This is a genomic window from Streptomyces sp. NPDC102258, from assembly GCF_055584685.1.
Genome location: NZ_JBVJLO010000027.1, coordinates 1 through 54,218 on the forward strand (window position 1 = coordinate 1; position 54,218 = coordinate 54,218).

Genomic DNA, 54,218 nt, shown 5'->3' on the forward strand with positions numbered 1-54,218 from the left:
CCGTCATCACCAAGGCTGTCCTCACTCTGGAGAGGCAACGCTGAAAACGCTCAGTGGTTACGCAGTTGAGGTAAGACTGGTGGCTTGGGCGATGATGCGGATTGTGCGCGCTGAAGCAGATGAGGCAGACCACGATCGGTGGACGGCTGGCGCGCCGGAGCTCGTTGTGGCGCAAACGTGGCGAGGGGACGGGCTGGCAGATGTACTACCACCAGGCCACCCCGATCCCGCCCGAGGCCGAGTAGCCATGCAGATCACAAGCACCGATGGAGTAGGGATCGTGGCCTGACCCTCGATCCAGCGGGTGCCGGCGTCCGACGATCGCGAGACGGCCATGGTCTGCGGTCCGTCACTGACGTGGGACCTCGATGCCCGCCGCGCGTAGGTGCCCCTCGATCAGCGTGTTCAGCCGTGCGACGGACGGTGCCTCGTCCTCCCGGTGGTGGTTGACCACGCCGTACCGGGAGGCCGCGTCGGCCCGGTGCCGACGCGCGGTCGGCAGCGTCAGCAGCGCTCGGTCGGTCAGCAGGTGCCTGGCCACCGTGGAGGCCAGCTCCTCGATCCGCGGGTCGTCGGGATCCCAGGACCTCGCCTCCCAGCCGCGTTTGGTCAGCTCGACGAACTCGGGATCGCCGAGCCGGTGTTCGAGGTTGACCAGGAAGGCGTCGAAGACCTCGGGAGCCAGCGCCCGCGACAGCACCAGGGCTTCCCGCTGGGTGGCGACGTAGTGGGGGCTGAAGTCGAGCTCGGCGAGTCGGTCCAGGACCGCGCAGGCCCGGTCGGGCAGCAGGGCGCGATCACCGTGGGCGAGCCGGTGCAGGGTGTCGCGGCGGGCGGTCAGCTCCTCGATCTGTGCGGTGAGCCGGCGGCGTACGTCGTCCAGGGCGGTGGCGAACCGATCGGGCTCGGCATCGAGCAGCTCGCCGATCTCGGCCAGCGGCACGCCCGCCCCCGCCAGGGCCCTGACCTGGACAAGGCGCAGCAGATCGGCTGACCCGTAGCGCCGGTAGCCGGAATGGTCCCGTTCCGGTTCGGCGACCAGACCGAGCCGGTGGTAGTGCCGCACCGTCTTGACGGTGATGTCGACGAAAGCCGCCACCTGACCGATCGTGAGCCCGTCTGCCATGGGGCGAGCCTACCGCTCATCTGTCGCCTTGACCTTGACCTTAGGTCAGGGTCCACGCTCCTCTCACACCCGCTGACGCGAGATGAGGAATCACCATGAGCGAGCAGAACCCCGCCGCCGCGCAGGACCGCCCCGAGCTGCGGAAGGCGATGCAGGAGATCGTCGACGCCGGTTTCGCCGGCGTGCAGCTGCGTGTGAACGACGAACTCGGCGAGTGGGTCGGCAGCGCCGGGGTGAGCGAGCTGGGCCGGACCGCGAAGCCGCCGACCGACGGGCACTTCCGGATCGGCAGCGTCACCAAGACCTTCGTCGCGACCGTCGTCCTGCGGCTGGTGGCCGAGGGCCGGCTCGGCCTTGAGGACCTGGTGGCCGACCACGTGCCCGAGTTCGGACTCGACCGGCGGATCACGGTACGGATGCTCCTGCAGCACACCAGCGGGCTGTTCAACTTCACCGGCGAGTTCTCCCAGGACGGGTCGGTCGAGACCGGTGTGGTTGCCGGATGGGGCAAAGAGTGGGCGGACCTCCAGCGCGCGGCCTACCGGCCGGAGGAGCTGGTGCGGGGGGCGCTGGCGAAGCCGGCACGGTTCGAGCCGGGGACGGCCTGGAGCTACTCCAACACCAACTACGTCCTGGCCAGGCTGCTGATCGAACAGGTCACCGGCCGCTCGCTGCCCGAGGAGACGCACCGGCTGATCCTGGGCCCGCTCGGGCTGACGGGCACCGTGCTGCCGGAGACCGGCGAGGAGATCCCCGAGCCGCACGCCCACGGCTACTTCGGCTACGACGACGCCGGCCAGTGGAAGGTGGTCGACACCACCCGCTTCAACCCCTCCTGGATATCCGCCGCCGGCGACATGATCTCGACCAGCCGGGACCTCCACACGTTCTTCGCCGCACTGAACGGCGGCAAGCTCATCCCGTCCGAGCTGCTGGCCGAGATGCGCGTCCCGGACCCCACGATGGGTTACGGACTGGGCGTGTTCGTGGAGGAACTGGACGGCGGCGGCATCATCCTCCACCACAACGGAGGGTTCTGGGGCTGGGGTGCGCTGATGTACAGCACGCCCGACGGCACCAAGACCCTGACCGGCTCGCTGACCTCCGGGGACACCCAAATGGACCTGCCCACCATGGCCGGGACGTTCGAGAGGGTGAAGCAGACACTGGTCAGGGCGGTGTTCGCCTAGGGGGCGTCCCGGGGTGCTTCTTGTTGACTTTAGTTTGTTTCTGTTTACTCTCTTGGGGTGTGGCTCGACCGGGAGCTGCCGCACACCGACGAGACGGGCGAGTTCCGTGAAGCGAACCACGACCACACTCGCGGACGGCCGCGAGCTGATCTACTACGACCTCGATGACGGCGCCGACCGGCGCGCACCCGACCGGCGCGCGCCGGAGCCCGTCGAGAGCCGGTCGGAACTTCGGCTGGACAGGGCGACCGGGGACTGGGTGGCGATCGCCTCCCACCGGCAGGGGCGCACCCACCTGCCGCCGGCCGATGCCTGCCCCCTGTGCCCCTCCACGCCGGAGCGCCACAGCGAAATCCCGGCCGCCGACTACGACGTGGTCGTCTTCGAGAACCGCTTCCCGTCCCTGGCCGGCCGCGTCGGGCGGTGCGAGGTGGTGTGCTTCACCTCCGCGCACGCGCAGAGCTTCGCCGACCTCACGCCGGACCGGGCCCGCCTCGTGCTCCAGGCCTGGACCGACCGTACGGAGCGACTGGCCGCCCTCCCGGGCATCGAGCAGGTGTACTGCTTCGAGAACCGCGGCGCCGAGATCGGCGTCACCCTCGCCCACCCGCACGGCCAGATCTACGCCTTCCCCTTCATCCCCCCGCGCACCGCCAAGATGACCGCCACCGCGGATGCCCACCGCGCCGCCACCGGACGCAACCTCTTCGAGGACCTGCTCGCCGAGGCGCGCGCCGCCACTTCGCGCGTGGTCCTCGCGGGGGAGTACTGGACGGCCTTCGTTCCGTACGCCGCGCGCTGGCCGTACGAGGTGCACCTCTATCCGCACCGCCGGGTTCCCGATCTCACCCGCCTGACCGGGGCCGAACGCGCCGAGTTCCCCGGCATCTACCTGGAACTGCTGCGCCGGTTCGACCGGCTGTTCCTCCCCGACCCCGACCCCGACCCGGACCCCGACCCGGACCCCGGCCCAGCCACCCCGACCACCCCGCCCCCCACCCCGTACATCTCCGCCTGGCACCAGGCCCCGAGGACCGGCGGCCACGAACTCGCCCTGCATCTGGAGCTGTTCACGGTGCGGCGGACGGCGGACAAGCTGAAGTACCTCGCCGGGGTCGAATCGGGCATGGAGGCCTTCGTCAACGACGTGGCCCCCGAAGCCGCGGCGCGGCGCCTGCGGGACGTCGCGTCATGAGCCCGTACCCCGTCTCCGGCGGAGCCGGCCACGACGTCGGCGCTGCCTTCCGGCGCGTCTACGGAACCTCCCCGGGCGGGATCTGGGCGGCGCCCGGCCGGGTCAACCTGATCGGCGAACACACCGACTACAACGACGGTCTCGCCCTGCCCATCGCCATCCCCCGGACCACGCTCCTCGCCGCCCGCCGCCGCGAGGACGGCCGGCTGCGCCTGCACAGCGCCCAGGGAGACGGCCGCGTCGTCGACCTCGCCGTCACCGGCCTGGTCCCCGGCGCGGTCACCTCCTGGGCCGCCTACCCGGCCGGTGTCGTCTGGGCCCTGGCCGAGGCGGGCCACCGCGTCGGGGGAGCGGACCTCCACTTCGACAGTACGGTGCCCAGCGGGGCCGGCCTGTCGTCCTCCGCCGCGCTGGAGTGCGCGGTCGCCCTCGCCTACGACGACCTCTACGGCCTGGGCCTGGACCGGCCCCGGCTCGCGCTGCTCGCCCAGCGGGCCGAGAACGCCTTCGCGGGCGTCCCCTGCGGGTCCCTGGACCAGATGGCCGCCGCCTGCTGCACGGCCGGCGCGGCCCTGCACCTCGACGTCCGGGCCGACACGCACGAGCAGGTCCCGTTCCCCCTCGAAGAGCGGGGGCTACGGCTGCTGGTCATCGACACCGGGGTCAAACACGACCTCGGCGACGGCGCGTACGCCGCCCTCAGGGCCGGCTGCGAGCAGGCGTCCGCCCTGCTGGGGCTGGCCGCCCTGCGCGACCTCGCACCGGCCGGCCTGCCCGGGGCGGCGCGGGCGCTCCCCGAGCGGCTGCTGCCGCTGGTGCGGCACGTGGTGACCGAGAACGCCCGGGTCGAGGAGGCCGTCGCCCACCTGAGGGCGGGCCGCCTGGAGGACCTCGGCCCGATCCTCACGGCCGGTCACGCGTCCCTGCGGGACGACTACCGGATCTCCTGCGCCGAGACCGACCTGGCGGTGGAATCCGCCCTGGGGGCGGGCGCGCTGGGAGCGCGGATGACCGGCGGCGGCTTCGGCGGTTCGGTCATCGCGCTGGCCGGTGCGGACCGGGCGGAGGCGGTGGGCAGTGCGGTAAGCGCCGCGTGCCGGTCCGCCGGGTACCAGGAGCCGCACCTCTTCCCGGTGTCCCCGGCGGCCGGGGCCCGCCGCGTCGGCTGACCGGGTGAACGCGTACCGGACGAGGGCCCGGAGGCCGGGGACCCGGGCACCGTAGACTGTTCGTTTGTGAGAGTGCCGTGTGGAGTCGTACGCCTTCGGGTCCCCGCACGGCCGACGCGTGGAGGAGCGGGGACGAGCACGTGACGGACGCAGCACGCCTCGCACCCCAGCGCCGGGCCCTGATCCTGGAGCTCGTACGCCGTGACGGCGCGGTGCGCGTGGCCGAGCTGGTGGAACGCCTGGGCGTCTCCGACATGACCATCCGCCGCGACCTCGACGTGCTCGCCCGGGGCGGGTCCCTGTCCAAGGTGCACGGCGGCGCCATCAGAGTCTCGGGTACCACGGGCGACGAGCCGTCCTTCGAGACCAAGGCCGCCCTCGAATCGGGAGCCAAGGCGGCCGTGGCCGAGGCCGCGGCGGCCCTCGTGAAGCCGGGCAGCGTCGTCGCCCTCTCCGGCGGGACGACGGCCTACGCGGTGGCGACCCGGCTGCTGGACGTCGCGGGCCTCACGGTGGTGACCAACTCCCTGCCCGTCGCCGAACTCCTGCGCAGGGCCGGGGCGCAGGACGGCTCCACGGGCCACACCCTGCTGCTGACCGGGGGGAGCCCCACCAAGTCGGCGTCCCTGGTGGGCCCCTTGGCGGACCAGGCCATCCGCTCCCTCCAGGTCGACCTCCTCGTCATCGGCGCCCACGGCGTCACCGAACGGGCGGGCGCGACCACCCCGAACCTGGCGGAAGCCCAGACCAACCGGGCGCTGATCGCCTCCGCCGCGCAGGTGGCCGTGGTCGCCGACCACACCAAGTGGGGTGTGGTCGGCCTCAGTCAGTTCATCGCCCTCTCGGACATCGACTACTTCGTCTCGGACAGCGGACTCGACCCGCAGGCGCGGGCCGTTCTCGGCGATGCGGTGGGCCGGCTGATCCTGGCCGACGTCCGGGGGGCGTGACGCGCGGACCGCGTGTTAGAGTGCGGGCGTTGGTCTTCGGCCCCCCACGGGTGGGCGCGGAGGCTTTTTTTATGCCTTCAGACACCTCCGCGCCCGCCGCGCTCCCCCTCACCGGCTACCGCGCCCTCCTGCGCCACCGCGAGTTCACCGGCCTCTACGCCAGTTCCACCCTCACGGCGGCGGCCGGCACCCTTTCGGGCTTCGCACTCGGCACGCTGGTCAACCACCAGACCCGGTCCCCGTTCCTGACGGCCGTGAGCATGTACGGCGCCACGTTCGCCACCGTGCTCGGAGCCCTCACCCTGATGTCGGTCGCGGACGGGAAACGTCCGCGCCGGACCCTCGTCACCCTCCAGTGCGTCTCGCTGGCGGGCGTCGCCGCGCAGGCGATCCCCGGACTGCCCCTCGCCGCCCGGTTCGCACTGCTCCTCGTGCTCGGCTTCTTCCAGTCCCTCGGCACCGGCACGCGGATGGGGCTGCTCGCCGAAGTCGTCCCGGCTTCCGCGTACGCGCTCGCCCGGTCGCTCATGAACATCACCTCGGGCGGTATGGCGGTCCTCGGCTACGCCCTCGGCGCCGTTCTGCTGCGCTACCTGAGCCCGCGGGAGGTCTTCGCCGTCGCCGCCGCCCTGACCGGCGTCGCCCTGCTCATCGTGGCGGCGACCGCCCGCGACCGCTCGATCCGTCTCACCCGGCGCCCCGGACTGCGGCAGACCTGGACCACCAACGCCGCGCTGTTCTCCCACTCCGGCCGGCGGGCCCTGCTGCTCAACCTCTGGGTGCCCAACGGCCTGATCGTCGGCTGTGAGGCCCTGTTCATCTCCTACGCCCCCGACCGGGCCGGTCTCTTCCTCGCCGCCGGGTCGGCCGGCATGCTGCTCGGCGACCTGACGGTCGGGCGCCTGCTCAGTGCCGACCAGCGCCGCCGCCACGCGTTCGCGCTGCGCCTGCTGCTCGCCGTGCCGTACCTGCTGTTCGCGGTCGACCCGCCGATCCTGGTGGCGGCGCTCGCGGTGTTCGCGGCCAGCGCCGGATTCGCCGCCACCCTGCCGCTCCAGGAGCAGCTGCTCGCGCTGACCCCCGACCCGGTCCGCGGCCAGGTCCAGGGAGTCGAGTCGGCCGGCCGGATGACCTGGCAGGGCATCGGAGCCGCCCTCGCCGGCGGTGTCGCCCAGCACTTCTCACCGGGCGTGACGATGACCGCCGTGGCCGCGCTCTCCGTCGCCATCACCGTCTTCTCGCGGCCCTTCGTGGTCCGCGCCCGTACGATCCGGGCCGAGTGACGGAGTGACGGCACCCGCTCAGCCGGTTCCGGGCGCCCGGGCGGTGAGGCCTTCCGTGAAGGGCAGCAGGAGGGCGGCCGTACCCGCCGGCTCCTCCACGATGGGTGTGTGTCCGACGCCGGGCAGCCACTCGACGCTCGCCCCCGGAACGACGCGGTAGTCGGCCGCCGACGCGGGCCGCCACCTGAGGTCCTGGTCCCCGAAGACCACCAGGAGCGGCTTGCCGAGGGCCACCAGCCGCTCCGGCAGCACCCGCTCGGTGATGTAGGCGAGGGACGCCCCCATCGCCGACGTCAGCGCGCGATACGTCATCCCGCGCAGGTCGTCGATGATGTCCTGGGGAATCCGGTAGCCCGCGCGGAACGCGCTGCTCGCGAACAGGCGGGCCTCTTCCTCGGTCGGCGGCCACCGCGCGGGGTCCACCGGGCCGGTCCCCGGTGCGATGAGGGCGTCCATGCCGGGGCCCGTGTCGACGAGCGCGAGCGCGCTCACCAGATCGGGGCGCTCGTCGGCGAGCGCGGTAGCGGCGTAGCCTCCGCTGGAGTGGCCGACGGCCACGACCTGCTCGACGCCGAGCCGGTCCAGTGCCGTACCGATCCTGTGCCCCTGGGCGGGGATCGCGTAATCGCCGTCGGCCGGTTCGGCCGAGCGGCCGTGCCCCGGCAGGTCGATCCGGATGACGCGATGGCGCGGGGTCAGCAGCGGAACCAGTGCGTCCCACGAACGGCCCGAGGTCCCCGAGCCGTGGACGAGCAGGAGCGCGGGAGCGTCGCCGGGGCCGTCCTCGCGGACGTAGAGGCCGTCTTCGTACGTGTCCGAGTGCTGCGCGGGAGTGGTCATGGGCCCACTGTCACCGCCGGAGCCCGCCCGCGGCTTGGACGAATGTTCCCTTCCCGGCCCGCCCCCGCGGCCTGCGTAGCATGGGCGGATGAGGTTCACCGCACGGGAACGCGACGAGCCCTCCGCATGGGACGTCGCACGTCCACGGCAGATCGGCCGGGTGGCCGGTGTCGACATGGCCGGCTTCCGCATCCCCGCCGCGCCCGCCGGCGGCCTGCGGATGATTCCGCATCCGGCCGTGATGCTGATCCTGGAGCTGGGGGCGGGCCGGTCCACCGTGGCGGACGGGACCGGGCGGCACTACGGGGGAAGCCTCGTCGCCGCACCCGGGTTCGGCTCGGGCGGCGGGGCGCGGGCGTGGGGCGAACACATCGAGTGCCTCCAGGTGCGCCTGTCCCCCCTGGTCGCGGGCGCCATGCTGGGTGCCCCCGCGGCCGACCTGGCCGGCGCCCCGGTCTCCCTCGACGACCTGTGGGGCGGGGAGGCGGGGCGGGTGCGCGAGCGACTGGCCGAAATCCCCTCCTGGGAGGAACGTTTCGCGTTCACGCGGACGCTGCTCGCCGGGCGGGCCGAGGCGCGGCCCCCGGTCGACCCGGCGGTGGCCTGGGCCTGGAACCGGATCGTCGCCGGCCGGGGCCTCGTCCGGGTCGACCGGCTGGCGGCCGAACTCGGCTGGAGCCGCAAGCGCCTGTGGTCCCGGTTCCAGTCGCACCTCGGCATTCCGCCGAAGAGCGCCGCGAAACTCGTCCGCTTCGACCACGCCGCGCACCGCCTGGCCGCCGGCGAAGCCCCGGCCCGCGTCGCGGCGGACGCCGGCTACTGCGACCAGTCCCATCTGCACCGGGACGTCATGGCCTTCACCGGGACCACCCCGGCGGCCGTACCGGCCGAGCCGTTCCTGGCGGTGGACGACCGCGCCTGGCCGACCGCGGTGCATCCGGCCCGGCGCGACTGAGCCGCCTTCCAGGCGCGGGGGTGCGGCGTAGCCCTGCCGCCTGAGCGGAACCATGGGCTCCGCAAACGGCTGCACCCATCGGGTGGTTCGCGGGCCGGCCCGGATGGGAGGCCGGCCGGAGGGGGACGCATAGCCCGCGGGCGGCGGGAACCCGGCCCCAGGAGCCCCGGCCCCGGGACCCGGCCCCAGGAAGCCGGCCCGCCCACCGCATCCGTCCGGCCGCGGAACGGGGAACTGACGGAGAGTGCCACCTCACGACATGGAGGACCGAATGCGCGCACAGTCCGTCGAGCGGCCTCCGGTCGCCGCCGCCCGGGGACAGGACCCGCCAGGCCCCGCCGCCGTGTCCGCGGCGGCCGTCGACGCCGACGTGGCCGCCGCCGTCCACCGCGAGCTGGCCTCCTGCTGCGCGGACTTCACCGCCTTCGGCCGCTCCCTGGACGAGGTCTTCGCCGAGGACATCGCCGAGCGGCTCACCGCCTACACACTGGGCGGCGGCTCCCGTATCCGGCCCCGGTTCCTCTGGTGGGCCCTGCGGGCCTGCGGCGGTACGGACCGGCACGCGCCCGGCGCCCTGCGCGTCGCCGCCGCGCTCGAACTGATCCAGAGCTGCGCCCTGATCCACGACGACGTCATGGACCGGTCCGCCGTGCGCCGCGGCGCCCCCTCCTTCCACGCGCAGATCGCCTCGCGCCACCCCGCCCGCGCCGGGGTGCACGACCCGACGGCGTTCGCCCACTCGGCCGCCGTCCTCGCCGGGGACCTCGCCCTGTCGTGGGCCGACGACCTCGTCGCCGGCGCCGGGCTCGAAGGAACCGCGCGTACGGAGGTCCTGCGCGTCTGGCGGGCCATGCGGACGGAGATGATCGCCGGCCAGTACCTCGACCTGCACGGCCAGGTGACCGGCTCGCGCTCGCCCGCCCGCGCCCTGCGCACCGTATGCCTGAAGACGGCCCGCTACACGGTGGAACGCCCCCTCGCCCTCGGCGCTGCGCTGGCCGGCGCGGACGCGGCCACCGTACGCGCGCTGACCGCCGCCGGCCGCTGCGCCGGCGTCGCCTTCCAGCTGCGCGACGACCTGCTCGGCGCCTTCGGCGACCCCGAGGTGACCGGCAAACCCTCCGGGGACGACCTCCGCTCCGGCAAGGCGACGTACCTGCTCGCCCTGGCCCATGCCCGCGCCCGCGCCGACGGCGCCACCGCCGTCCTCGACCGCCTCCGCGCCTGCCGCCCGGGCGCCGGCCTCTCCGCGTCCGCCCTGTCCGCCGTACGCGAGGACCTGCGCGCCACCGGCGCCCAGGCACAGGTCGAACGGCGCATCGAGCACCTGGCCCGCGCCTGCGAACGCCACCTCGCCGCGGCCCGACTGCGCGGCCCCGCCGCCCGGCGGCTCGCCGAACTGCTGCGCCGGACCGCCTCGCCACCGCCCCGGCACACCACCGCCCGCGCGCCGGCCGATCACCCCGGAGGTCCCCGATGACGAAGACGGTCCCCGGCCGGACCGACCACGTCGTGGTCGTCGGCGCCGGACTGGCGGGCCTGTCCGCCGCCCTGCACCTCCTCGGCGCGGGCCGCCGCGTCACCCTCGTCGAACGCGACCCGCTGCCCGGCGGGCGGGCCGGCCGCATCGAACGGGGCGGCTACCGCTTCGACACCGGACCCACCGTCCTGACGATGCCGCACCTGCTGGAGGAAGCCTTCGCGGCCGTCGGCCTGACGATGTCCGACCGGCTGACCCTGCACCCCCTCCACCCCGCCTACCGCGCCCGGTTCGCCGACGGCACCGCCCTCGACGTCCACACGGACGCCCTCGCCATGGAGGCGGAGGTCGAACGCTTCGCCGGAGCCCGCGAAGCGGCCGGGTACCGGCGGCTGCGCCAGTGGCTGCACGCCCTCTACCGGGTCCAGATGGGCCGCTTCATCGACGCGAACTTCGACTCGCCCCTCGCGCTCCTGCACCCCGACCTGGCCCGGCTGGCCGCCCTGGGCGGTTTCGGCCGGCTCCAGCCGAGGATCGGCCGCTTCCTCGGCGACGAGCGCCTCCAGCGCGTCTTCTCCTTCCAGGCCCTCTACGCCGGCGTCCCGCCCGCCCGGGCGCTCGCCGCCTACGCCGTCATCGCCTACATGGACACCGTCGCCGGGGTGTACTTCCCCGAAGGCGGCATGCACGCCGTACCCGCCGCCCTCGCCGCGGCCGCCGCCGACTCCGGCGCCACCCTCCGGTACGGGGAGGACGTCACCCGGCTGGAACGCTCCGGGGAGCGGATCACCGCCGTCGTCACCGACCGGCGGCGCATCCCCTGCGACGCCGTCGTCCTCACCCCCGACCTGCCCGTCGCGTACGGGCTCCTCGGCATCCGCCCCCGCCGCCCGGTCGCCCTGCGCCACTCCCCGTCGGCCGTCGTCCTGCACGCCGGGACCGACCGGACCTGGCCCGAACTGGGCCACCACACGATCTCCTTCGGTGCCGCCTGGAAACAGACCTTCACCGAACTCACCCGTACCGGGCGGCTGATGAGCGACCCCTCCCTCCTCATCACCCGGCCCACCACCACCGACCCGCACCTCGCACCCCCCGGCCGGCACACCCACTACGTGCTGGCCCCCTGCCCCAACACCACCGTCGGCCCCCCGGCCGCCGCCTGGCGGGAGCTGGGCCCCCGCTACCGCGACACCCTGCTGAGGGAGCTGGAACGCCGCGGCCTGACCGGCCTCGCGGACTCCATCGACACCGAAGTGCTCGTCACCCCCGCCGACTGGTCCGCCCAGGGCCACGCCGCCGGAACCCCCTTCTCCGCCGCCCACACCTTCCCCCAGACCGGCCCCTTCCGCCCCCGCAACCTTCTGCGCGGCACCGCCAACGCCGTCCTCGCCGGCTGCGGTACGACGCCCGGCGTCGGCGTCCCGACCGTCCTGATCTCCGGCCGCCTCGCCGCCGCCCGCATCACGGGCCCGCCCGCGGCCCGCCGGCGGAGGCCGGCCGCCCCCACCCCCGCCCCGCAGGACGGTGGCGCATGACCCGGCGCGAACTCGACGCGGCCGCCATCGCCGACCCCGCCCTGCGCGCCGCCTACGGCCGGTGCCGCCGCCTCAACGCCCGGCACGGGCGGACCTACTTCCTCGCCACCCGGCTGCTGCCCGCCGCCCGCCGTCCCGCCGTGCACGCCCTCTACGGCTTCGCCCGCCTCGCCGACGACATCGTCGACGACCTCGCCGCCCCCGCCACGCCCGGTGAGCGCGGCCGACGGCTGCGGGAACTCTCCGAGGACCTGCGGACGGCGATGAGCACCGGAGCCCCCGGCCGCCATCCCGTCGTCACCGCCGTCGCCCACACCGCGTCCCGCTACGGCCTGCCCCACAGCCACTTCGACGACTTCCTCACCTCCATGCGCAGCGACCTCACCGTCACCGAGTACGCGACCCTCGACGCGCTGCGCGGCTACATGCACGGCTCGGCCGCCGTCATCGGCCTGCAGATGCTGCCCGTCCTCGGGCACGTCACCCCCCGCGAGGAGGCCGCCCCGCACGCCGCCGCCCTGGGCGAGGCGTTCCAGCTCACCAACTTCCTCCGCGACGTCGGCGAGGACCTCGACCGGGACCGCGTCTACCTGCCCGCCGACCTCCTCGCGGCCGAGGGCGTGGACCGCGAGCTCCTGTACTGGAGCAGACGCACCGGCCGCCGCGACCCGCGGATCACCCGGGCCCTGCGCGCGGGCGCCGCCCTCACCCGCGGTTTCTACGCCCGCGCACGGCCCGGCCTGGACATGCTCGACCCGGTCGCGCGGCCGTGCGTGCGCACCGCGTTCGTCCTCTACGGGAACATCCTCGACGCCGTCGCCCGCGACGGGTACGACAGCGTCCACCGCCGCTCCTCGGTGCCGCTGACCCGCCGGGCGGCCGTCGTGGCGGCGGAACTGACGCGGCTCGCGACCGCCCGCCGGGCCGCACGCCGCACCGCCCCCGCCGCCCGTCCCGCCACCGCCCCCGCGCGGACCGCTTCCGCGCTCACCACCCCCGCGCGGACCACCCCCGCGCGGACCACCCCCGCGCGGACCGCCTCCGCGCGGACCGCCTCCGAGGAGCCCGCCCCATGAGCCCGCGCCCTCCGCGCCGCATCCCCGTGCGCCTGCGCCGCCGGCCCGCGGCCTGGCACGACCAGACGCCGACCTGGCGGCAGGCCTCGCCCCGGCTCATCGACGCCGCGCTGAAGCGCGCCCAGGCCCGGCCCTCCGGCAACTGGTACGTCCTGGGCCCCAGCGGCGACATCCGCGCGGACACCGCCCACGGGCAGACCGTGGCCGGCACCGAGGTCGTGGCCTGGCGGGGCGCCGAAGGCACCCTGGTCGCCGGCCCGGGCGCCTGTCCCCACCTCGGCGCCCCCCTCGACCGGGCGCCCGTCCGCTGCGGCACCCTGATCTGCCCCTGGCACGGACTCTCCCTGAACGGCGCTCCGTTCGCCGGCTGGACCCCGTACCCCGCCCACGACGACGGCCTCCTGGCCTGGGTGCGGCTCGACGGCCACGGGGGCGAGGAACCCCTCGACCGGCCCGCCGTACCGACCCGCCCCCGCGCCGCCCTGTCCCTGAGCGCGGTCTACACCGCCACCGGCACCTGCGAGCCCGAGGACATCGTCGCCAACCGCCTCGACCCCTGGCACGGGGCCTGGCTGCACCCGTACTCCTTCGTCGACCTGACGGTGCTCGACGCCGGGGCCGACGGCGACGTCCTCACCGTCCGGGTCTCCTTCAAGCTGGCCCGGCGCGTCGTCGTGCCCGTCACCGCCGAGTTCACCGCCCCCGGACCCCGCACCGTCGTCATGCGCATCACCGAGGGCGAGGGGGTGGGCTCCGTCGTGGAGACCCACGCGACGCCCCTCGCCCCCGGCCGCGACGGCCGTCCCCGTACCCGTGTGACCGAGGCCGTCGTCGCCGCCTCCGCGCGCCCCGGCTTCGCCCTCGCCCGCACCGCGGCCCCCCTGCTGCGGCCGCTGGTGCGGCGCGCGGCGGGCCGCCTGTGGCAGGACGACCTCGCCTACGCGGAACGCCGCTGGGAACTGCGGCACACGGGCCGCTTCCCGGGCTGATACGCCCTCACGGAGTCCGCCGCCCCAGGCCGCCCAGCGCCCGGCACACCGCGGACCGGCCGCGCTCCGGCACCGTCCACAGCGTCTCCCCGCGCACACCCCACCGCTCCAGCAGCGCGTTGGCGGCCAGGAAGCCGCTGGTGGCGGCCCGTTCCATCAACGCGACGGGCAGACCCGTCCGCACCAGGTCCCCGGCGACCACCACCCGGCCGTCACCGGTCCGGACGCCCGGCCGGTCCCGGTAGCCGCCGACGGTGAACAACGGGCAGTCCTCGCGCCACGCGTGCCGGGCGTCGACCACCACCGCGCCCGCCGTCTCCGGATACACCTCCCGCAACCCGGCCACCAGCCGCTCCTCCACCTCCGTCCGCCGCTCGGCCGGGTCCACCGCGTAGCCGTGCAACTCCACCACCGAACCCCCGGTCCGCAGCGCCCAGCGGTGCGCCTCGCCCTCCCAGCGGTCCAGCACGCTCACATTGTCGAGGCCGCCGTAGCCGCTGGTGCCCAGGAAGCCGTGCCGGTCGCCCGCCACCGGCCGCGACAGCCACAACCGCGACACCAGGAAGGGCGGCGCGGTCCGCAGCCCGGCGATCCGGGCCCGCCACGCGGGCCCCACCAGCCGGGGCGACGCCCCGACCACCGCCCGCAGGCCGCCGGTGTCCAGCGCCAGCACCACGCCGTCGTACCGCTCGGCCCCCTCCGCTGCGAGCACCTCGACCCGGTCGGCGCCGCACGGGTGCACCTCCCGTACCGCCGTGCCCGTACGGATCAGGACGCCGAGGCCCTCCAGGTGCCGGGCCAGCGGGTCCCACAGGGCCTGCGGGAACGGTTCGCGCGGCACGTCGAACAGCAGGCCCTCGCTGGAGCCCAGGAAGTAGATGTGGAACATCAGCACCAGCTCCGCCGCCGACAGCGTCGCGGGATCGGCGAAGAAGCTCCGCGAGAACACCTCGAACGCCAGGTGCCGGGCGGCCTCCGGGAAGCGGATCGCGGCGAGGAAGTCGGCCGCGCTCACCGCGTCCAGCGCCTCGTACACCTGCGGCACCCGTACGTCGAGCAGCGGCAGGGCGGCGCGCGGATCCATCCGCCCCAGATCCCGCCAGCCGAACGAAGGACTGCGCGCGACGAACCCCAGCGCGCTCAGCGGCGGTGTGCGCGGCACCCGCGCGAAACCGTCCTGCCCGCCGTCGCGGTGGCGCAGCGGATAGTCCGGCAGGCCCGTCAGGCCGTGCAGCCCGGGATCGGTGCGGCGCAACAGGGCCCGGAGGTTGTAGTACTGGCGGAAGAAGGCGTGGAATCCCCGGCTCATGGTGGCCTGCGAGCCGTCGGCCAGCCGCGTCCGCCACCCGGCGAGCCGGCCGCCGAGCTGCTCGTCGCGTTCGTACAGGACCACGCGCACCCCGCGTTCGGCCAGTACCGTCGCCGCCGACAGGCCGGCGATGCCCCCGCCGACCACGGCCACCCGCGGCCCCTCGCCCTCGACGCGTTCCCGCCCGCCGCGGGCCTCCACGCGCCGGGCCCGCCGGTCCCGGCCCGGCAGCGGCCCGTTCACGCCGGGTTCCGGGCGACGAAGGTGTGCGTGATCCCCGTCTGCCAGCCCGGCAGCGGCAGCACCCGCACCTCCCTGAAGCCGGCGCTCCGCATCCGTTCGGCGAACACCGGCGCCGTGTCGAAGCCGAGGACGCTGCGCCACAGGTGCGCGTACAGTCGCGCGTCCCCGCCCGCCCGGCCCAGCGGCATGATCACGCTGCGGCACACGGCCGTCCACAGCGCCCGGTGCACCGCCTTCCCGCTGAGCGCGTACTCGTGTACGGCGATCCGCGCGCCCGGCGCCATCCGGGCCCGGACGCCGGCCAGCGTACGGTCGGGGTCGGCGACGTTGCGCAGCAGGTAGGCGGCGAAGACGGCGTCGTACGGCCCGTCGAGCCCCGCCTCGCCGAGCCGGTCGGCCGACGCCCGGACGAAGCGGACCGAGGACGGCCACCGCTTGGCCGCGGCCCGCTCCAGCATGCCGGGCGAGGCGTCCACCGCGGTGATCCGGGCCCGGGGCGCGGCCGTCAGCAGGGCGGCCGTCGACGCTCCGGTGCCGCAGCCGAGGTCCAGGACGCGGGCGCCGCCGCCCCCGTCCGCCAGGCCGAGCCGGCGGGCCGAGCGCCGCAGGTGCCCGTGGTACCCGGGGCTCGCCGCGACCAGCAGGTCGTAGCGGGCCGCGGCGTGGTCGAAGGCCGCCGACAGGGTCTCGTCGCGCAGCAGGGGCAGGGCAGCCATGGCGGCCTTTCAGCGGGGCCCCGGCCGCCAGGCCGGGACGGTACGGGGGAGCAACGGCAGTTCCAGCAGGGACCGCAGCATGGGGGCCACCGGGGTGCGCAGGCCGACTGCGAAGTCCTCCCAGGGCGTGGTGGCGCCGTCCAGGAACCGCAGCACCCGCTCGGCGGGCAGCGAGGCGAACAGCCGGACGAACAACGGCCCTCCGTGCACCCGGCCGGTGGCGAGCGCCCGCAGCAGCACCGCGTCCATCGCCCGGGCCCGGCGCCCGTGCACGGCGGGGACGCGGGCGGGGGAGCGGCCCGCCCGGACGGCCTCGGCCAGGTCGCGGCTCTGACGCTGGATCGCGGCGAAGGCGTAGCCCGTCGAGGGCCGGGTCGCGCCGCCCGCCGCGCCGATCAGGAAGACCCGGCGTCCGGCCCGGCGGGGGAACCGGCCGTCCGTCATCGGGATCACCCCGCGCTCGTGCCCCCGTACGGTGAACGCCCCGAGGCCCAGCACGCTCCCGCAGTAGTGGGTCAGGGCAGCCCGGTACGCGTCCTCCTCCAGCGGGGCGGGGGAGAACTCCGTGTACTCGACCAGCGCCTCGTGGCGGTCCAGCGGCAGCACGTAGCCGAAGGCCAGCCCGCGCGGCGGCTGCGGAACACGGAAGTCCATCAGCGTCGCCGCCCCGGGATCGAACACCGGCGCGGCCGTACGGACGAACCAGCCCCGGAAGTGCTGGAGCAGCGTGGTCCGGGCCGCCGGCAGCCGCCGCGGCGGCCGGGAGTCGAAGACCAGTCCCGACCGGAGCGTCAGGGGCGCCCGCCCGGCGTCACGGCCGTGGACTTCCGCGCACCGGCCCGCGTCGCGCACCGACTCCACGGCCATGCGCCGCACCTCGACGCCCGTGCCGCGCAACCGGTCCACCATGGCCGCCTCGAACCGGTCCGAGCGCAGCATCTTGTACCGCAGCGGCCCGAGCGGCCGGTCGATCACGGCGCCGTCCGGGGCGACCACCCGTACCCGTCCCCAACTGGCCTCCAGCAGCCCGTCGTACGGCCCCGCACCCGCCTCCCAGTAGCACCAGGTCCGTACGGCGGGGCGCAGTGGTCCGGGCGGCGCCTCGACCACCGCCACGCGGGGCGCGCCCCCGGCGCCGGGGCCCGGTCCGGCGAGCCGCGCCGCCAGGGACAGCCCCGCGGCACCGGCCCCGACCACCGTCACATCGGCGTCCCAGCTCATCCCCATCCCAGGCCTCCCGCACCGCGCGTCACGGCTCTCCTTCGGCGCGCGCCCCCCGGGCGGATGCGGCCCCCGGCCACCACCAGGCCGCCGCACGGCGTGCGCGCGCCGCGCCCAGCATGCCCGCAGCACCGGAGGGACCCGGCCCCGCCACGCGGCCCGCCCGCCGGCGGAACCGGTGACCGGACATGCAAAACGGCTCCGCCCGGTGGGGCGGAGCCGTTTCACGACGTTCGGCGCGTCAGGCGTGACTGCGCCGGCCCCCCGTGAGGAGACGGTAGACGGCGAGAAGGATCAGAGAGCCGATGATGGCGGCGATCCACGTGGAGAGGTCGAAGAACCCGTCGATGGAGTCGACGCCGAAAATGACCTTTCCGAGCCACCCGCCCAGCAGGCCTCCCGCGATCCCGATCAGGATGGTGATGATGATGCCGCCCGGGTCCTTGCCCGGCATGATCATCTTCGCGATGATGCCCGCGAACAGTCCGATGAGAATCCAAGCCACAATGCCCATGACGCCTCCGTAAAAGCTTACTGTCGATAGCGCTTCTTAACCGTTTGGCCGTCCTCAAACCTGTCGGACGGAAAACCGGCCGCGACGCGCTGCGCAGCAACCCGGACGGCGGACTCAGGCGCGGCGGTGCCCGACCGCCGCCAGGGCGTCCTTGACCTCGCGCACCACGCGGGCCGCGTCCTCGGGGACGTTCACGACATCGGTGCGGTTCATGTCGATGACGAGGACGTCACTGGCCGAGTAGTGCTGGTGGACCCAGCCGTCATAACCGGACCACAGCGTCCGGTAGTACGCGATGAGGCTTTCGTCCTGTTCGAAATCGCGGCCCCGCAGCCCGATGCGGTGCAGCACCGTCTCGAAGTCCGCCTTGAGATAGACCATGAGATCGGGAGCCTTGCGGTACGGCAGGCCGTCGATTTCCCGCATCATCTCTTCGAGCAGCCCCTCGTACACCCGCATTTCGAGGGAACTGATCCGGCCCAGGTCGTGATTGACCTTGGCGAAGTACCAGTCCTCGTAGATGGACCGGTCGAGGACGTTGTCGCCCTGTTTGTACGCCTCCTTGATGGCGGCGAACCGCGTCTGGAGGAAGTAGAGCTGGAGCAGGAAGGGGTAGCGCTTCGCCTGGATCTCTTCGGGGCTCGCGGTGTAGAAGAGGGGAAGGATCGGATTGTCTTCCACGCTCTCGTAGAAGACGTGGCTGCCCAGCTCCTTGGCCAGCAGCTCGGCCACGCTCGTCTTGCCGATCCCGATCATGCCGCCGACGCAGATCACTGGCATACCTCACTTCTCCCTGGGGGTCTTCTGTCCGTGGGCGGCTGGGCCGGTCGGCCCGCACCACCGAGACGCGCTTCGGCGCTCTCGCGATTCCCCGGGATGTTCACGATCAGCTTCAGGTGGCCCGGCCGGACCGTTCCACGATCGCGGCGCACGGCGGGGAGCCCAGCCCCGCGGCCGCCTTGAATCTTAAATGATGTTTTACGCCCCCCAGGCCAGGGCCCCGGCCGCCTGGCCGTGATCAGAGTGACCGGTCGCCCGGGCCGGACGACGGGTCCAGCCAGGCGCCGATGGCCGGCAGTGCCGCAGGGCCGTTGTCCCGTTCCACCGAACCGACCAGATCGGCGATGGTGACCCCGCGCAGCGACTCCCGCCAGGCGGTTTCCGCCGCACCCATCACGCGCGCGATCCCGCACGGCTTCGCGCAGGCCTCGGGCGGGGCTCCGAGCGGACCGCGCTGCCGGATCTCGGTGCACAGGAACGCCGGATCGGCTCCGTCGACGGCCAGCACCACATCCAGGACGGTGATCTCGGAAGCGGGCCTGGTCAGGACGTATCCGCCCGTCTTGCCCTGGACGGAGGCGACGAGGCCGGCCCGGGACAGCGCCTGCATCTGCTTGGCCAGGTAACTCGGCGAGACGTCGTGCAGCAGTGCCAGGCGGGCAGCCGGCACCGGCCGGTTCGCCGCGGTCAGCGCCACGCAGCAGTGCAGCGCCCATTCGACGCCTCCGGACAGTTTCATACGGCCTCCCCTTGACTCGGATACATACTATCCGAGTAATATCTCGGACAAGGAGTATCCGAGTTTGATGGGGCAAGCGGCCGCATCCGGTCTCCCGCAGGGAAGGGCACAGTCATGAAGATCACGGTCATCGGCGGCACCGGACTCATCGGTTCCCAGCTCGTCCACACGCTCCGCGCGGCGGGGCACGAGGTGGTCCCCGCGTCCCTGTCGAGCGGCGTCGACCTGCTCACCGGCGCCGGACTGGACGAGGCGCTCGCCGGCGCGGACACGGTCGTCAACGTGTCGAACTCGCCCACCCTCGACGAGGCGTCCCCGGACTTCTTCCGCACCACCACGGGGAACCTGCTGGCAGCGGGGGAGCGGGCGGGCGTCCGCCACCAGGTCATCCTGTCGATCGTCGGCGTCGACCGGGTGCCGCAGCTCGACTACTACCGGGCCAAGACCCTCCAGGAGGACCTCCTCAAGCAGGGACCCACCCCGTACTCGATCCTCCGCGCCACCCAGTTCTTCGAGTTCATGGACGCCGTGCTGTCGTGGACCGCCGACGACCGCGGCGTCCGCCTGCCCTCCACCCCCGTCCAGCCGATCGCGACGGCCGACGTCGTCGCCGCCCTCGCGGACGTCGCCACGGGCGCACCGCTGAACGGCACCGCCGACGTGGCGGGCCCCGACGTCTTCGCCCTGGACGAACTCGGCCGCCTCACCCTCGCGGCCCGCCAGGACCCCCGTACCGTCGTCACCGACGAGCGGGCGGGCATGTTCGCCGCCGTCGAGGGCGATGTCCTGACCGGCGGCCCCGGCGCCCGCCTGGCCCCCACCTCGTACGAGGCCTGGCTCGCGGCGACGCGCTGACCGGCGCCGCCCGCGTGGTGCGACGCCCGGTCAGGCGGCCGGCGCCGTCAGGTCCGGGGCCCGGTGGCGGTCAGGACGAGGATCGCCTGGTCGTCGTCGATGTCGTGGCCGCCGGTGAAGGCGCGCACGGCCCGGGTGACCGCATCGATGACCTGCTGCGCCGCGGGCCGGGCCGGAGCGCCGGCCAGCGCGTCGGCGAGACGTTGCTCCGCGAACAGTTCGTCGTCGGGGCGGCGCGCCTCGGTGATGCCGTCGGTGTAGAGCACCAGGCTCTCGTCCGGTCCCAGGTGCAGGCGGCGGGGCGTGAGGTGGGAGTCGGCGGTGACGCCCAGCAGGACCCCGGACGCGTTGACGGGATGGACGGCGCCCTGGGCGTCCAGGTGCAGGGGCAACGGGTGACCGGCCCGCACCAGCTCGACGTCCAGCCCGGCGGGGGTCGGGGTGAGCTGGCCGTAGACGAGGGTGACGAAGCCGGTGCCGTGGCTGCCGGGCCGGTTGATCAGCGCCCGGTTGACGGCCTCGACGACACCGGCGGGGCCGGGCAGGAGCGGCGCGACGGCGCGGGCGGTGTGGCGGACCAGGGCGGTGGTGGTGGCGGCGATGGCGCCGCGTCCGCACACGTCGCCCAGGAGGAACGCCCAGCGGCCGTCGTTGAGGGGGAAGACGTCGTAGAAGTCGCCGCCGATGTCGAGCCCCTCACCGGCGGGGTGGTAGTAGGTGGCGACGTCGGCGCCGGGCACGTCCGGCAGGTTGGGCAGCAGGAGACCGGCCTGCAGGTCGCGGGCCAGGCTGGCGCGGTGCGTGTACTGGCGGGCGTTGCGGGCGGCCAGGGCGGCGCGGCGGCCGACCTCCTCGGCGAGTGCCACGGTGTGGCCGTCGAAGACGTGGTCGCCGGTGGACAGCAGGGTCATGGTGCCGAACGGAGCGCCGCGGTCCATCAGGGGGACGCACAGGTAGCCGGTGACGCCGAGGTCGTGCCAGGGACCGGGGCCGGTGGGCGTCCGGCGGGCGACCTCGCTCGTGCCGGAGGCCAGGACGCGGGCCACGGCGTCGTCGTCGGCGTCGTAGACGGGACGGTGGGAGGCCAGCAGAGCCTGCTGGCCCGGGGTGGGGGCGGCGGCCGCGACCCGGCGCACGCGCCCGCCCTCGATGATGTCGACCGCGCACAGCGGCGCCAGGGTGGGGGCGCAGGAGGCGGCGAGGCGCCCCAGCGTCTGGGCGGCGTCCAGGTCGGAGGCCAGCAGGGAGCTGGTCTTCAGGAGGAAGGCGAGATCGTCGCGGGCGGCCTTCTCACGGGCTTCGGCCGCCTTGCGCGCCTGTTCGGCCTGGTGGCGTTCGATGGCCAGGGCGGCGGTGTCGGCGAAGAGCCGGGCGAGCGCCAGGTCGGCCTCCTGCAGGGCGCGCGGCGTGCGGTGGTACATCGCGAAGGTGCCCAGCAGCGAGCCGTCGCGGGCCAGGATCGGCGCGGACCAGCAGGCGGCCACGCCGGCCTTGTCGGCCAGGTCGCGGAAGTCGTCCCAGAACGGGTCCGTGCCGATGTCCGTCACGATCACCGGCTGGCGGCGGTGCGCGGCCGTGCCGCACGAGCCCACGCCCTCACCGGTGGCGATGCCGTCGATGGCCTGGTTGTAGAAGTCGGGCAGGCTGGGCGCCGCGCCGTGGTGCAGACGGCGGCCGTCGGGGCTGGCGAGGAGGACGGAGACGAGTACCTCTTCGGGGGCGAGGTCCTCGATGGTCCTCGCCATACCGTCCAGGACGTCGGGCAGCGGGGCCTGACGGGCGATCTGCTCCAGCAGCAGCCGGTGCTCGGCCGCCAGCCGCTGGGCGTGCTTGACCTGGGTGGTCTCGACCCCGATCAACCGCACGCCTATGACGTTGCCGCCGGCGTCCAGCCGGGGCTCGTACGTGAAGTCGAAGAACGTCTCCCGCGCGGTCGCCCCCTCACCCAGCAGCACCCGGGAGTCGCGGCCGGTATAGGGCGTGCCGGTGCGGTAGACCCGGTCCAGGAGCGCGATGAAGCCCTGCTCCACGAGCTCCGGCATCAGCCGTCCGAGCGGCACACCGGTACGGGTGCGCTCCGGCCCGCCGATCGTCGCGAAGAAGGCCGCGTTGGCCGTCTCCAGCATGTGCGCCGGCCCCGCGAGGGACGCGAAGACGGCCGTCGACCGGCCGAACAGCGTCCGCAGATCCTGGTCGGCGTCCGTCGCACCGGCGGCGCGCGTACCTGCCGCCCCGGCAGGCTGGGGTCCGTGCTGCCCCGGTACGCGCGTCATATGTTTCGTTTCTCCTTCGGCTGTCCCGGATCCGCTACGTCGGCCACGATGTCATGGAACGGGGCCGCGCCGGCCCCCAGGGCTTCGGCCGCGTCGGCGTAGACGGCGAAGAGCTGGTCCAGCCCCGTCAGCGCGAACAGCCGGGCCACCGAATCCGGCACCGCCGCCAGCCGCAGCACCCGCTCCTGCGCCGCCAGCTGCTGGAAGAGGCGGACCAGGGCGCCGATGCCGGACGAGTCGCAGAACGTCAGGCGGGCACAGTCGGCCACCACCGGCGCCCCGCCCGGCCCCCTGGCCAGTTCCCTCTCGGCGGCCTCGTGCAGCTGCACCGTGCTCTCGAAGTCGAGCTCCCCGCGCAGCGCGAACACCACACCCCGCGGCTCCTGCGTGACCTGCACCGAGAACACTCTCAGCTTCCTCCATGTGAAACTTCCGCCGTCCCCCTCATGGTAAGGACCCGCCCCGCCAACCGAAGGACCCCACCGCCCGCGAGCCGGGATCACGTGGACGGGGAGAGCTGGGCGCGCACCCAGGAGGGGTCGGGGTTGGTGTGCGCCCGGCCGGCGACGACGACGGTCGGCACGGTCTCGTTGCCGTCATTGGCGGCCCTGACGACCGCCGCTCCCGCCGGATCGCGCCAGATGTCGACCCAGTGCAGCCGACGGGCGTCACCGCCCAGCTGCCTGCGCAGACGCAGGCAGTACGCGCAACCCGGCCGCCAGAAGACGACGGGCCGGCCGTCGGCCGCGCTGCGGCGTCGGGCTTCCAGCGCATCGATCGACTTCGGGAACATCAGCGCCGAGTTCCGGAACGCGAGCACCACGAACACCAGGAGGAGCGCCGCACCCGCGCCGGGGCTCCCCCTGACCACGAGCACGGCCGCCACGGCCACACCGCACGTCACGAGTACCGCCGGCAGGGCCCAAGTGCGCTTCATGAGGACGCAGGCTATCGCGGACCGGCCGAGCGCCGGACGGATCGCACGGGGGACGCGTAGGCCGGAGCCTTCCGGGCACACGGGGTCTGGGCGGCGCCACGATGCTCCGGCTGCCGACGGTGCCGGAGGCGAACGGCCCGCCCTAAACGAGACGTAATGGAGGGATGGTTCGTATGGCTGACAATGTGTGGGGTTACCGCGAGACGGCCGGCCGTGCGGCCGGTGCCGATCTGACCGGCTACAAGGTCGAGGCGACGGACGGCTCCATCGGCAAGGTCGACAAGCACTCGGATGAGGTCGGCTCCGCGTACATCGTGGTCGACACGGGTCCGTGGATCTTCGGCAAGGAGGTCCTCCTGCCCGCGGGCACGATCGAGCGGATCGACGCGCAGGAGGAGAAGATCTACGTCGGCCGGACCAAGGAGCAGATCAAGGCGGCTCCGGAGTTCGAGAAGGACAAGCACCTCGGCGACGAGGGCTACCACCGCCAGGTCGGCGGCTACTACGGCGACCTGTCCAACCGCCTCTGACCGGCGGTTCTTCTCGAAGACGGCGTGCGGGGGTGGCAACCAGCGGGTTGCCGCCCCCGCACCCGTGTACGTACGGGCCGGTCGGGAAGCTCCCGTCAGGAAGAGCGGGCGAGGGCGTCGCGGCCCGAGCGGAGTTCGGCCAGGAGCCGGCCGGCGTCGGTGAGGAGCGTCCCCTGGAGGGTGTGCGCGGCCGGCGAGGCTTCGGCCACGGCCCGTTCGTGCGCCTGGACGCGGTCGAGCTCCGCCACCGCCGCGTCGATCCTGCCGCCGAGGTCACCGGGATCGGTGGGGGAGGTCTTGCCGATCTCCGGCATCGCGGTGGCGACCTCCCGCAGCAGGGAGCCGAACGCGGTGCGGAAGGAGCCCGGCAGGTTCGCGATCTCTCCACTGGCGAGGGCATAGTCGAGCGTACGCGTCATCGAGCGCAGGTGGTCCAGGACGCGTTCGGCGACGGTGACGGCCTCACGGGCCCGGGGCAGCGCGAGGTCCGGGCTGCCGGGGCTCGGCCGGGGATGGAGGCGGCTGTTCTCGACCTCGGCGTCGATGGTGCGCCGGATGCGTTCGCAGTCGGCGGACAGCCGACGCCCGTCCCGGCGCCACTCCCGGACGCGCTCGGAGCCGGTGTCGTTCCCCTCGAAGGCTCCGGCCAGCCCGTTCAGGCGCTCGCCCATCGCGGAGTAGAGGTCGGCCACGGCCTGCTGCTGGTGGTGGACGTGGCGGGCGGGCGCGAGGACGAGGTGGGCGGCGAGACCGCACAGCGCGCCGAGGAACACGGACGCGGCGAGGTGGCCGATGTAGTCGATGCGCCCCTGGCCGGTGGAGAACGCGAAGAAGCCGATGATGGCGACCTGAGTGCCCTGGGCGCCCAGGCGCCGGATCCGGCCGACGCAGAGCGCGATCAGCGTGAGCAGGCCGAAGGTCCATCCGTGGATCCCCGCCACGGCGGCGAGGGCGGCGGCCAGGGCCGTCCCGGCCACCATGGCCAGCAGGTACTGCACGCAGTCCCGTACCGAGCGGTACACGGTGGCCTGCAGGGCGACCAGCGCGGTGAAGGGGGCGAAGGTCGAGACCGTGGGCGGCAGCAGGTAGCGGGCCAGCACCCACGCGGCCATGGCGGCGAGCACCGACTTGGCCACCAGGAGCAGATCGTCGCGCTCGCCTCCCGGCCCCCGCACGGCCCGTCGTAGATAACCGGCTCTTTCCGCGACGGCTCCCCGGACTCTTTCCGGCACGTTCGTCCACCTGGTCATGGCCATCACCTCCTCAGCGACCGTGTTCCCCGCGATCCCGCGCCGCACGACTGTGAGGAACGACGCCGTTTCAACGGGCGGCGCCGCCTCCGCGCTCCGGTCGCGCCCGATCGCGGTGAGCCCCGCGCGAGCTCCCAGCGGGCACGTGTCGTGACCGGGCGACCGCGCGCCGTGCGGGCGCGACCACAACGGTCCGGCTCGGGGCGTGGCCCCGGCGGGGCGCGGTGGAGGAGGATGGTGGCATGGACCTGTCCGCGCTTTCGGGCCGCACCCCGCGCGAGAGGATCGGCGCCGGCCTGTTCGCCCGGGTGGCGGGCCCCGACGGCCCGCGCAACCGTATCCGCATCCACACGGCGCCGGGGCCCCGCTGGTTCGGCCCCGACCGCCCCATCCGCACCGTGCACGCCGACGCGTCGATGTTCATCGGAGGCCTCGGCGCGCTGCTGCTCCAGTCGCTGCACCCGCTCGCCATGGCCGCCGTCGCCGCGCACTCCGGCTTCCGCGGGGACCCGTGGGGCCGGCTCCAGCGCACCAGTACGTTCCTCGCCGTGACCACCTACGGCACGGCCGAGGACGCGCAGCGCGCCGTCCACCGGGTCCGGGCCGTCCACGAGCGGGTCAAGGGCACCACCGCCGAGGGGGAGACCTACCACGCGGCCGACCCCCATCTGCTGGCCTGGGTCCACGCGGCGGAGGTCGACACCTTCCTCCGCGCCCATCAGCGGTTCGGCGCCCACCCCCTGGACGCCGCGGGCTATGACGCGTACGTCGCCGACACGGCCCGGGTCGCCCGCGCACTCGGCGTCCCGGACCCCCCGACGGACCGCGCCGCGCTGACCGCGGTACTGGCCGGCTACCGCGGGGAACTGCGGGCCACCCCCCAGGCCCGCGAGGCGGCCCGCTTCATCCTGCGCCACCCGCCGCTGCCCCTGGCGGTCCGCGGCCCCTACGCGGTGCTCGCGGCGAACGCCGTACGCCTCCTGCCGCCCTGGGCCCCGGCCATGCTCGGCCTGCGCGAGCCGCGAAACGGCCCGTGGGGGCGCTGCGTCGACCTGTCCGGACAGGCCCTGACCCGCACGATCAGATGGGCACTGGCCCCACCCCCGATCGCCGGGCCCGGCCCCGACAGCCGGTAGGACCTCCGGTCACGCCTCCCGGCGCGCCGCAATCCGCTTGCCGTCCCGTCGCCGTCCGCCCATCCTGCTGCGATGCGCTTCTCTGTCAACATCCCGAACTTCGGTGACTTCGCGGATCCCCGGAACGTCGCGACGGTGGCGGCCGCCGCCGAAGAAGCCGGCTGGGACGGCCTCTTCGTCTGGGACCACGTCCTGCACCGGCAGCACCAGGGGCGCCCCTTCGCGGACCCGTGGATGCTGCTGACCGCGGCCGCCCTGGCGACCTCCCGGATCCGCCTGGGCACCCTCCTGACCCCGGTGCCCCGCTACCCCGTACAGCAACTGGCCCGCCAGGTCGCCACCCTGGACCAGCTCAGCGGCGGCCGCGTGATCTTCGCCGCGGGCCTGGGCGGTCCGGTCGACGACGAGTACCGCAGCTTCGGCGACACCGCCGAGCCACGCGTCCTCGCCGAGCGGCTGGACGAGGGCCTGGAACTGCTGCGGCGCTTCTGGTCCGGCGAGGCGGTGGACCACCGCGGCCCGCACTACGAGGTCCGGGACGTGACCCTGCTGCCCGCCACCGTGCAGCGGCCCGCACCACCGGTGTGGATCGGCGGTTTCTGGCCGCACCGTCGGCCCATGCGGCGCGCGGCGCGGTGGGACGGCGCGGTACCGCTCTTCGAGACGGCCCGGCACGGCCACGTGCCCGACGTGGCCGAGGTACGGGAACTCCTCGCCTACGTACGCCAACACCGCACGGCCGGGTCCGAGCGCCCCTTCGAGCTCGTGCTCGGCGGTGCCACGCCCGCGGACCCGGCGAAGGCCCGGGACGTGATCGGTCCGCTGCACGACGCGGGCGCCACCTGGTGGGACGAACGGCAGCTCCAGACCGGCCCGGACCTGGACCGCCTCGCCCCCGTGCTGCGCCGCGTCGAGGCGGGCCCGCCGGTCGTCTGACGAGCCGTCCGCCCCCCGGCTACAGGTCGGTGTACGGGGGGATGACGCGGACGAGCGCGACGAGGCGCAGCCGGGGCAGGGGCAGGGCGTAGAACCATCCGTCGGCCAGGAGCGGGATACGGCGCACCCCGCCCGGCACGCCCCGGCGGCCGCCGTCGCCGATGTCGCTGATGTCCACGCCGACATCGGCGAGGGCGACGATCTCAGCGGCCAGCCGCTCGACCTCGTCGACGACGCGCGGGGCCAGGCCCCTGACGACATGCTCGGCGTCCGGTTCGTACTCCCACCGCCAGCCGCTCAACACTCCCCGCCGCGTCCGGGCCCGCCCGCCCACGGCCGGCGGCTGTCCTTCCGGCCGCGCCCCACAGTCATGGGGCGAGGCTGCCCCACCCACCCCGGCGCCCGCAACCGCGCTTGACAACCCGCCCCGGGCAGCGGATGCGGCCGCTGGAGTCGTCCGACCAGTCGTAGCAGGCGCAGGCGGTCACACCGGCCGTGTACTCCCAGGGCAGGCAGCACGGTGGACACCGCACCGCCGCACGTCGTGCTCGGCGGCGGCCTGTTCCTGTCCGTACGCACGAGCGAGGTGCTCACTCGTTCGTGAGTTCCTCCCCGCCCGTGCCCGGCGTGACGGGACGCTGACCAGGGCGACGCGCGACCGGCGTCGCACCGGTGCGCCGTGAACGGGGGATGGGATGACGCGGGGAGCGGAACGACGCGGGGGCCTGGACGAGCAGGCGGTGTTACTGGCGGCCGGGCTGGCCGATCTGACGGTGAGTGCCCTGGGCTCCGTACTCGGGACGGCGCGCGGGCTGCTGCGCCGCTCGGACGCCGGGGAGCTCGCGGCGGACGCCCAGCAGGATCTGATGGCGCGCGGGCGCCTGGTGCTGGACCGGTACACGGCCGTCCCCCCGGCCCACCTGGAGGTCCTGGCCCGCCACGCCCTGGCCCGCCGCGCCCTGGCACGGCAGCCCTCCGATGGTGTCTGACCGGTGGGAGCCGACCGCCTTCAAGTCCCGCGTCGACGAGGTGCTGCACGACTTCGTCGCCGGGGAAGCCGACCAGCTGTGGCAGATCGATCCTCTCCTGGAGCCGGTGGCCGCACAGGTGGAGGCGGCGGTCGCGGACGGCAAGCGGCTGCGCGCGGCGTTCTGTTACTGGGGCTGGCGCGCGGCGGGACAGCCGGACAGCGACGCGCTGGTACGGGCGGCGGCTTCCATGGAGCTGGTGCACGCCGCGGCGGTGGTGCACGACGATCTCATCGACGAGAGCCCGTTGCGGCACGGCAAGCCCACGGCCCATATCGCCCTGCGTGGCGCCGTGCGCGGCCGCCCGGATGACGTCGCCGCCGCCAGGTCGCTGGCGATGCTGGTCGGGGACCTGCTGATGTCGCTGGCCGGGCAGCTGTTCGCCACCAGCGGGCTGCCCGCCGCCTACCTGGCGCGGGCGCGCCCGCTGTGGTCGTCGCTGGCCCGGGACCTGATCGCGGGGGAGTGCCTGGAGATCCTGCGCACCGGCGCCGATCCGGACACCGCGGCGGCGGTCAAGGTGATCCGGTACAAGACGGCCAAGTACACCGTCGAGCAGCCCCTGCTGATCGGTGGTGCCCTGGCCGGGGCCGGCGAGCGGCTCCGCGCGGGCTTCTCCGCGTACGGGCTGCCGCTGGGCGAGGCCTTCCAGCTACGGGACGACCTGCTCGGGCTGTTCGGAGATCCGGAACGCACCGGGAAGGACAGCGCCGACGATGTGCGCGGCCACCGGCCGACGGCCCTGCTGGCGGAGGCCTGGCGCCTCGCCGGTGACGACGACCGGGCGCGGTTGCGAGCCGTACTCGGCCGATGCGACCCGGACCGGGAGAGCCTGGACGCCGTCCGCGAGGTGATGCGCCGGCTGAAGGCCCCCGACCGCGTCGAAGCCATGATCACCGCCCGGGTCGAGGAGGCCCTCGGAGCCCTGCACGAGCTGGACGCACCCGCGCACGCCGCGGCGGCCCTGACCGCGCTGGCGCGCGCGGCGGCGGTCCGCCTGTCCTGACCTCCCCGGCGCGGGGACGTCGACCGTTCCACCTCCGGCATTCCCCCTCCGGCCGCCGCCCCGGCAGCCGGTGACCGACCGCCGACGAAGGACGAGGAGCCCTGACATGACCTACACCGAGGCTTCGATGGATGCCCTGCGGCAGGCCGGAGACGAACTCGCCGACGCCACCGTCGCGACCCTCTTCGCACGCGGGGAGGTGGGCACGTTCAACACCCTGATGCGCTACGTCTCCACCGTCGGCGCCCCCCTGCCGGACGGACTCCCCGACGTCGCCCGGGAGTACCTCCGGGCCACGAGCGTTCCGCCGGCCTGGGTGGACTGGGAGGAGATGGAGAAGGCGAGGCTGTTCTTCATCGACAACAACGTCCACATCTCCACCGCGCTGTCCTTCGCCTCCATGCCCGCCTGCTACGTCGTCCCGCACGTGGCCCGACTGCTGTCGGCGACCCACGGCCTGAAGTACCCCTCCAAACGGATGGCGGAGACCGGCCAGTTCACCGTCTACCTGATGCAGCCCGGCGCCTTCGAAGCCGGCAGCCGCTTCATCCCCGCCGCGCAGAAGGTCCGCCTCCTGCACGCCTCGATCCGCCACCACCTCACGCGGGAGAACCGCTGGGACGCCGCGTCGCTCGGGACACCGATCTGCCAGGAGGACATGATCGGCGGGCAGATGTTCTTCTCCCTGCTCGTCCTGGACAGCCTGCACCGGCTCGGCATCCACATGTCAACGGAAGGCGCGGAAGCCTATTACTACGCCTGGCGCGTGGTCGGCGCCATGCTCGGCGTCGACCAGGACGCCGTACCCCGCACGCTGGAAGAGGCGCGCCACTTCCTCGACCTGTACATGATCCGACACATGGGACCGTCCGAGGAAGGCGCCCACCTGACGCGGCAGCTCATCGACCTCTACGAGGAGGTGGTGCCCGGCACCCTCTTCGACCCGGTCGTCTCCGCACTCATCCGCCACCTCGTCGGCGACACCTGCGCCGACTGGCTCCGGGTCCCCCGCACCCGGTGGGACACCGCCGTCAAGGCCGTACCGCATCTCCTCGGTGTCCTGGAGACCATCGAGGACCGCTCTCCCCTCGGCGCCTGGGCACTGGACCGCCTCGGCCACCTGACCACCCTCCTCGAACTGTCGTCCCTCACACGCGGACGCGTGATGCACTACGCCATCCCCGAAGACCTCAAGAAGGAGTACGACGTCCCCGCCACCCCGCTTCCCTCCCGCCGCTGGACCCCACCCGCCGCCACCGTTCCCCACTGACCCCTCGCCCAAGCCGTTGACCCATCTATCGAAACTCGATAGATTCCCATCGTAAGTCGATGGGGAGATCGAGGGATGGGTCATGGGAAACCTGGCAGTGCACGCGTTGCGCGCCGTGCTCGCGGTGGTGCTCACCGGCACCGTGTTCGTACAGGCCTTGATGGTGTGGGCGTTGGCCACCGACCCGGAGGACGGGTCACTCCCGCTCACCGCGTTCCGCGTGATCACGATCCTGGGCATGGTGGCGGCCCAGGCCGCGCTGATCTGCGTAGGTCGGCTGGTGAAGATGGTGCGGCGGGGCACCGTGTTCTCCTCCACCGCATTCCGGTACGTGGACGTCGTGATCGGCGCGATCGTGTCGGCCGCCCTCCTGTGGTTCGTGGTGACGGCCGTCAACGCGCCGGGGCAACGGGAGGACCCGGGCGTTACCGTCATCATGGGCGGGATCGGCCTGGCCATCCTGGGGGTCGCGCTCATCGTGTTCGTCCTGCGCATGCTGCTCGCCCAGGCCGTCGCGCGGGACGTGGAAGCCGCACGGATGCGGGCCGAGCTGGACGAGGTCATCTGATGCCGATCGCCGTCGACATCGACGTGATGCTGGCCCGGCGGAAGATGTCCGTGGGCGAACTGGCCGAACGAGTGGGGATCACGCCCGCCAACCTGGCGGTACTCAAGAACGGCCGCGCCAAGGCGGTCCGCTTCGCGACGCTCGCCGCGCTCTGCGAGGTGCTCGAATGCCAGCCGGGCGACCTGCTGCGCTGGGAGGCCGGGGAGCCCGTGTCGGACGCCGCTGGTAGCGTGCCCCGCTCAAGCGAAAGATCATGAAGGGGGCGGCGGAAGTGCCGGAAACAGCATCCCACGACGTCGACACCGCGCGTCTGGACCAGGCGCTCGCCGACATACGCGGACGTGCCTTCGGGCGTTGGCACTCCATGCGGTACGACTCCATGTCCATGGGGCGGCTGGAGGAGATGCGCGACGAACTGCTCGACCACGCGGCGGCCAGGTTCGCCGGCGGTTTCTCCCCCGATCAGGAACTGTGCGAGGCCCTGCACACGGCCGCGGAATGCTCCCTCGGCCTGCTGAGCCTGGGCTGCTTCCCGGACGGGGACCAGGAGATCCTCTTCCCCCTCATAGGCGAGAGCCTGACCAGCGAGGACAAGGACTTCGACGCGATCGTCAAGACTGCGCCGACCGCGGCCTCGTGGCTGGAGGCCTTCGTACTGTGCCTGGTCAGCGGGCGGGTGTGGGACCACCGGCGGGTGATCGGCCTGCTGCTGCGGGAGGACTACGCACCCGCGATCCGTGAGGGCGTGCCCTACTCGCGCTTCGACTCCGTGTCGTCCCCCGCGGACCTCGCGCAGATGGACGCGCTGAGCCGCTACCTGACCCCGTCCTCCGGACACCTGCCGAGCCGTTGGCCGACCGTGACGCTGTGCCTGCCGGACGCTTCGGAGCGGGCAGAGGCCGCGGGGAGGCTCGACGCGGCAGGCTCCCTGACGCCGGAGCAGCGCCTGCTGCGCGTACTCCTCGACGACGACCAGCCGGCCTTCGAACAGGCCCTCGTCATCTGGCTGGAGCAGTACCGCCGAGGTGCCGGGGACGATCCCGCGCCCAGGACCCTCCTGCCCCTCCAGACCCTTGCCGTGGCCGCCCTCGCGGTCCAGACGCACGGCTGGGAGCTGGGCGTCCGCTCCCGGTACCTTCCCCAGCCGTTGCTCGGCGTTCCGGACGCCCTGGCCCGGGCCGGCGCCGGGCCGGGCGCGGACCCGGGCCACTGGGGCGCCCGCTAGGACACGACGCCCCGGCCGGACGGTGCGCCGCCTCAGGCGCGCCGACTCCCGTCCCCGTCCAGGCGGTCGGCCAGCCCGGCGGCCGTGAACGCGGCTTCCAGTACGTCGCGGCCCTCGGTGAAGTGGGCCCAGCTGTCGCAGTGGACGGGAACGACGCGCCGGGCACCGAGGATCCGGGCGGCCTCGGCGGCCTGGGCGCTGTCCAGGACGAGCAGCCCCCCGTCGAAGAGGGCGGGGAAGCGGGGGGCTCCGGCGAAGAGGATCGCGGTGTCCACCGGGCCGAAGCGTGCGGCGATCTCCTTGACCGCGTCGAGCGAGGCGTTGTCCCCGCTGACGTACACGGTGGGCAAGTCCTCGCCGGTCAGGACGAAGCCGACGACCTGCCCGACGACCGGCTCGACTTCCTCGCGCGCCCCGGGCCCGTGAACGGCGGGCACGCCGGTCACGGTCACCGTGCCGCCACCGGGCCGGTCCAGCTCGACGGATTCCCAGTCGGCCAGCCCACTGGCCTTCTCCCCGAGGCGCCGGCCGCCACCGGGGGTGGTGAGGGTGAGCGGTATGCCGGCGAGCAGGGCCCGGCCGGAGCTGTCGAGGTTGTCGGGGTGTTCGTCGTGCGAGAGCAGGACGACGTCGATGGGCCCGAGGTCGCCGGGAGCGGCGGCGGCGGGGGCGGTCTTGGTCAGGTGCACGCCGGGCGCCGGGTATTCGCCGGGGCCGTCGAAGGTCGGGTCGGTCAGGAAGCGCAGGCCGCCGTACTCGAAGAGAGCGGTGGGGCCGCCGAGAACGCGGACGGGAAACTGTTCGGCTGACGCGGACGCAGAAGACGCAGAAGACGCAGAAGACGCGGAATGCGCAGAAGACGCAGAAGGCGCGGAAGACACGGCGAGAACACCTCACGGATAGATTCGGATGAACCGTGAGGTGACCGTAGCGGTCTCTCACGGATGACCGCAAGCCGTACCATGAGGAACATGAAGGAGTCCGTAGCGGAAGAACCCGTCGTGCCACCCGCTCCGGGCGAGGAGGAGCGCCTCTCCCTCGCCCTCGCGAACAGCGCCACCACGCGGCCCGGCGGGCACACCACCGATCTCCTGACGACCCCCGCGCAGGCGAACGTCTGGCTGACGCGACGCGGTCTCGCCCCGCGCGACGCCGGGATGCGGGAGATGTGCACGAGCCAGCTGCGCGCCCTCCGCGAGCAGATCAGGTCCCTGTTCGCGGCCCGGGCCGAGGGGCTGCCCGCCCTCCCTGCCGCCGTCGCCGCCGTCAACGACGCGATGACCCGCGTCCCCACCGCCCCGCTGCTGCGGTGGGACGACGAGAACGGCCCCTACCGCGCGGCCGTCCACCCCACCACGGCGATCCTCGACCACGCCCTGGCGACGCTCGCCGCCGACGCCGCCGACCTCCTGACCTCCCCGGACGCCGAACGCCTCACCGCATGCGGCTCGCCCCCCTGCAACCGCTACCTGCTCCGCCACGGCCGCCGCCACTGGTGCTCCACCCGCTGCGGCGACCGGGCCCGCGCCGCCCGCGCCTACGCTCGCCGCACCCAGACCGGGACGGGGTGACGAAAGCGTCCCGGGTTTGCCTTGTGGCACCTGCCGGTACATGCGGCGATTTTCGGCCATGATGTCCGGATGTGTCATGGCCCGGTCAGGCGTGAGGGGCGGTCGGGGCGGACGAGTTCGGCCATCATTCCCGCCGGTCGGCCCCGGGCCCGGCCAACCCGCCCCGCGCGTGCTTCACGTACGCGCACCGCAAAGCCCGCCCCTCCGCCATCTCCTCTCGGCTGTGGGTGGTGGCTGGATGTCGGCGCTCCGGTTGAGCTTATGGATCATCGGCCCTTAGGGTCCAACTAGTTGCTCAAGTCAACCAATGGGACCGGTATGTACGACACCACCGAACACTTCCGCAGCCACGTGGAGGAGATTCTCGACGCCCTGGGAAAGGAACCGGGCCGCGAGGCCCTGGTCCACGGCGACCGGCGCCTGCGCGCGGAGGAACTGCGCGGCCTCGTCTACGGCATGGCCCGGGCGCTGCACGACCGGGGGGTGCGGCGCGGTCAGACGGTCACGCTGCTGGCCGGCAACCTCCCCGAGACGATCGCGGCCCGCTACGCCGCCGGCCTGCTCGGCTGCGCGGTCAACCACCTCTACGCCGGGCTCTCGGCCGACGTGCACGCCGACATCCTCCGGGACGTCGAGACCCGGACCCTGATCGTCGACCCCGCCTCCCGCGAGCGCGCCGCCGAGCTGTCCCGGCGGGTGCCGCTGGAACGGGTCCTTTTCCTTGGGGCGGCAGCGGGCACGGACGCGGACCAGGACCTGTCGGCGCTCGCCGCCCAGCAGTCCACGGACGTCATGGCCTCTTCGGCGCGGCCGCAGGACATCTGCACCATCCGCCACACCGGTGGCACCACCGGCCACCCCAAGGCCATCTGCACCACCTTCGGGCAGTGGACGTCGACCGGCCCGGACTGGTCGGGCGAGGGGCAGGTCAGGGCCCTGGTGTGCACCACCCTCGCGCACGCGGCGGGCCTCATGGCTGACGCCGCCCTGCACCACGGCGGCACCGTCGTCCTGCTGGACGAATTCGACGCGGGCGCCGTGCTGGCCGCCGTCGAGCGCGAACGCATCAGCCACATGTTCCTGCTGCCGCCGCTGCTCTACCAGTTGCTGGACCACCCCGCGGTCGACCGCAGCGACACCTCCAGCCTGCGCCTGCTCACGTACGGGGGCTGCGCCTCCTCCCCGGCCCGGCTCGCGCAGGCGGTTCGTTGCTTCGGACCCGTACTGAACCAGTTCTACGGCCAGAACGAGGCGGGCGGCATCAGCGTGCTCTCCCCCGAGGACCACGACCCCCGGCGCCCCGAACTGCTGCGCACCGCCGGAAAGGTCATGGCGGACGTCGAGGTCTCCGTACGCGACGCCGCCGGCCGGCACCTGCCCGCCGGCGAGCACGGCGAGATCTGCGTGCGCTCCCCGCACGTGATGCAGGGCTACTGGAAGCAGCCCGAGCTCACCGCCGAGGTCCTGCGGGACGGATGGCTCCACACCGGTGACATCGGATTCGTCGACGCCGAGGGCTACCTGACCATCGTGGACCGGATCAAGGACATGATCGTCGTGGTGGGCGGCCACGTGTACACGGTGGAACTGGAGGACGTGCTGAACTCCCATCCCCAGGTCCTGCAGAGCGCGGTCTTCGCGGTCCCCGACGCGAACCTCATGGAACGCGTCCAGGCCGTCGTCGTCCGCGTGCCGGGCGGCGACGTGGACGAGGCGGAACTGCGCGCCCTCGCCCGGGACAGGAAGGGCGCCATGTACGAACCCGCACACATCGACTTCGTCGAAGCCCTGCCCCTGACCGACGCAGGCAAGCCGAACAAAAAACTCCTCCGCACCCAAGCCCTCACCCCCACCGACTCCCCCCGCCCCGGGGAGTGAGGAATCCGCGAAGTGGGGACGGCGGTGGCCCGTGGTGGGCACGATGGGGCCATGGACCGTGGAGACGAGGGGCCGGCCGGTGCGCGCCTGGTGGTGGTGCGGGTGCCGGTGGAGCCGGTGGAGGCCGCAGTCGAGGCCGACGCGGTCGACGCCATCACCCGCGCCGGTGATGTGATCGTGCGCGGGCCGCTGTTCGGGGTGGCGGCGCAGCATGCCGCGGACGGGCCGCGATGGCGGGTGGTGATCGAGGTGACGGCCGGCTGCCCACAGCTGGCCCGCGACAGCCTGAACAGCCACCTGTGGTTCCGCGCGAAGGACGAAGCGCAGGACAGGGCGGAGCGCCGCTGCCTGCTGGCGGCGGTCGCCCGGCTGGAGACCGAACGGGTCGACGAACTCGAAGCGGCCGGAACCCGGTACCGGATCGTACGCGCCGAGGAGTACGCGGGCCAGGGCCCCGGCGGCTTGGAGCAGCCCCGCCCCACGGACCCGGAGCCCCCCGTTCCGGACTGGAACCGCAACGTCCGGGAGCCGGAGGTCGATGACGGCCTGGTGCTGGACCCGGACGTGCCGCTCACCCCGAGCCACGCCCTCGAACGGCTGGCCCTGCGCGGCCTGGTGTACTCCGGGGACCGGTTCCCGGCTGCCGTCCTCGGCGACTCGCGGCGGGCGCTGGACACCCACCCGGACGTCCTCCTGCTGCCGGCCACCTTCGCCGTGGTCAAGCAGACCGGCCGCGGCTGGAGCCCCGTCAGCGGCCCGCACGCCACCGCGCACGAAGCGCGCAAGTCCCTGGAGTTCGCACTGGCCTGGGCCTGGCCCCGCAGGAGCGGCGTCATCCCCGCCGACGCAGACCCGCACGCCGACGCCCACACCCTGGCCGCGGCCGGCGGCTCGACGGCGCCGGAACTGGCCGCGTACGCCGATGCCGCCGAGAGGCTGCGTACGGGCCGGCGTATCAACCGGCTGGAATTCCAGGGCGCCGAGTACCGGATCGGCCGCACCCGCCGCCTGCTGCGCTGGGGCCCTGACGGCCCGGAAGGCCCCCGGCCGTCCGACACCAACAGCCAGGGCCCCGACCGCATCCACCCGTTGCTCGACGAGGACGGCAATATCCTCCCCGAGGACTGAGCCGGCGGGGTGTCAGGAGTACAGGTCGTCCAGGGCGTACTGGGGGCCGTAGTAGCGCTCCAGCTCCTCCAGCGACCGTTCCGGCTTCTCCAGGCTCTTGGAGATCCGGGCGCGGGAGGGCGCCGCGTCGGGGTCCCACGTCTCGGTGTCCCACAGGCCGGAGCGCAGGAACGCCCGGGAGCAGTGGAAGTAGATCTCCTCCGTCTCCACGAGCAGGGCGATCGTGGGCCGGTGGCCCTTGACCGTCATCCCGTCGAAGAACGGGGCATCGCGCAGCAGCCGCGCACGGCCGCTGACGCGGAGCGTGTCGCCCCGGCCCGGGACCATGAAGAGCAGTCCCACGCGCGGGTTGGCGAGGATGTTGCGGTAGCTGTCCGCACGGCGGTTGCCGGGGCGGTCCGGGATGACGAGCGTCGTGTCGTCGAGCACCTTGACGAAGCCGGGCGGATCGCCCTTCGGGGAGACGTCGCAGCTCCCGTCGGCGCCGGCGGTGCCGATCAGGCAGAGCGGGGACCGGGCGATCCACTGCCTGTGGTGGTCGTGCAGGGACCGCCGCGCCTTCGCGGCGGCCACGGGCGCCACCGGCCCGAGCAGCTCCCTTAGTTCGGCTTCGGATGTTATTTCCACGGATCCTGTCGGCTCCACTGTCCGTTCCCCCTCGATCGGTTGACGACTGGCCGCGTCCGCCGCGCCGGACGACCGGCCTGCCACGACGGTCCCATGATCGCTCGTCCGGGCCCCGAGGGTGTCCGAGGGGCCCGCCGTCGCCGGCCGGCTGGCCGCCGTCACTGTTCCTCCAGCCCTCCCGGAACCAGGGCGCGGAAGTGGGCGGCCGCGCGCTCGGCCACGGCTTCGACGTACGGCACGTACGCGTCGGGATCCGCGTGGTCCGTCATGGGGAAGGCCAGACGTCCCTCGTGGCCGGGAGCCCGGAAGGTGACGATCTCGTTGTGGATCAGCCGCTGCGCGAACTCCTCGATGCTCCATCTGAACCAGGAGTAGCTGTAGCCGTAACCCCCCGGAGGGATCGTCACCCTGTGCTCCGTCGCGAAGCCGTACTCGCCGGATCCGCGCACCGTGAAGATCCGATCGGGGGGCAGGTACAGCTGGTAGTGCCAGTCCTGCGCGTCCACGCACCCCGCCGGCACGTCCGGTGGCGTCAGGAGCCGGGTGGTGTCCGGCAGGGCCGACCAGTCGAAGTGGATCCACCATCCGAGAAGCACGCCCTGGGCGTTCCCCCGGATGGTCTGGATGCCGGGCCTGCCCGCATCCTCCAGTGCCGCGGCCGTTTCGGTGATCGCCTCGACGAGTCTGCGTACGGCCCCCGCGCTCGCCTGCCTGTTGCGCACCGAGGCGCGCACACCGGCCCACCACGCCGCGAGGTCACCCACCGCCGACCGCACTTCCGCGGGCCAGCTCGTCGGGTCGTCTCCTCTCGCCGCCATCTGGCGGGGGCTGAGGCCGTCGGACAGGGGGCGATCGGCCACCTCCTGCCGGCTTCTCCACTCCCTGAACCGGGCGGCCACCTCCCGCCACTTCCGCTCCCTCTCCTGATACGCACGCCTGCGTGCTTCGTTCTCTCGAGCCTCCCGCTCGGCCAGACGTGCTTCGATGACGTCCCGCACCGGCTGGTAGACAGCCGCCGCGGACCGCACGGCTTCGAGGAACGACGCCCGCGCGTCGTCACGTTTCGCCTGCGCCCGCCGACGCGTCACCACCAGGCCCCACCACTGGATCCGCTCCTCCGCCTTCCCCAACTTCCGCTCCTCGGCGGCGATCTGCCGCACGAACGAGACGGCGGCGGCGGTCCACGCGGTGACCTCCTCCGGCGTGCCACCGACATCCACCTGCCGGATCGGTGCGATGCGCCACGCGCCCAGCGCGTCCGCGACGTAGCCCGCCGGCCGATCGGGTTCCCGGGGGAACCAGTACACGGTGATGTCGAGATCCTCACCGAGCCGTCCGCCCCTGTACGAGATCTGTAAGGCCATATGCCCACCATGGCAGTTGGCCGGCCCCGGGTACACGCGGAAGGCCTATCCAGCCGTGGCCGTGGCGATGCGGTCGAGCAGTTCTGTGAGCAGGCCCCGCTCACCCGCGGTCAGTACGTCGGTCCGGGGGAGGAGCGCGCGCAGGGCGACGGCCGCCCCTGACGGGCCGGGAGCGGGCGTGGTGGGGGCGTCGGTGGTGATCGCCGCGATCACCGCCTCCCTCGCCAGGTGGGACACACTTACGTCCCGGCGGTCCTCGGGGGTGGCGATGAGGGCGAGAGTGGTGCCGCCACCCACCGCGTGGACCAGCTGGGCGGCGCGCGCCTCGTCGATCCGCAGGCGTCCGGCCTCGGCGACCCGGCGGATGTGGGCGGCGAGCACCTCCAGCGCGGCGACGGCCGCGGGCGGCGGGCCGCCGGGACGGGGCTCGGCGTACATGAGGGTGTACAGGGCGGGGTGGGCGAGGCCGAACTCGGTGTTGCGGTTCCAGCCGGTGCGCAGGTCCTCCACGGGATCACCGGTGGGCTCAAGCGCACTCTTGTCCGCGAGATAGCGCGCGAAGCCGTGCGCGGCGACCGCGTCGAGCAGGCCCTGCTTGTCACCGAAGAGCCGGTAGATCGTCGGCGCCTGGAGGCCGGCCGCGGTACTCACCGCGCGCGTCGACACGACCTCCCGGCCGTGTTCCGCGAGCAGTCGGGTGGCAGCCGCGAGGATCCGTTCGCGGTTGTTTTCCGCCGCCGGGGCGGAGTGATCAGTATCGGTCTTCATGTTTCCGATGATAACGGCAGGACGTTAACGACTTGCGCGTATCAGCGATAGCGTGCAAGTGTTAACGATGGAAACGGCGGTGCCAGGGTCGGCCACCCAAGGCCACCCACCCCGCTCCCAGCGCGCCGCACTGACCGACACCCCCCTCCCGGAGGCTCCCGTGATCGTCCTTACCGCCCCCACCGGCCAGATCGGCAGGCAGACCCTCGACCGGCTGCTCGACGCCGGCCAGCCCGTCCGGGTGATCGTCCGCGACCCCGAACGGCTGGACCCCGAGGCGCGCGAGCGCGCCGAGGTCGTCCGGGGCTCCCACCGTGACCCCGCCGTCCTCTCCGAAGCCTTCGAGGGGGCCGACAGCGTCCTGTGGCTGGTCCCCCCGGACCCGGGAGCCGCCGACATCCGCGAGCACTATCTCGGCTTCACCCGTCCGGCCCGCGACGCCCTCATGGCTCAGGGCGTCAGGCGCGTCGTCGGCGTCACCAGCCTCGGCCGGGCCTACGGGGAGCACGCCGGACTGCTGTCACCCGCGTTCGCGATGGACGACATGATCGAGAGCACCGGGGTCGCCTACCGGGCCCTGGCCATGCCCTTCTTCATGGAGAACCTCCTCCACCAGGCCCAGGCGCTCAGGACCCGCGGCCTGTTCTCCCTGCCGAACACCGCGGACCGCCCGCTGGCCATCGTCGCCACCCGCGACATCGCCGCGGCCGCGGCCCGCCTCCTGGCCGACGACTCCTGGTCGGGTCAGGACGCCCTCCCGGTGATCAGCGCCGACGCGCTGTCCCCGAACGGCATGGCCCAGGTCCTGTCCGAGGTACTGGAGCGGCCGGTCGGCTTCCAGCAGACCGACGGGGAGACGTACAAGGCGACGGCCATGGGGTACGGGATGAGCGACGCCTGGGCGCAAGGCCTGCTCGACATGGCCACGGCCCAGAACAACGGCATCTACGACGCCGAACGGCACGCCCTGGCCACCCCCGCCCCCACCGGCTTCCGCCAGTGGTGCCAGGAGGTGCTCAAGCCCGCCGTCCTGGCGGGGTGAGCGCGGCTTGACCTTGCCGCTGGCGGCAGGGTTGAACGATGGCCGACATGATCAACACCGCACCACACCACCGCAGGACCGTCGTCGTCACCGGGGCCGGCACCGGAATCGGCCGCGCCACCGCCCACGCCTTCGCCGCCGAGGGCGCCCACGTGATCGCGGTCGGCCGCCGCCCCGAACCGCTCGCGCAGACCGCTGCCGGATACGACCGGATCACGCCGCTGGCCGCGGACATCACCGCCGAAGGCGCCCCCGAACGGATCGTCCGCATCGTCCTGGAGACCCACGGCCGGCTGGACGTACTGGTCAACAACGCCGGCATCGTCCGCAGCGGCGCCCTCGGCACCCTCACGCCGGAGATGATCACGGCTCAACTGGCCACCAACCTCATCGCGCCCGTCCAGCTGGCCCAGGCGGCCCTGCCGCTCCTGGAGGCGTCGCCGGGCGGGGTGATCGTCAATGTCAGTACGTCCATCGGACAGCGGGCCTGGCCGGGCAGTTCGGTCTACGCCGCGACCAAGACCGCCCTCGAATCGCTGACCCGCAGCTGGGCGGTCGAGCTGGCACCCCGAGGCATCCGGGTTGTGGCGGTCGCCCCCGGCGCCGTCGACACTCCTATCGGCGAACACCAGGGCCTGACACCGGAGCGCATGGCCGCCGTACGGGCATGGCAGCTGGCGCACACCCCCTTGGGCCGGGTCGGCCGGCCCGAGGAGGTGGCCTCGGCGATCACTCATCTCGCCGCGCCCGCCGCGTCGTTCGTCACTGGAGCCGTACTCCCGGTCGACGGCGGTGCGGTGGTGGCGTGATAGGAGTGGTCCCGGAGGTGGAACGCGTGCGGATCGGTGAGCTGGCCGGCAGGACGGGAACGACCCCTCGTGCGCTGCGGCACTACGAGCAGGCCGGGTTGATCTCCTCCGAGCGTGCCCCCAACGGCTACCGCGTCTATGGCGAGCGGGCGGTGGCGCGGATCCGCAACATCCGCTACCTGCTGGCCGCCGGGCTCACCCTGGACGACGTGCGCGTCTTCCAGTCGTGCCTGGACGGGGACGTGGCCGCCGCTCCGCCCTCGGACGAGGGCCTACGGGTCGCGCTGGAACGCCTCGCGGTCCTCAACGAACGGATCGCCGCCCAGACCGAGGCCCGCGACCGGCTGGAATCCGCACTCCGGGCGAAGGCCGGTGATCGGACCCGTCCCGTGCCCTGCCCCCGCGCAGGAACGGCCGTTTGAACGTCGTTTAAACGGCGGTTACCTGGGAAGACGCCGCCTGACCGCGCCCCGGCCGCGTACGCGAACGGTCGGCGTGCGGCGGCGTACGGCAAGGGAGGTGGGCGCACATGGAGCAGGGGCGACCGAGGACTCGTCGCGACGGGGCGGTCGACGCCCAGGCGGACCGAGCGACTCCGTGGCAGGACCTCAAGGCGGTCCTCGACCAGATGCTCGATCTCCTGGAGGGCGGCCGCACCGACCCCGCGACAGCAGGCTGGCCCGCCGGCGACGGCGGGCACACGGGCGGCCGAGTTGCCGAAGGCCGTCGCGGCCGGGAACCCCGCGACGGCTCCCGCCCCTGAGCCAGCCTCCGCATCGGGCGCTTTGCCCGAACTGACGGAGGACGGGACAGTCATACCCCTCAGGCCTCACGACGTACCTTCCAGCGGGTGACGCAGCCGCGTTCCTGAGCCGCATACAGGGTGCCGTCCGGGGCGAAGGCCAGCCCAGGGGGTTCGCCGTCCGGGACCGCGGGAGGGTGCTCGGCGACCTGCCCGTCCGGGGTTGACGGAGCCAAATCCGGCCGCTGCCCCACTCGGTGCACCACGAGCTGCTGATGGTCCGCACCGCTCCCGACCCGCCCCTTTCGCGCCGCGCCGCCGCGACCACCGCCGTAACGGCCCGCGCCGACGCCTTCGGCACACCGAACTGGCCCCGCCCGCCCCCCGGTGGCAGCCCACGGCGGCCGCGGCGCCCCCTCCCCATGAGCTCCGGCCCCCCGGCCACCCCCTCCATGCGATGACCCGACAAATAGTCAGTACGGGTTGAATCGGCGTAAGCCCCCTATGACCCGGACATGCGGCGCTGTCATATTCGTCCCCGGTTGCCCCGCTCATCTCGTTGCACCCATCAGAGGGGAAGGCAGGAACATGGGCACATTCAGGTTCGGAACGACGGCGTCGGCCATCGTGCTGACCGCCTTGGGCTCGCTCGCGGCCGCAGGAGGCACGGCCCACGCGGAAGCGGCTCAGGACAACATCACCATGCTGAAGCAGGAGAAGACCCAGTGGTGTTGGGTCGCCTCCGGGCTCACCATCGCCAAGTTCCAGGGCTTCGGCTCCACTCAGACGGACTTCTGCAACCGAGCCCAGCCGTACTACGGCTGCAACAACCAGCCCGCCACGCTCGACGACATGGCCCGGGGTTTGAGCAGCCTCGGCCTGACCCACACCGGCTCGGGTCTGAGCAGCGCGGCCACGTTCAGCCAGGTGTCCACCGACGTCAAGGCGGCCCGGCCGATCGGCGCCCGCATCGGGTGGACGTCCGGGGGCGGCCACATGAACGTGGTCTACGGCTTCGACACCTCGAACAACACGATCGCCGTGGCCGACCCGTGGCCGGACACCACCACGTACACGTGGTGGAACTACAACGACTACGTGAGCAACAGCTCGTCGAAGTGGACCCACTCCCGCATCGGTATCTCCCGCTAAGGCAGGCGACATGCCCCACACCGAAATGTCCGGCAAGCGGGCCTCCTCTCGCTTCTCCCGTCTGTCCATCGTCATCGCCCTGAGTGCGTCCGCACTGCTGTCCGTCGTCGGTCCGGCTCACGCCGCCGCCCCGGCCAGGGACCCCCTCCCGGCCGACATCCCCGACTACCAGGCCGCCCTCAACGCCGTGAAGTCCACCGACGTCCGCAACGCCGTCTGCCGCTTCCTGCGCAGCCCGGTACCCACGGGCGCGGGCGGACCGGTCCAGACGATCCCCGACACGGCCGAGCCGTGCCAGGGCCTCCCCGCCTTCACGATCAAGGACCCGCTGGCACGGAACGAGATCACCCCCGGATTCGTCGCGGGCACCGCCAAACCACTGCCCACCGAGGCGATCAAGCTCACGGCGCTGGTCTCCGCACTGAGCGGCACCGTCAACGGCCGCAGCGCGACCGTCCTGCTCGCCCCCACCCAGGGCGGCGGCTGGCATCTGGCGGCCATCCGTGACGGCGACAGCGATGCCGCGTACGCCGGCAAGGCGGCCGTGGGCACGTTCGTCTTCACCGAACCGCAGATCCGCGGCTGGTACCAGCTCAAGCTCACCACCGTGGAACCACTCAACGACGAGGCCCGCCAAGGCCTGGGCGGCCAGGCGTCGGTGTCGCTCAGCGACTACCAGAACCTGGTCAAGGCCCGCTACGCCGACAAGCTGCCCGGCTCGCCGTACGCCAACGACGGTTACTCCAGCGGCTACAGCTCCCCGCCCAAGACGGATGACACCTCGTCCTCCACCTTGCTCCTCGCCGGCGGCTCCAGCGCGGCCCTCGCCGTCGCGGGCGCCGCCGCCGTCCTCTTCCGCCGCCGCCGGCACACCACCACCAGCTGAACCCCGACCCGTACGCCGCACCCTCCGTCCCGGCCCGGGCAGCCGGCCGGCCGGGACAGAGGAGACGCGAAGACAGCCGCCCCGGCGTCCAGGCGGCCCGCGCCGCAGGCATGCGGAGCTTCGGCTACGCCGGTGGACTGACCCGAGCCGAGCGGCTCGAAGGCCCCGACACCATCGTCTTCGACGACATGCGCAAGCTCCCCCAGCTCATCGCCGAGCAGTAGTCCCGCTCGACCGCCGGTCGCTACCGTTGCCCGGAGAGGGTGTCCGGATAGAGCTGCGTGACGACCTCGCCCCAGAGATCGCGAGCGGTGAGGCTCTCCGCGTTGCTGGCGTTGGTCATCACGACGACGCTGGACTTCTGGGAGGGAAGGTAGAACACCATGGTGCTGTACCCGAAGATGGCTCCGTCGTGCCCGATCCAGTCCCCGATCCGCATCAGCCCCAACCCGTATGCGAGCCGGACGTCGCTGCCGGGATTCGACATGGGCGTCCATCGCTGACGTTCCTTGGCCGTGGCCGGCTTCAAACCGGCTCCCGTCGCCAATTCGGGAGCGAGCGCTGTCATGTCCGACACGGTGGAGACGACGGCCCCGGCGGTCCAGGGCACCTGCGGATTGCTGCGGGTCATATCGACGTGACAGCCGGAATCCGAGGGTGAGGGTGAGGGGGTGGACGGACCGGCGGTAGGACAGAGCGGCAGCGGGGAGCCGACCGGGGGCGTGTACCAGTAGCCGTTGGAATAGGGGCGGGGCAGGTCCACGCTGGTGGCCGGGAACGTGGTGTTCTTGAGTCCGAGATCCCGGATCGTCTTGCCGATGTAGACGTCGGCCGGCTGTTTGGCCACTTTCTGTATGACGATGCCGAGCAGGATGTACTCGGAATCCGAGTACACCGTCTTCGTGTCGGGAGGACGGAAGTCCCCGGCATGCTGCCGCATGATCTTGACGGCGTCTGCAGGCTTCCATTCCGGCCACAACGGATTCTTGGCGTATTGATCAAGAAATCCTTTGTCGTCGGCGTAGTTGTAGATGCCCCCACGCATGCCGAGGAGATCCCGAAGCGTTATCACGTTACCGTTGGGAAAATCTGCGACGTACTTACCGACGGTGTCCTCCAGCGACAGTTTTCCCTGGTCGGCGAGGCGCAGGACCGCTTGAGCGGTCAGTGTTTTGGTGATGCTGGCCGTCCGGTAGTGCACGTCAGGAGTCATCGGGCGGCCGCCTGTGGCTGCCTTCCCATAGGCCTTGAGAAGGGTTCCTCGGGCCGGATCTGAGACACTGACGACGGCGCCGGTTATCTGATTTCCCAGGGTTTGCCTGGCAGCGGCATCGATCTTCGCGATGTCCGACGGGCTGAACCGATGGATGAGGGAAGCAGGAGCGCTGCGAGCCGCAAGAACTGTCGCTTGGCTTTGGGCGCATGCCGTGACCGCGAAAAGCCCGCACGCGGCGAGACAGCAGCCGAAACCCCCCGCGCGCCGCGAACGCCTGTGTCCCGTCCCCGAATTGTCTCCCGGAATGAACCGACTCTGGGGCATGGTTTCGACCCATCTGCAGAGGCGACAGTCGCTGGCACCCCCTGAGTGGGGCAGCAACCACAGAAACATGGTACGGCGGCCGCCCTTTGCACACCAAGGGCGGGACGCTCACACCAATGGCCACGTCCCGGTCTCAGGAACGTGGCCATTTCGAGAAGTCGACCCTGTCGCTGTTCAGCTCTTGCGGGCCAACGGTTGCCCGCTAAAGCTCACCCCTGCCAGGCCGTGGGCCATGAGGTTGCGAATGTTGCCGTGATCCGTGCCGTTCGGCGTTGCCACCACGCCGCGGTAGTACTCACCGAATGCCAGCAGCGCCTCCTGGTCACTCAGTCCTTCCAGCAGGGCCAGACCCAGCGTCTTGCAGGAGCCCTCGTTCTCACCTGCCGCGTTTTCCAGTTCCCCATTGCGGAACGCCTGCGGCCGGTACTCGTAGTGCGCGGCGACGAAGGCCAAGGTGTCGGCGAACTCGTGCTCACCCGACGCGAGGCTCGCCCGCAGCGAGTTCAGATCAGTCATGTGGGCTCCCCTGAGTTGGACGGACGAACCGACTGCCGTCCGTGACCGGACGACGATACCCCCTTGTGCCGGACCGCCGAGTATCGCGCCACCATACGGTCGAGCGGCATCTCCGCAGGTCACCACGCATGCCGCGCGGGGCCGAGGCTGGCCAACAGGCCCTCACCACTCCCGCCCCGCGCCACAGGGCGGGTCGCTCCCTGCCAGGGCAAGTAGCGAGCGGTCAGGCCATGGCGTTGTCAGTGGGGAGCACGATGATGACCTTCATGACCGAAAACAGCACCCTCCTCTCTCCCGCCGCCTACGCGACAGCCGTGACCACCGCCCTGGCGGCGTCGGCCGCGTACTACGGCGACGGGGCCACCCCGCTCGGCGACGACGAGTACGACGCGCTGCTGCGCGCCATCGCGGCCTACGAGCGGACCCACCCGGACGAGGCGCTCGCCGAGTCGCCGACCGGGAAGGTGGCGGGCGGGGCCGTGCAGGGCGACGTACCGCACTCGGTGCCGATGCTCTCCCTCGACAACGTCTTCGACGCCGACGAGCTCGCCGAGTGGGCCGCAGCACTGGAACGGCGTCTCGGTCGCCCGGTGGCCGGCTGGTGCGTGGAGCCGAAGCTCGACGGCCTCGCGGTGGCCGCCCGATACCGGGATGGCCGGCTCGTTCAGCTCCTCACCCGCGGCGACGGCCTGGCCGGTGAGGACATCACCCACGCCGCCGACGCCGTTCTCGGTCTGCCGCCGGTCCTCGCCGAGCCGATCGACGTCGAGTTGCGCGGCGAGGTGCTGCTGACGACGGCGCAGTTCGAGGAGGCCAACCGGATCCGGCTCGCCCACGAGGCCACACCCTTCGCGCACCCGCGCAGCGGGGCGGCCGGCACACTGCGGGCCAAGGACCGCCCGTACCGGATCGAGTTGACCTTCTTCGCCTACGGTGCGATCGGCCTGGACGACCTCGGCCACGTCGCTCTGCTGGAGAAGCTGGCCGCGCTCGACGTGAACACGGCAGCCGGCACGTCCGCCGCCCCGATGCGCTGCGAGACCGTGGAGCAGGTGCAGGAACGTATCGACGTGGTCGCCGGCCTGCGCGGAGACCTGCCGTTCGGGATCGACGGTGTCGTCGTCAAGGCCGACACGGCCGAGGACCAACGCCAGGCCGGGAACGGCTCGCGCGCCCCGAGATGGGCGGTGGCCCGGAAACTGGCGGCCGAACACAAGGTGACGCGCCTGCTGGCGGTGGAGTGGAACGTCGGCCGGACCGGAATCATCGCCCCCCGCGCCGTCCTGGAGCCCGTGGTCATCGACGGGGTGACGGTCACCTACGCCACGCTGCACAATCCGTCCGACATCACCCGCCGCGGGCTCATGATCGGCGACCAGGTCTTCGTCTACCGGGCCGGTGACGTGATCCCCCGGGTCGAGGCACCGCTGGTCGACCAGCGCACCGGCGCCGAGAGCCCGATCGTCTTCCCCGAGACGTGCCCCCGCTGTGGCGACGCGATCGACACCGCCGAGCAGCGGTGGCGGTGCGTACGCGGCCGGAGCTGTCAGGCCGTGGCCTCGGTGATCTACGCGGCAGGCCGGGACCAGCTCGACATCGAAGGTCTCGGCGGCACGCGCGCGATCCAGCTGGTGGAGGCCGGTCTGGTCAAGGACGTCGCCGACCTGTTCACGCTGACCCGCGAGCAACTCCTCGGGCTGGAACGCATGGGCGAGACCAGCGCCGCCAACCTCCTGGCCGCCCTCGAAACCGCCCGCGGGGCCGCGTTGAGCCGCGTGTTCTGCGCCCTCGGTGTCAGAGGCACGGGGCGTACGATGTCCCGCCGGATCGCCGCTCACTTCGGTTCGATGGCCGCGATCCGGGCCGCCGACGCGGACGCGCTGGCCGAGGTCGACGGCATCGGCACCGAGAAGGCCCGCGTCATCGCGGCCGAACTCCTCGAACTCGCCCCGCTCCTCGACAAACTCCAGTCCCAGCGGGTCGGCACGCAGATCACCGAGCCGCAGAAGCCCGCGACCGCCGCGACCGAAGGCGAGGGCTCGGCGCCCGGCCCGCTGACCGGCGAGGCCGTTGTGGTGACCGGATCCATGACGGGCCCGCTCGCGGCGTTGTCCCGGAACGAGATGAACGAGCTGATCGAGCGGGCGGGAGGAAAGGCGTCGTCGTCGGTCTCCAAGCGCACCACCCTCCTGGTGGCGGGCGAGAAGGCCGGCTCCAAGCGCACCAAGGCCGAAGACCTGGGCATCCGCATCCTCGCCCCCGAGGACTTCGCCGACCTCGTCGCCCCCTTCCTCCCCACCCCCCAGAACTTGCCCGCCCGATCACTCGCCTCGTCAAACTGACGCCCAGCCTCGGCCTATCGGCCTATCGCCTTGTGAGCCCGGAGTAGCGAAGACGCGGGCATCAGCAGGGACGGCTACCGTCGTTTCCTGAGGTTGATGACGACGGGGATGACCACGCAGGCGATCGCCACGATGAAGAGGACGACGCCGAGCGTGCCACCGGGAGTCCATCGGTGTGCGGCCATGTACATGCTGTCGGATCCTTTCATCGGTGGCGGCGGGCCGGGTCGCAGGCGCTCATGACGCTCGTCGGGAGCGAAACGCGAGCCAGACCACGAGGCATACGCCATCGACCACTACGGCGACCAGGAGAACGGGAAAGGCGGCTGGCCAGCCGCCCTTCGCCGCGAGAAGGGCCGCCAACGCGTAGAGGACGATGGAGCTCGCGACAACGAACCAGGCGTTTCTGCGAATGGCGGACGGTGACCCGTATCCGCCGACCATGCGTTGCATTTCCTTCGTCCCTTCACATCAACTGAACGTGACGTCGGTTGGACCCGGGTAGCCGACATGGGTCGGTTACCCCTCGCGCAACCGGCTAGTACTTGGGATTGCTTTCCACGGTGTTGCCCACCCAGTCACCGGGCGGCGCTCCCACAGGCGCAGCCCGCTTCGACGGCGACTGCTCCGGCGCCGGCGTGGGTGCTCCCGCGGTGAGGTTGTTGCGGGTGTCCCAGCCGTAGTCGGTCACGTGGGCGCCCCCTTCCTCCGACGCCCATCGCGTCACTGGCGGTGTCCACGTTGTGATCCGAGGCAGCGGTCTCCGTGGAGCGCAGCATGGAGGTGAAGGACGAGGTTCTTGCGTCGGCATCGGAGGGGCGGCAGGCCAGGCGGGGGCGGGGGCTGTCCTGGTGGTCACCTCGATCTCGATGTGCTCCTCGCCGTGCCGGACCAGGACCGTCGTCCCCGGCCCGGGTGCGTGCTTCATCGCGTTGGTCAGTGCCTCCTGCACCACCCGGTACGCGGCCAGCTCCACATCCATTCCTGCTCGCTCCCGTGCGCCGTCGGCGCGGCGGCGACCAGCGTCATCGGCGCCGGCAACAGCGCGCATGACAACCACTGCGCCAACGGCGGATCAGCGCAGACGCGCGTCTCGGGCGCGAGAGGCGGCGGGAGCCTGGTGGGCGCGCTCTTCGCGGCGCTGCCTTTCAGCGCGCCGGCCAATCAGTGCGGTGAGCTCGGCCTGCCCAAGGAGGACAAGGCCGACCAGCCGGAGGACAACACGCACATCGTTATGGCGGAGTAGGCCCGAGCCCGCCCGCGTACCTGACCGGCTGGCCTGGCGTGGCCTCAGGAGCGCAGTTCGAACTGCAGCTTCCGGTCGTTCTGGTTGACGCAGAGGGTGTACGGATCGGGGTCGGCGTTCCGGGTTCCACATGTCCACGGGACGCCGTCGACCCGGACGGTCACGGGTTTTTCGCTGGCGGGATTCTTCTGCGCGGCCGCGTGATAGGCCTTGGCCACCTTCAGGGCGGTGGGGTAGGCGGTGGTGTCGTGTGTGATGACCGCCAGGCCGCCGTCCCACCCCGCACCGCAGTACGTGTACGGGCCGTCCGGGGCCGGGGCCGGCGCGGGCCCGGCGGCCCCGGCGGGGGCGGACAGGGCCGCCAGCGTGGTTCCGGCCGCCGCCAGAGCGAGGGCGGATCTCTGGATGAAGTTCATACTGGCCCCCTTCACGGCCGGGCGAGGACACGTCGTCCGGCACGGAATCCGGGGTGGGGCCGGGTGCCTCTCCTCTGACATTCCCAACGCTACGTAGTGGACGATGTCGTCCGGATCGTCCTAACGGACAGGAAGCGCTATACCCGAAAGTCCAGTCATCTGGTCGGCGGGTGTGCGACGGCGTGAGGCCGCTGCCCGCTGCTCCCACGCCGTGCACCTGCGGCTCGGTTGCCGAGGGCCACATGGTGGGTGACCATGACGGAGCCGCCGTCTATTCCCGCGCAGCTGGTGCTCGCCGCGCCCCGGGAAGCCGAAGGTTGTGTACCGATGGGGCCCCGCGGAGCAGGGCAGCACGCACACCGCTGCGTCACGCCTGGGCGGCTCACACGCGACTCCCACCCACACGGAGGGACCTGACATGCGTACGACGACCCCTGTACGTCTGGCGACGGCCACGCTGCTGTCTACGATCCTGGCCGTCTCCACCGCGGCAACCGCGACTGCCGCCCCCGCGCCGTCGCCATCGCCATCGGCTTCGCAGTACGAGGTCGGGACGGTCCTGTCCCGAAGCATTGTCGGCATGCCGTACTGCGCGGTCGTATACGGCTTCGTCGTCCTCGACCACGACCAGGCCGTCCTCGTCGGGGGCAGCGGCAACTTCATCAACGACGTCCTGCACCGGGGACAGAGCGTCGATGACGCCCAGGGCGGCACGCTCACCTTCAACCAGGACGGCAGCAGCATCACCTACAACGACCACGAGAATGGCGGAAGGCTCGTCACCGAGGTCTGCAAACCCTACAAGTAGCCGGCGCGGGCCCGTCGCGCTCGCCACGCCCGGGCCCTCACCAGGCGACGGGCAGGGACCGCAGGCCGCTGAAGAACTCCTTGGACCGCCACCGCAGCTCCACCTCCGGCACGGCCAGCCGCAGGCCCGGCATACGATCCGTCACGCGTTCCAGGGCCGTCTGGAGTTCGAGGCGGGCCAGGTGCGCGCCCAGGCAGTAGTGGATGCCGTGTCCGAAGCTGATGTGCGGGGTCCCCGGCCGGTCCAGCACGATGTGGTCGGGGGCCGGGAAGGCGGCGGGGTCGTGGTTGGCGGCCGCCTGCGAGACCACGACCGGCTCTCCCGCCCGGACCAGGACGCCGCCCAGCTCCACGTCCTCGGCGGCGTAGCGGGGCAGGGTGAGCCCGTTGAGCAGCGGGACGAGGCGCAGGAGTTCCTCGACGACCCGGGGGATCAGCTCGGGCTGGGCCCGGACGGCCGCCAGTACGTCCGCGCCGTCCATACCGCCCGCGCCCGCCTCCCGGGGGAGCAGCAGGACCGCGAAGAAGTTGGCGATCTGGTTGGTGGTGGTGACGAAGCCGCCGATGAGGACCTCGTTCAGCAGCCCCGTCAGTTCGTCGGTCGTCAGGGTGCCTTCCTCGCGGGCCCGGGCCAGCACCGTGATCAGATCGTCCGCCGGGGCACGGCGACGGGCCTCGATCCAGCCGTGCATGCGGGTGAAGAAGTCCTCGGCGTGCCGCTGCACGTCCTCGGGCGTCACGCTGCCGGAGCAGACGGTGTCCGCCCACGCGCGGACGGCCGGCTGGTCCTCCTCGGGGACCCCGGTGAGTTCGCAGATGAGGGTCATGGGCAGGGGGAAGGCGAGGTCCTCCACGAGATCGGCGGGCGGGCCGGCCGCCACCATCCGGTCCAGCAGGCCGTCGGTGACCTCGCGGACGTGGCCGCGGATCCGTTCGATGCGGCGGGCGGTGAATTCCTTGGCCAGCAGGGCCCGCAGCCGGGTGTGGTGAGGCGGGTCGAGCGCGATGAGACCCCCGCCGGCCCGGGGCATGGGACCGATCCTGGGCTGGTCGCGGCGGACGGCCTCCGCGAGGCTGAACCGGGGGTCCGACAGGACGGCGCGCACGTCGTCGTAGCTGGTGGCGAGCCAGGCCTGGTCCCCGAACGGCAGTCGGACGGGGACGGGTGGCCGGTCGCGCAGCGGCCGGTAGCCGTCGGGCAGGCCGAGCCCCGCCGTGGTCCAGAACGGGTAGGCGATCGGCTCCGGGGAGGCGCCCGCGACCGGAGGAGCGGACGGGGCGGGACGGACATGAGGCGGCACGGACACGGAGTTGCCTTTCTCAGCGGTGCGGGCCGACGCGGATGTCGACATGGGTCGGTGGGGGCGCGCTGGTGTCGACGGAGGCGGTGAAGCCGATCCCGTCGTCCCGGCAGATGAACTGCACGACCTGGCGTCCGGCCGCGGCCGCGCGGATCAGGCCGCCGGTGGTGGCCCACACCCCGGAGAGGTAGAAGTTCTCCAGGCCGGGCAGGACGGGCCCGTTCTTCTTGACGAGCTCCTCCATCGCCTCGCCGCTCTCCACGAAGGGCTGCCAGCCGAGGAAGGTGCCCTCGAAGGCGTTGGTGTAGCGGATCTGGGTGAGCGGGGTGCAGGTGTCGCGCACCACGACGGAGTCCTTCAGCCCCGGGTAGAGCTCGTCGAGGAAATCCACGACGGCGTCCCGGGTACGCCGCTTCGCGAGGGCGTAGGCCTTGCCCCGCCGCACCGGCAGGGTGTGCAGCTCGGTCCCCCTGCGGGCCCGGCTCAGCCGCTCCGGCCCTTCGGCGAGCTCCCGCCAGGGGGCGGTGTCGGAGAAGTAGGTGGCGTAGATGACGCTGGTGTCCTCGGGCGACAGCTCGGGATAGAAGCGGTTGCGGAACTGGACGTTGAGGCTGGGGTGCCGGATGCCGGTCAACCGGGAGGCCGTCGCCTCGTCCAGCAGGTGGGTGGTGGTGGGATCGGCGTCCGGGAACGGCCGCCGCAGGCCGAGGAATACGCTGGCGTAGCCGGGGAAGACCATCCCCGGCCGGTGCAGGGTCTCCCGGTAGAGGGTGGCGTACTCGCCCTCCAGGTACCGGCCGTCGAGCAGGCCGAGGAGCGTCGTGGGCCCGTCGCAGGCCGATACGACGATGTCGGCGTGGTGCTCCTGGCCGTCGGAGAGGCGTACGCCGACGGCCCGGTCGTCCTTGACCAGGATCTCCTCGACCATGGCGTTGTAGGTGACCTCGCCGCCGAGGGCCAGGTAGCGCCGTTCGATGGAGCGCGCCAGCTCCAGCGAGCCGCCCTCGGGCACGCCGGCCGACCGGTGAGCCTGGGCGGCCATCTGGAAGTAGAACGGCAGGACGGGGAAGCCCGGATGCCTCTCGTACAGGATGTAGTTGAAGGCGTCCCTCAGGAGCGGGTCCTTGAAGCGGGTCGAGTACTCCGTCATCAGCACGGACATCGAGGTGCGGAAGAGGTTGAAGTACGGCAGGAAGCCGGCCAGCATTCGCCAGCGCTCCCGGCGGCCCATCAGCGCCACCGGTTTGAGGAAGGGGTACGCCGGCAGGCAGGCGATGAACTTGCGCAGTCCCGCGCAGAAGGACCGGATGGCGCGGGCGTCGGGCGGGGACAGGGACAGCAGATGGCTTTCGAGCCGGTCGGGGTCGCAGTAGAAGCGGACGGTGCGCCCGTCCCTGCCCCGGACGGTGTTGAACACGTCGAAGTGGCGCATCTCCTTGCCCTGGAGCGCTCCGAGTTCGAGCCAGATCTGGTGCATCTCGTTGCCCGGGCCGTTGCCGAGGAGCCAGCTGACGCAGGCGTCGAAGGTGAAGTCACCGCGGCGCCATCCGGTGCAGCAGCCCCCCGGGATCTCGTGCATCTCGAAGACGCGGGTGCGGTAGCCGTTCATCTGGCCGTACGCACCGGTGGAGAGGCCGCCGAGCCCACCACCGATGATGATCATGCTCTTCCTGCGGGCCGTCGTCGCGCCCGTGGTCGCGGTCACCCGACCGTCACCTCACCCTGCGGTTTTCGAGCTGGGGCAGCCGGCCGAGCC

General features: G+C 72.7%; 57 protein-coding genes and 1 pseudogene (1 of these 58 running past the window's edge). 34 read left to right on the plus strand and 24 right to left on the minus strand.

What is annotated here, in order from left to right; all coding sequences use genetic code 11:
• Positions 1-119: 119 nt before the first annotated feature.
• Positions 120-245 carry a hypothetical protein gene (locus tag ACZ6ZT_RS31625; protein WP_469723636.1) on the plus strand — a complete coding sequence of 42 codons (126 nt, stop codon included), beginning with the start codon at positions 120-122 and terminating at the stop codon, positions 243-245.
• 104 nt (positions 246-349) lie between these two features.
• On the opposite strand, the gene ACZ6ZT_RS31630 is transcribed toward ACZ6ZT_RS31625, so the two are convergent.
• On the minus strand, positions 350-1,126 hold the full coding sequence (locus tag ACZ6ZT_RS31630) for a MerR family transcriptional regulator (protein WP_469723638.1): 777 nt from the start codon (positions 1,124-1,126) through the stop codon (positions 350-352).
• Between the two features lie 95 nt (positions 1,127-1,221).
• Here ACZ6ZT_RS31630 and ACZ6ZT_RS31635 point away from each other — a divergent pair, with 95 nt between their 5' ends.
• From ACZ6ZT_RS31635 to ACZ6ZT_RS31655, 5 genes are all read left to right on the plus strand, one after another.
• Positions 1,222-2,316: a serine hydrolase domain-containing protein gene (locus ACZ6ZT_RS31635; protein WP_469723640.1), complete on the plus strand. Its 1,095-nt coding sequence runs from the start codon at positions 1,222-1,224 to the stop codon at positions 2,314-2,316.
• Positions 2,317-2,422: 106 nt separating this feature from the next.
• Entirely contained in the window at positions 2,423-3,511 is a 1,089-nt protein-coding gene (locus ACZ6ZT_RS31640) for a galactose-1-phosphate uridylyltransferase (protein WP_469723641.1), read from the plus strand.
• The gene (galK, locus tag ACZ6ZT_RS31645) at positions 3,508-4,680 is read left to right on the plus strand and encodes a galactokinase (RefSeq protein ID WP_469723642.1); all 1,173 of its coding nucleotides are present in this window, start codon (positions 3,508-3,510) and stop codon (positions 4,678-4,680) included. The genes ACZ6ZT_RS31640 and galK overlap by 4 nt, the downstream gene beginning before the upstream one ends.
• Positions 4,681-4,820: 140 nt before the next feature.
• Positions 4,821-5,630, plus strand: a complete 810-nt coding sequence (locus ACZ6ZT_RS31650; RefSeq protein ID WP_469723644.1) for a DeoR/GlpR family DNA-binding transcription regulator — start codon at positions 4,821-4,823, stop codon at positions 5,628-5,630.
• Between the two features lie 71 nt (positions 5,631-5,701).
• Positions 5,702-6,913, plus strand: a complete 1,212-nt coding sequence (locus ACZ6ZT_RS31655; RefSeq protein ID WP_469723645.1) for an MFS transporter — start codon at positions 5,702-5,704, stop codon at positions 6,911-6,913.
• An 18-nt stretch (positions 6,914-6,931) separates the two neighbouring features.
• On the opposite strand, the gene ACZ6ZT_RS31660 is transcribed toward ACZ6ZT_RS31655, so the two are convergent.
• Complete coding sequence (locus ACZ6ZT_RS31660) at positions 6,932-7,753, minus strand: alpha/beta fold hydrolase (protein WP_469723647.1); 822 nt, start codon at positions 7,751-7,753, stop codon at positions 6,932-6,934.
• Positions 7,754-7,928: 175 nt separating this feature from the next.
• Between ACZ6ZT_RS31660 and ACZ6ZT_RS31665 the strand changes: the two genes are divergently transcribed.
• From ACZ6ZT_RS31665 to ACZ6ZT_RS31685, 5 genes are all read left to right on the plus strand, one after another.
• A complete protein-coding gene (locus ACZ6ZT_RS31665; protein WP_469723730.1) occupies positions 7,929-8,708 on the plus strand; it encodes a helix-turn-helix domain-containing protein in 780 nt (259 codons plus the stop codon).
• A 271-nt stretch (positions 8,709-8,979) separates the two neighbouring features.
• A complete protein-coding gene (locus ACZ6ZT_RS31670; RefSeq protein ID WP_469723649.1) occupies positions 8,980-10,188 on the plus strand; it encodes a polyprenyl synthetase family protein in 1,209 nt (402 codons plus the stop codon).
• Positions 10,185-11,726, plus strand: coding sequence for a phytoene desaturase family protein (gene crtI, locus ACZ6ZT_RS31675; RefSeq protein WP_469723650.1), 1,542 nt, complete (start codon positions 10,185-10,187; stop codon positions 11,724-11,726). The genes ACZ6ZT_RS31670 and crtI overlap by 4 nt, the downstream gene beginning before the upstream one ends.
• Positions 11,723-12,802, plus strand: a complete 1,080-nt coding sequence (locus tag ACZ6ZT_RS31680) for a phytoene/squalene synthase family protein (RefSeq protein ID WP_469723652.1) — start codon at positions 11,723-11,725, stop codon at positions 12,800-12,802. Before crtI ends, ACZ6ZT_RS31680 begins: the two co-directional genes overlap by 4 nt.
• Positions 12,799-13,791, plus strand: a complete 993-nt coding sequence (locus ACZ6ZT_RS31685) for a DUF5914 domain-containing protein (RefSeq protein WP_469723654.1) — start codon at positions 12,799-12,801, stop codon at positions 13,789-13,791. The genes ACZ6ZT_RS31680 and ACZ6ZT_RS31685 overlap by 4 nt, the downstream gene beginning before the upstream one ends.
• Before the next feature lie 7 nt (positions 13,792-13,798).
• On the opposite strand, the gene ACZ6ZT_RS31690 is transcribed toward ACZ6ZT_RS31685, so the two are convergent.
• From ACZ6ZT_RS31690 to ACZ6ZT_RS31715, 6 genes are all read right to left on the minus strand, one after another.
• A complete protein-coding gene (locus ACZ6ZT_RS31690) occupies positions 13,799-15,343 on the minus strand; it encodes an FAD-dependent oxidoreductase (protein ID WP_469723656.1) in 1,545 nt (514 codons plus the stop codon).
• Positions 15,340-16,050 carry a class I SAM-dependent DNA methyltransferase gene (locus ACZ6ZT_RS31695; RefSeq protein WP_469723732.1) on the minus strand — a complete coding sequence of 237 codons (711 nt, stop codon included), beginning with the start codon at positions 16,048-16,050 and terminating at the stop codon, positions 15,340-15,342. Before ACZ6ZT_RS31695 ends, ACZ6ZT_RS31690 begins: the two co-directional genes overlap by 4 nt.
• Before the next feature lie 18 nt (positions 16,051-16,068).
• Entirely contained in the window at positions 16,069-17,280 is a 1,212-nt protein-coding gene (locus ACZ6ZT_RS31700) for a lycopene cyclase family protein (protein WP_469723734.1), read from the minus strand.
• A 241-nt stretch (positions 17,281-17,521) separates the two neighbouring features.
• Positions 17,522-17,794, minus strand: coding sequence for a GlsB/YeaQ/YmgE family stress response membrane protein (locus tag ACZ6ZT_RS31705; RefSeq protein ID WP_469723657.1), 273 nt, complete (start codon positions 17,792-17,794; stop codon positions 17,522-17,524).
• 114 nt (positions 17,795-17,908) lie between these two features.
• Entirely contained in the window at positions 17,909-18,574 is a 666-nt protein-coding gene (locus tag ACZ6ZT_RS31710; protein WP_469723659.1) for a deoxynucleoside kinase, read from the minus strand.
• Positions 18,575-18,812: 238 nt separating this feature from the next.
• Positions 18,813-19,313, minus strand: coding sequence for an RrF2 family transcriptional regulator (locus ACZ6ZT_RS31715; protein ID WP_469723660.1), 501 nt, complete (start codon positions 19,311-19,313; stop codon positions 18,813-18,815).
• A 114-nt stretch (positions 19,314-19,427) separates the two neighbouring features.
• Between ACZ6ZT_RS31715 and ACZ6ZT_RS31720 the strand changes: the two genes are divergently transcribed.
• Positions 19,428-20,168, plus strand: a complete 741-nt coding sequence (locus ACZ6ZT_RS31720) for an SDR family oxidoreductase (protein WP_469723661.1) — start codon at positions 19,428-19,430, stop codon at positions 20,166-20,168.
• A gap of 47 nt (positions 20,169-20,215) precedes the next feature.
• Here ACZ6ZT_RS31720 and ACZ6ZT_RS31725 read toward each other — a convergent pair whose 3' ends face one another.
• The 3 genes from ACZ6ZT_RS31725 to ACZ6ZT_RS31735 form a co-directional block, all read right to left on the minus strand.
• On the minus strand, positions 20,216-22,441 hold the full coding sequence (locus ACZ6ZT_RS31725) for a SpoIIE family protein phosphatase (RefSeq protein ID WP_469723662.1): 2,226 nt from the start codon (positions 22,439-22,441) through the stop codon (positions 20,216-20,218).
• A complete protein-coding gene (locus ACZ6ZT_RS31730) occupies positions 22,438-22,848 on the minus strand; it encodes an STAS domain-containing protein (RefSeq protein WP_469723664.1) in 411 nt (136 codons plus the stop codon). Before ACZ6ZT_RS31730 ends, ACZ6ZT_RS31725 begins: the two co-directional genes overlap by 4 nt.
• A 92-nt stretch (positions 22,849-22,940) precedes the next feature.
• Positions 22,941-23,378 (minus strand): glutaredoxin domain-containing protein, encoded by a 438-nt coding sequence (locus ACZ6ZT_RS31735; protein ID WP_469723665.1) that lies wholly within the window; start codon positions 23,376-23,378, stop codon positions 22,941-22,943.
• A gap of 173 nt (positions 23,379-23,551) precedes the next feature.
• Between ACZ6ZT_RS31735 and ACZ6ZT_RS31740 the strand changes: the two genes are divergently transcribed.
• Entirely contained in the window at positions 23,552-23,908 is a 357-nt protein-coding gene (locus tag ACZ6ZT_RS31740) for a PRC-barrel domain-containing protein (RefSeq protein ID WP_469723666.1), read from the plus strand.
• A gap of 95 nt (positions 23,909-24,003) precedes the next feature.
• Here the strand turns inward: ACZ6ZT_RS31740 and ACZ6ZT_RS31745 are convergent, their stop codons facing one another.
• The gene (locus ACZ6ZT_RS31745) at positions 24,004-25,158 is read right to left on the minus strand and encodes an FUSC family protein (RefSeq protein ID WP_469723668.1); all 1,155 of its coding nucleotides are present in this window, start codon (positions 25,156-25,158) and stop codon (positions 24,004-24,006) included.
• Positions 25,159-25,400: 242 nt separating this feature from the next.
• On the opposite strand from ACZ6ZT_RS31745, the gene ACZ6ZT_RS31750 reads away from it, so the two are divergent.
• Together ACZ6ZT_RS31750 and ACZ6ZT_RS31755 are read left to right on the plus strand one after the other, a co-directional pair.
• Positions 25,401-26,294: an oxygenase MpaB family protein gene (locus ACZ6ZT_RS31750; protein ID WP_469723669.1), complete on the plus strand. Its 894-nt coding sequence runs from the start codon at positions 25,401-25,403 to the stop codon at positions 26,292-26,294.
• Between the two features lie 72 nt (positions 26,295-26,366).
• A complete protein-coding gene (locus ACZ6ZT_RS31755; RefSeq protein ID WP_469723670.1) occupies positions 26,367-27,230 on the plus strand; it encodes an LLM class flavin-dependent oxidoreductase in 864 nt (287 codons plus the stop codon).
• A 19-nt stretch (positions 27,231-27,249) separates the two neighbouring features.
• On the opposite strand, the gene ACZ6ZT_RS31760 is transcribed toward ACZ6ZT_RS31755, so the two are convergent.
• Entirely contained in the window at positions 27,250-27,531 is a 282-nt protein-coding gene (locus ACZ6ZT_RS31760) for a hypothetical protein (RefSeq protein WP_469723671.1), read from the minus strand.
• A 394-nt stretch (positions 27,532-27,925) separates the two neighbouring features.
• On the opposite strand from ACZ6ZT_RS31760, the gene ACZ6ZT_RS31765 reads away from it, so the two are divergent.
• The 6 genes from ACZ6ZT_RS31765 (at position 27,926) to ACZ6ZT_RS31790 (ending at position 32,327) form a co-directional block, all read left to right on the plus strand.
• Positions 27,926-28,219 (plus strand): polyprenyl synthetase, encoded by a 294-nt coding sequence (locus tag ACZ6ZT_RS31765; RefSeq protein WP_469723673.1) that lies wholly within the window; start codon positions 27,926-27,928, stop codon positions 28,217-28,219.
• Positions 28,209-29,264, plus strand: a complete 1,056-nt coding sequence (locus ACZ6ZT_RS31770) for a polyprenyl synthetase family protein (protein WP_469723675.1) — start codon at positions 28,209-28,211, stop codon at positions 29,262-29,264. Before ACZ6ZT_RS31765 ends, ACZ6ZT_RS31770 begins: the two co-directional genes overlap by 11 nt.
• A 106-nt stretch (positions 29,265-29,370) precedes the next feature.
• The gene (locus ACZ6ZT_RS31775; RefSeq protein WP_469723676.1) at positions 29,371-30,534 is read left to right on the plus strand and encodes an oxygenase MpaB family protein; all 1,164 of its coding nucleotides are present in this window, start codon (positions 29,371-29,373) and stop codon (positions 30,532-30,534) included.
• A gap of 82 nt (positions 30,535-30,616) precedes the next feature.
• A complete protein-coding gene (locus ACZ6ZT_RS31780; RefSeq protein ID WP_469723678.1) occupies positions 30,617-31,102 on the plus strand; it encodes a DUF2975 domain-containing protein in 486 nt (161 codons plus the stop codon).
• Positions 31,102-31,359, plus strand: a complete 258-nt coding sequence (locus ACZ6ZT_RS31785; protein ID WP_469723680.1) for a helix-turn-helix domain-containing protein — start codon at positions 31,102-31,104, stop codon at positions 31,357-31,359. The genes ACZ6ZT_RS31780 and ACZ6ZT_RS31785 overlap by 1 nt, the downstream gene beginning before the upstream one ends.
• Before the next feature lie 14 nt (positions 31,360-31,373).
• Positions 31,374-32,327 (plus strand): immunity 49 family protein, encoded by a 954-nt coding sequence (locus ACZ6ZT_RS31790; protein ID WP_469723681.1) that lies wholly within the window; start codon positions 31,374-31,376, stop codon positions 32,325-32,327.
• Positions 32,328-32,359: 32 nt separating this feature from the next.
• Here the strand turns inward: ACZ6ZT_RS31790 and ACZ6ZT_RS31795 are convergent, their stop codons facing one another.
• Complete coding sequence (locus ACZ6ZT_RS31795) at positions 32,360-33,208, minus strand: MBL fold metallo-hydrolase (protein WP_469723683.1); 849 nt, start codon at positions 33,206-33,208, stop codon at positions 32,360-32,362.
• Between the two features lie 90 nt (positions 33,209-33,298).
• On the opposite strand from ACZ6ZT_RS31795, the gene ACZ6ZT_RS31800 reads away from it, so the two are divergent.
• The 3 genes from ACZ6ZT_RS31800 (at position 33,299) to ACZ6ZT_RS31810 (ending at position 36,904) form a co-directional block, all read left to right on the plus strand.
• The gene (locus ACZ6ZT_RS31800; RefSeq protein WP_469723684.1) at positions 33,299-33,898 is read left to right on the plus strand and encodes a CGNR zinc finger domain-containing protein; all 600 of its coding nucleotides are present in this window, start codon (positions 33,299-33,301) and stop codon (positions 33,896-33,898) included.
• Positions 33,899-34,216: 318 nt separating this feature from the next.
• Positions 34,217-35,776 (plus strand): AMP-binding protein, encoded by a 1,560-nt coding sequence (locus ACZ6ZT_RS31805; protein WP_469723685.1) that lies wholly within the window; start codon positions 34,217-34,219, stop codon positions 35,774-35,776.
• Positions 35,777-35,827: 51 nt separating this feature from the next.
• The gene (locus ACZ6ZT_RS31810; protein WP_469723687.1) at positions 35,828-36,904 is read left to right on the plus strand and encodes a DUF5954 family protein; all 1,077 of its coding nucleotides are present in this window, start codon (positions 35,828-35,830) and stop codon (positions 36,902-36,904) included.
• Positions 36,905-36,916: 12 nt separating this feature from the next.
• Here ACZ6ZT_RS31810 and ACZ6ZT_RS31815 read toward each other — a convergent pair whose 3' ends face one another.
• The 3 genes from ACZ6ZT_RS31815 to ACZ6ZT_RS31825 all read right to left on the minus strand — a co-directional run bounded on the left by ACZ6ZT_RS31815 (position 36,917) and on the right by ACZ6ZT_RS31825 (position 39,663).
• Positions 36,917-37,531 (minus strand): pyridoxamine 5'-phosphate oxidase family protein, encoded by a 615-nt coding sequence (locus tag ACZ6ZT_RS31815; RefSeq protein ID WP_469723688.1) that lies wholly within the window; start codon positions 37,529-37,531, stop codon positions 36,917-36,919.
• Positions 37,532-37,689: 158 nt separating this feature from the next.
• Positions 37,690-38,895: a hypothetical protein gene (locus ACZ6ZT_RS31820; protein WP_469723689.1), complete on the minus strand. Its 1,206-nt coding sequence runs from the start codon at positions 38,893-38,895 to the stop codon at positions 37,690-37,692.
• A gap of 45 nt (positions 38,896-38,940) precedes the next feature.
• Positions 38,941-39,663 (minus strand): TetR/AcrR family transcriptional regulator, encoded by a 723-nt coding sequence (locus ACZ6ZT_RS31825; protein ID WP_469723691.1) that lies wholly within the window; start codon positions 39,661-39,663, stop codon positions 38,941-38,943.
• Positions 39,664-39,823: 160 nt separating this feature from the next.
• Here ACZ6ZT_RS31825 and ACZ6ZT_RS31830 point away from each other — a divergent pair, with 160 nt between their 5' ends.
• From ACZ6ZT_RS31830 to ACZ6ZT_RS31860, 7 genes and pseudogenes are all read left to right on the plus strand, one after another.
• A complete protein-coding gene (locus ACZ6ZT_RS31830; RefSeq protein ID WP_469723693.1) occupies positions 39,824-40,705 on the plus strand; it encodes an NAD(P)H-binding protein in 882 nt (293 codons plus the stop codon).
• A gap of 38 nt (positions 40,706-40,743) precedes the next feature.
• The gene (locus tag ACZ6ZT_RS31835) at positions 40,744-41,514 is read left to right on the plus strand and encodes an SDR family NAD(P)-dependent oxidoreductase (RefSeq protein ID WP_469723694.1); all 771 of its coding nucleotides are present in this window, start codon (positions 40,744-40,746) and stop codon (positions 41,512-41,514) included.
• A 26-nt stretch (positions 41,515-41,540) separates the two neighbouring features.
• On the plus strand, positions 41,541-41,936 hold the full coding sequence (locus ACZ6ZT_RS31840) for a MerR family transcriptional regulator (protein ID WP_469723735.1): 396 nt from the start codon (positions 41,541-41,543) through the stop codon (positions 41,934-41,936).
• Between the two features lie 107 nt (positions 41,937-42,043).
• Positions 42,044-42,277, plus strand: a complete 234-nt coding sequence (locus ACZ6ZT_RS31845) for a hypothetical protein (RefSeq protein ID WP_469723695.1) — start codon at positions 42,044-42,046, stop codon at positions 42,275-42,277.
• Positions 42,278-42,844: 567 nt separating this feature from the next.
• Positions 42,845-43,408: a papain-like cysteine protease family protein gene (locus ACZ6ZT_RS31850; RefSeq protein ID WP_469723696.1), complete on the plus strand. Its 564-nt coding sequence runs from the start codon at positions 42,845-42,847 to the stop codon at positions 43,406-43,408.
• A gap of 10 nt (positions 43,409-43,418) precedes the next feature.
• Positions 43,419-44,294, plus strand: a complete 876-nt coding sequence (locus ACZ6ZT_RS31855) for an LPXTG cell wall anchor domain-containing protein (protein ID WP_469723698.1) — start codon at positions 43,419-43,421, stop codon at positions 44,292-44,294.
• A gap of 68 nt (positions 44,295-44,362) precedes the next feature.
• Positions 44,363-44,518, plus strand: a pseudogene (locus ACZ6ZT_RS31860) (HAD family hydrolase); the annotation flags it as partial.
• A 20-nt stretch (positions 44,519-44,538) separates the two neighbouring features.
• Here ACZ6ZT_RS31860 and ACZ6ZT_RS31865 read toward each other — a convergent pair.
• Together ACZ6ZT_RS31865 and ACZ6ZT_RS31870 are read right to left on the minus strand one after the other, a co-directional pair.
• Positions 44,539-45,903, minus strand: a complete 1,365-nt coding sequence (locus ACZ6ZT_RS31865) for a serine hydrolase domain-containing protein (RefSeq protein WP_469723699.1) — start codon at positions 45,901-45,903, stop codon at positions 44,539-44,541.
• Positions 45,904-46,008: 105 nt separating this feature from the next.
• Positions 46,009-46,350 carry a HopJ type III effector protein gene (locus ACZ6ZT_RS31870; RefSeq protein WP_469723700.1) on the minus strand — a complete coding sequence of 114 codons (342 nt, stop codon included), beginning with the start codon at positions 46,348-46,350 and terminating at the stop codon, positions 46,009-46,011.
• 257 nt (positions 46,351-46,607) lie between these two features.
• Between ACZ6ZT_RS31870 and ligA the strand changes: the two genes are divergently transcribed.
• Positions 46,608-48,692, plus strand: coding sequence for an NAD-dependent DNA ligase LigA (ligA, locus tag ACZ6ZT_RS31875; RefSeq protein ID WP_469723701.1), 2,085 nt, complete (start codon positions 46,608-46,610; stop codon positions 48,690-48,692).
• A 538-nt stretch (positions 48,693-49,230) separates the two neighbouring features.
• Here ligA and ACZ6ZT_RS31880 read toward each other — a convergent pair.
• Positions 49,231-49,383, minus strand: a complete 153-nt coding sequence (locus ACZ6ZT_RS31880) for a hypothetical protein (protein WP_469723703.1) — start codon at positions 49,381-49,383, stop codon at positions 49,231-49,233.
• A 180-nt stretch (positions 49,384-49,563) separates the two neighbouring features.
• On the opposite strand from ACZ6ZT_RS31880, the gene ACZ6ZT_RS31885 reads away from it, so the two are divergent.
• Complete coding sequence (locus tag ACZ6ZT_RS31885; RefSeq protein WP_469723704.1) at positions 49,564-49,938, plus strand: hypothetical protein; 375 nt, start codon at positions 49,564-49,566, stop codon at positions 49,936-49,938.
• 44 nt (positions 49,939-49,982) lie between these two features.
• Here ACZ6ZT_RS31885 and ACZ6ZT_RS31890 read toward each other — a convergent pair whose 3' ends face one another.
• Positions 49,983-50,354: a hypothetical protein gene (locus tag ACZ6ZT_RS31890; RefSeq protein ID WP_469723705.1), complete on the minus strand. Its 372-nt coding sequence runs from the start codon at positions 50,352-50,354 to the stop codon at positions 49,983-49,985.
• 580 nt (positions 50,355-50,934) lie between these two features.
• On the opposite strand from ACZ6ZT_RS31890, the gene ACZ6ZT_RS31895 reads away from it, so the two are divergent.
• Positions 50,935-51,162 (plus strand): hypothetical protein, encoded by a 228-nt coding sequence (locus tag ACZ6ZT_RS31895; RefSeq protein WP_469723706.1) that lies wholly within the window; start codon positions 50,935-50,937, stop codon positions 51,160-51,162.
• A 37-nt stretch (positions 51,163-51,199) separates the two neighbouring features.
• On the opposite strand, the gene ACZ6ZT_RS31900 is transcribed toward ACZ6ZT_RS31895, so the two are convergent.
• The 3 genes in view from ACZ6ZT_RS31900 to ACZ6ZT_RS31910 are tightly spaced (at most 49 nt apart) and all read right to left on the minus strand, a layout consistent with a single transcriptional unit that may run on beyond the window.
• Positions 51,200-52,468: a cytochrome P450 gene (locus tag ACZ6ZT_RS31900; RefSeq protein ID WP_469723707.1), complete on the minus strand. Its 1,269-nt coding sequence runs from the start codon at positions 52,466-52,468 to the stop codon at positions 51,200-51,202.
• A 13-nt stretch (positions 52,469-52,481) separates the two neighbouring features.
• Positions 52,482-54,125, minus strand: a complete 1,644-nt coding sequence (locus ACZ6ZT_RS31905) for a phytoene desaturase family protein (protein ID WP_469723736.1) — start codon at positions 54,123-54,125, stop codon at positions 52,482-52,484.
• A 49-nt stretch (positions 54,126-54,174) separates the two neighbouring features.
• A protein-coding gene (locus ACZ6ZT_RS31910) for a phytoene desaturase family protein (RefSeq protein WP_469723709.1) crosses the window boundary here: on the minus strand, positions 54,175-54,218 show its end. 1,645 nt of this gene lie beyond the right edge of the window; 44 of the gene's 1,689 nt are visible here — the last part of the coding sequence; its start codon lies off the right edge, out of view; its stop codon occupies positions 54,175-54,177.

What these genes read in the sequence shown, in the direction of transcription:
- ACZ6ZT_RS31625 (WP_469723636.1), top strand. Translation starts at nt 120, where the DNA reads ATGAGGCAGACCACGATCGGTGGACGGCTGGCGCGCCGGAGCTCGTTG.
- ACZ6ZT_RS31630 (WP_469723638.1), bottom strand. Translation starts at nt 1,126, where the DNA reads ATGGCAGACGGGCTCACGATCGGTCAGGTGGCGGCTTTCGTCGACATC.
- ACZ6ZT_RS31635 (WP_469723640.1), top strand. Translation starts at nt 1,222, where the DNA reads ATGAGCGAGCAGAACCCCGCCGCCGCGCAGGACCGCCCCGAGCTGCGG.
- galK (WP_469723642.1), top strand. Translation starts at nt 3,508, where the DNA reads ATGAGCCCGTACCCCGTCTCCGGCGGAGCCGGCCACGACGTCGGCGCT.
- ACZ6ZT_RS31655 (WP_469723645.1), top strand. Translation starts at nt 5,702, where the DNA reads ATGCCTTCAGACACCTCCGCGCCCGCCGCGCTCCCCCTCACCGGCTAC.
- ACZ6ZT_RS31660 (WP_469723647.1), bottom strand. Translation starts at nt 7,753, where the DNA reads ATGACCACTCCCGCGCAGCACTCGGACACGTACGAAGACGGCCTCTAC.
- ACZ6ZT_RS31665 (WP_469723730.1), top strand. Translation starts at nt 7,929, where the DNA reads ATGGCCGGCTTCCGCATCCCCGCCGCGCCCGCCGGCGGCCTGCGGATG.
- ACZ6ZT_RS31670 (WP_469723649.1), top strand. Translation starts at nt 8,980, where the DNA reads ATGCGCGCACAGTCCGTCGAGCGGCCTCCGGTCGCCGCCGCCCGGGGA.
- crtI (WP_469723650.1), top strand. Translation starts at nt 10,185, where the DNA reads ATGACGAAGACGGTCCCCGGCCGGACCGACCACGTCGTGGTCGTCGGC.
- ACZ6ZT_RS31680 (WP_469723652.1), top strand. Translation starts at nt 11,723, where the DNA reads ATGACCCGGCGCGAACTCGACGCGGCCGCCATCGCCGACCCCGCCCTG.
- ACZ6ZT_RS31685 (WP_469723654.1), top strand. Translation starts at nt 12,799, where the DNA reads ATGAGCCCGCGCCCTCCGCGCCGCATCCCCGTGCGCCTGCGCCGCCGG.
- ACZ6ZT_RS31700 (WP_469723734.1), bottom strand. Translation starts at nt 17,280, where the DNA reads ATGAGCTGGGACGCCGATGTGACGGTGGTCGGGGCCGGTGCCGCGGGG.
- ACZ6ZT_RS31705 (WP_469723657.1), bottom strand. Translation starts at nt 17,794, where the DNA reads ATGGGCATTGTGGCTTGGATTCTCATCGGACTGTTCGCGGGCATCATC.
- ACZ6ZT_RS31710 (WP_469723659.1), bottom strand. Translation starts at nt 18,574, where the DNA reads ATGCCAGTGATCTGCGTCGGCGGCATGATCGGGATCGGCAAGACGAGC.
- ACZ6ZT_RS31715 (WP_469723660.1), bottom strand. Translation starts at nt 19,313, where the DNA reads ATGAAACTGTCCGGAGGCGTCGAATGGGCGCTGCACTGCTGCGTGGCG.
- ACZ6ZT_RS31720 (WP_469723661.1), top strand. Translation starts at nt 19,428, where the DNA reads ATGAAGATCACGGTCATCGGCGGCACCGGACTCATCGGTTCCCAGCTC.
- ACZ6ZT_RS31725 (WP_469723662.1), bottom strand. Translation starts at nt 22,441, where the DNA reads ATGACGCGCGTACCGGGGCAGCACGGACCCCAGCCTGCCGGGGCGGCA.
- ACZ6ZT_RS31735 (WP_469723665.1), bottom strand. Translation starts at nt 23,378, where the DNA reads ATGAAGCGCACTTGGGCCCTGCCGGCGGTACTCGTGACGTGCGGTGTG.
- ACZ6ZT_RS31740 (WP_469723666.1), top strand. Translation starts at nt 23,552, where the DNA reads ATGGCTGACAATGTGTGGGGTTACCGCGAGACGGCCGGCCGTGCGGCC.
- ACZ6ZT_RS31745 (WP_469723668.1), bottom strand. Translation starts at nt 25,158, where the DNA reads ATGACCAGGTGGACGAACGTGCCGGAAAGAGTCCGGGGAGCCGTCGCG.
- ACZ6ZT_RS31750 (WP_469723669.1), top strand. Translation starts at nt 25,401, where the DNA reads ATGGACCTGTCCGCGCTTTCGGGCCGCACCCCGCGCGAGAGGATCGGC.
- ACZ6ZT_RS31755 (WP_469723670.1), top strand. Translation starts at nt 26,367, where the DNA reads ATGCGCTTCTCTGTCAACATCCCGAACTTCGGTGACTTCGCGGATCCC.
- ACZ6ZT_RS31765 (WP_469723673.1), top strand. Translation starts at nt 27,926, where the DNA reads ATGACGCGGGGAGCGGAACGACGCGGGGGCCTGGACGAGCAGGCGGTG.
- ACZ6ZT_RS31770 (WP_469723675.1), top strand. Translation starts at nt 28,209, where the DNA reads ATGGTGTCTGACCGGTGGGAGCCGACCGCCTTCAAGTCCCGCGTCGAC.
- ACZ6ZT_RS31775 (WP_469723676.1), top strand. Translation starts at nt 29,371, where the DNA reads ATGACCTACACCGAGGCTTCGATGGATGCCCTGCGGCAGGCCGGAGAC.
- ACZ6ZT_RS31780 (WP_469723678.1), top strand. Translation starts at nt 30,617, where the DNA reads ATGGGAAACCTGGCAGTGCACGCGTTGCGCGCCGTGCTCGCGGTGGTG.
- ACZ6ZT_RS31785 (WP_469723680.1), top strand. Translation starts at nt 31,102, where the DNA reads ATGCCGATCGCCGTCGACATCGACGTGATGCTGGCCCGGCGGAAGATG.
- ACZ6ZT_RS31800 (WP_469723684.1), top strand. Translation starts at nt 33,299, where the DNA reads ATGAAGGAGTCCGTAGCGGAAGAACCCGTCGTGCCACCCGCTCCGGGC.
- ACZ6ZT_RS31805 (WP_469723685.1), top strand. Translation starts at nt 34,217, where the DNA reads ATGTACGACACCACCGAACACTTCCGCAGCCACGTGGAGGAGATTCTC.
- ACZ6ZT_RS31810 (WP_469723687.1), top strand. Translation starts at nt 35,828, where the DNA reads ATGGACCGTGGAGACGAGGGGCCGGCCGGTGCGCGCCTGGTGGTGGTG.
- ACZ6ZT_RS31820 (WP_469723689.1), bottom strand. Translation starts at nt 38,895, where the DNA reads ATGGCCTTACAGATCTCGTACAGGGGCGGACGGCTCGGTGAGGATCTC.
- ACZ6ZT_RS31825 (WP_469723691.1), bottom strand. Translation starts at nt 39,663, where the DNA reads ATGAAGACCGATACTGATCACTCCGCCCCGGCGGCGGAAAACAACCGC.
- ACZ6ZT_RS31835 (WP_469723694.1), top strand. Translation starts at nt 40,744, where the DNA reads ATGGCCGACATGATCAACACCGCACCACACCACCGCAGGACCGTCGTC.
- ACZ6ZT_RS31845 (WP_469723695.1), top strand. Translation starts at nt 42,044, where the DNA reads ATGGAGCAGGGGCGACCGAGGACTCGTCGCGACGGGGCGGTCGACGCC.
- ACZ6ZT_RS31850 (WP_469723696.1), top strand. Translation starts at nt 42,845, where the DNA reads ATGGGCACATTCAGGTTCGGAACGACGGCGTCGGCCATCGTGCTGACC.
- ACZ6ZT_RS31855 (WP_469723698.1), top strand. Translation starts at nt 43,419, where the DNA reads ATGCCCCACACCGAAATGTCCGGCAAGCGGGCCTCCTCTCGCTTCTCC.
- ACZ6ZT_RS31865 (WP_469723699.1), bottom strand. Translation starts at nt 45,903, where the DNA reads ATGTTTCTGTGGTTGCTGCCCCACTCAGGGGGTGCCAGCGACTGTCGC.
- ACZ6ZT_RS31870 (WP_469723700.1), bottom strand. Translation starts at nt 46,350, where the DNA reads ATGACTGATCTGAACTCGCTGCGGGCGAGCCTCGCGTCGGGTGAGCAC.
- ligA (WP_469723701.1), top strand. Translation starts at nt 46,608, where the DNA reads ATGACCTTCATGACCGAAAACAGCACCCTCCTCTCTCCCGCCGCCTAC.
- ACZ6ZT_RS31890 (WP_469723705.1), bottom strand. Translation starts at nt 50,354, where the DNA reads ATGAACTTCATCCAGAGATCCGCCCTCGCTCTGGCGGCGGCCGGAACC.
- ACZ6ZT_RS31895 (WP_469723706.1), top strand. Translation starts at nt 50,935, where the DNA reads ATGCCGTACTGCGCGGTCGTATACGGCTTCGTCGTCCTCGACCACGAC.
- ACZ6ZT_RS31905 (WP_469723736.1), bottom strand. Translation starts at nt 54,125, where the DNA reads ATGATCATCATCGGTGGTGGGCTCGGCGGCCTCTCCACCGGTGCGTAC.